The 56,209-nt window shown below is 64.7% G+C and carries 52 protein-coding genes (1 of these 52 cut by a window edge); 39 read left to right on the forward strand and 13 right to left on the reverse strand.

The window, feature by feature from the left end:
* The first annotated feature begins 277 nt into the window (after positions 1 to 277).
* From ffh to rplS, 5 genes are all read left to right on the forward strand, one after another.
* Complete coding sequence (gene ffh, locus ACNFG0_RS16390) at positions 278 to 1,654, forward strand: signal recognition particle protein (protein WP_043212452.1); 1,377 nt, start codon at positions 278 to 280, stop codon at positions 1,652 to 1,654.
* Positions 1,655 to 1,889: 235 nt separating this feature from the next.
* Positions 1,890 to 2,141 carry a 30S ribosomal protein S16 gene (gene rpsP / locus ACNFG0_RS16395; RefSeq protein WP_023382041.1) on the forward strand — a complete coding sequence of 84 codons (252 nt, stop codon included), beginning with the start codon at positions 1,890 to 1,892 and terminating at the stop codon, positions 2,139 to 2,141.
* A gap of 5 nt (positions 2,142 to 2,146) precedes the next feature.
* A complete protein-coding gene (rimM, locus tag ACNFG0_RS16400) occupies positions 2,147 to 2,683 on the forward strand; it encodes a ribosome maturation factor RimM (protein ID WP_070574704.1) in 537 nt (178 codons plus the stop codon).
* Between the two features lie 3 nt (positions 2,684 to 2,686).
* A complete protein-coding gene (trmD, locus tag ACNFG0_RS16405) occupies positions 2,687 to 3,439 on the forward strand; it encodes a tRNA (guanosine(37)-N1)-methyltransferase TrmD (protein ID WP_196144557.1) in 753 nt (250 codons plus the stop codon).
* Between the two features lie 42 nt (positions 3,440 to 3,481).
* Positions 3,482 to 3,832: a 50S ribosomal protein L19 gene (gene rplS / locus ACNFG0_RS16410; protein WP_196144558.1), complete on the forward strand. Its 351-nt coding sequence runs from the start codon at positions 3,482 to 3,484 to the stop codon at positions 3,830 to 3,832.
* A 71-nt stretch (positions 3,833 to 3,903) separates the two neighbouring features.
* On the opposite strand, the gene ACNFG0_RS16415 is transcribed toward rplS, so the two are convergent.
* Positions 3,904 to 5,742: a cation:proton antiporter gene (locus ACNFG0_RS16415; protein ID WP_416765637.1), complete on the reverse strand. Its 1,839-nt coding sequence runs from the start codon at positions 5,740 to 5,742 to the stop codon at positions 3,904 to 3,906.
* A gap of 68 nt (positions 5,743 to 5,810) precedes the next feature.
* Here ACNFG0_RS16415 and xerD point away from each other — a divergent pair, with 68 nt between their 5' ends.
* The 6 genes from xerD (at position 5,811) to ACNFG0_RS16445 (ending at position 11,544) form a co-directional block, all read left to right on the forward strand.
* Entirely contained in the window at positions 5,811 to 6,707 is an 897-nt protein-coding gene (xerD, locus tag ACNFG0_RS16420; RefSeq protein ID WP_196144560.1) for a site-specific tyrosine recombinase XerD, read from the forward strand.
* Between the two features lie 151 nt (positions 6,708 to 6,858).
* Entirely contained in the window at positions 6,859 to 7,608 is a 750-nt protein-coding gene (locus tag ACNFG0_RS16425) for a DsbC family protein (RefSeq protein WP_196144561.1), read from the forward strand.
* A gap of 82 nt (positions 7,609 to 7,690) precedes the next feature.
* Positions 7,691 to 8,995, forward strand: a complete 1,305-nt coding sequence (locus ACNFG0_RS16430; RefSeq protein ID WP_416765640.1) for a homoserine dehydrogenase — start codon at positions 7,691 to 7,693, stop codon at positions 8,993 to 8,995.
* A gap of 54 nt (positions 8,996 to 9,049) precedes the next feature.
* On the forward strand, positions 9,050 to 10,459 hold the full coding sequence (gene thrC, locus ACNFG0_RS16435) for a threonine synthase (RefSeq protein ID WP_416765642.1): 1,410 nt from the start codon (positions 9,050 to 9,052) through the stop codon (positions 10,457 to 10,459).
* A gap of 287 nt (positions 10,460 to 10,746) precedes the next feature.
* Complete coding sequence (locus ACNFG0_RS16440; protein WP_196144564.1) at positions 10,747 to 11,142, forward strand: response regulator; 396 nt, start codon at positions 10,747 to 10,749, stop codon at positions 11,140 to 11,142.
* A gap of 120 nt (positions 11,143 to 11,262) precedes the next feature.
* On the forward strand, positions 11,263 to 11,544 hold the full coding sequence (locus ACNFG0_RS16445) for a DUF3509 domain-containing protein (RefSeq protein ID WP_196144565.1): 282 nt from the start codon (positions 11,263 to 11,265) through the stop codon (positions 11,542 to 11,544).
* A gap of 196 nt (positions 11,545 to 11,740) precedes the next feature.
* On the opposite strand, the gene ACNFG0_RS16450 is transcribed toward ACNFG0_RS16445, so the two are convergent.
* Positions 11,741 to 12,613 (reverse strand): TIGR02285 family protein, encoded by an 873-nt coding sequence (locus tag ACNFG0_RS16450; RefSeq protein ID WP_416765644.1) that lies wholly within the window; start codon positions 12,611 to 12,613, stop codon positions 11,741 to 11,743.
* Between the two features lie 10 nt (positions 12,614 to 12,623).
* Positions 12,624 to 13,823: a CaiB/BaiF CoA transferase family protein gene (locus ACNFG0_RS16455; protein WP_196144567.1), complete on the reverse strand. Its 1,200-nt coding sequence runs from the start codon at positions 13,821 to 13,823 to the stop codon at positions 12,624 to 12,626.
* Positions 13,824 to 13,953: 130 nt separating this feature from the next.
* Here ACNFG0_RS16455 and ACNFG0_RS16460 point away from each other — a divergent pair, with 130 nt between their 5' ends.
* The 3 genes from ACNFG0_RS16460 to ACNFG0_RS16470 all read left to right on the forward strand — a co-directional run bounded on the left by ACNFG0_RS16460 (position 13,954) and on the right by ACNFG0_RS16470 (position 17,609).
* Entirely contained in the window at positions 13,954 to 14,496 is a 543-nt protein-coding gene (locus ACNFG0_RS16460; protein ID WP_196144568.1) for a YaeQ family protein, read from the forward strand.
* A 30-nt stretch (positions 14,497 to 14,526) separates the two neighbouring features.
* On the forward strand, positions 14,527 to 16,236 hold the full coding sequence (gene recJ, locus ACNFG0_RS16465) for a single-stranded-DNA-specific exonuclease RecJ (RefSeq protein WP_196144569.1): 1,710 nt from the start codon (positions 14,527 to 14,529) through the stop codon (positions 16,234 to 16,236).
* Between the two features lie 266 nt (positions 16,237 to 16,502).
* Positions 16,503 to 17,609, forward strand: coding sequence for an NADH:flavin oxidoreductase/NADH oxidase (locus tag ACNFG0_RS16470; RefSeq protein WP_196155870.1), 1,107 nt, complete (start codon positions 16,503 to 16,505; stop codon positions 17,607 to 17,609).
* Between the two features lie 112 nt (positions 17,610 to 17,721).
* On the opposite strand, the gene ACNFG0_RS16475 is transcribed toward ACNFG0_RS16470, so the two are convergent.
* The 5 genes from ACNFG0_RS16475 to ydcS form a co-directional block, all read right to left on the reverse strand.
* The gene (locus ACNFG0_RS16475; RefSeq protein WP_416765648.1) at positions 17,722 to 19,146 is read right to left on the reverse strand and encodes a gamma-aminobutyraldehyde dehydrogenase; all 1,425 of its coding nucleotides are present in this window, start codon (positions 19,144 to 19,146) and stop codon (positions 17,722 to 17,724) included.
* 15 nt (positions 19,147 to 19,161) lie between these two features.
* On the reverse strand, positions 19,162 to 19,968 hold the full coding sequence (locus ACNFG0_RS16480) for an ABC transporter permease (RefSeq protein WP_196155868.1): 807 nt from the start codon (positions 19,966 to 19,968) through the stop codon (positions 19,162 to 19,164).
* A complete protein-coding gene (locus ACNFG0_RS16485) occupies positions 19,958 to 20,893 on the reverse strand; it encodes an ABC transporter permease (RefSeq protein WP_196155867.1) in 936 nt (311 codons plus the stop codon). The genes ACNFG0_RS16480 and ACNFG0_RS16485 overlap by 11 nt, the downstream gene beginning before the upstream one ends.
* Before the next feature lies 1 nt (position 20,894).
* On the reverse strand, positions 20,895 to 21,935 hold the full coding sequence (locus ACNFG0_RS16490; protein ID WP_196144574.1) for an ABC transporter ATP-binding protein: 1,041 nt from the start codon (positions 21,933 to 21,935) through the stop codon (positions 20,895 to 20,897).
* Between the two features lie 403 nt (positions 21,936 to 22,338).
* Positions 22,339 to 23,490 (reverse strand): putative ABC transporter substrate-binding protein YdcS, encoded by a 1,152-nt coding sequence (ydcS, locus tag ACNFG0_RS16495; protein ID WP_196155865.1) that lies wholly within the window; start codon positions 23,488 to 23,490, stop codon positions 22,339 to 22,341.
* Between the two features lie 213 nt (positions 23,491 to 23,703).
* Here ydcS and ACNFG0_RS16500 point away from each other — a divergent pair, with 213 nt between their 5' ends.
* From ACNFG0_RS16500 to ACNFG0_RS16570, 15 genes are all read left to right on the forward strand, one after another.
* The gene (locus tag ACNFG0_RS16500) at positions 23,704 to 24,426 is read left to right on the forward strand and encodes a tellurite resistance TerB family protein (RefSeq protein WP_196144576.1); all 723 of its coding nucleotides are present in this window, start codon (positions 23,704 to 23,706) and stop codon (positions 24,424 to 24,426) included.
* A gap of 114 nt (positions 24,427 to 24,540) precedes the next feature.
* The gene (locus tag ACNFG0_RS16505) at positions 24,541 to 26,163 is read left to right on the forward strand and encodes a methyl-accepting chemotaxis protein (RefSeq protein WP_416765652.1); all 1,623 of its coding nucleotides are present in this window, start codon (positions 24,541 to 24,543) and stop codon (positions 26,161 to 26,163) included.
* A 5-nt stretch (positions 26,164 to 26,168) separates the two neighbouring features.
* Positions 26,169 to 26,675, forward strand: a complete 507-nt coding sequence (locus ACNFG0_RS16510) for a chemotaxis protein CheW (RefSeq protein WP_196144578.1) — start codon at positions 26,169 to 26,171, stop codon at positions 26,673 to 26,675.
* On the forward strand, positions 26,672 to 27,922 hold the full coding sequence (locus tag ACNFG0_RS16515) for a CheR family methyltransferase (RefSeq protein WP_416765654.1): 1,251 nt from the start codon (positions 26,672 to 26,674) through the stop codon (positions 27,920 to 27,922). The genes ACNFG0_RS16510 and ACNFG0_RS16515 overlap by 4 nt, the downstream gene beginning before the upstream one ends.
* Positions 27,919 to 28,584, forward strand: coding sequence for a chemotaxis protein CheW (locus tag ACNFG0_RS16520; RefSeq protein WP_416765656.1), 666 nt, complete (start codon positions 27,919 to 27,921; stop codon positions 28,582 to 28,584). The genes ACNFG0_RS16515 and ACNFG0_RS16520 overlap by 4 nt, the downstream gene beginning before the upstream one ends.
* Positions 28,581 to 30,860 carry a hybrid sensor histidine kinase/response regulator gene (locus tag ACNFG0_RS16525; RefSeq protein WP_196144580.1) on the forward strand — a complete coding sequence of 760 codons (2,280 nt, stop codon included), beginning with the start codon at positions 28,581 to 28,583 and terminating at the stop codon, positions 30,858 to 30,860. The genes ACNFG0_RS16520 and ACNFG0_RS16525 overlap by 4 nt, the downstream gene beginning before the upstream one ends.
* Positions 30,857 to 31,870 (forward strand): chemotaxis response regulator protein-glutamate methylesterase, encoded by a 1,014-nt coding sequence (locus ACNFG0_RS16530; protein WP_196155860.1) that lies wholly within the window; start codon positions 30,857 to 30,859, stop codon positions 31,868 to 31,870. The genes ACNFG0_RS16525 and ACNFG0_RS16530 overlap by 4 nt, the downstream gene beginning before the upstream one ends.
* Positions 31,871 to 31,921: 51 nt before the next feature.
* Positions 31,922 to 32,926, forward strand: coding sequence for a response regulator (locus tag ACNFG0_RS16535; protein WP_196144581.1), 1,005 nt, complete (start codon positions 31,922 to 31,924; stop codon positions 32,924 to 32,926).
* A gap of 357 nt (positions 32,927 to 33,283) precedes the next feature.
* A protein-coding gene (gene prfB, locus ACNFG0_RS16540) for a peptide chain release factor 2 (protein ID WP_196144582.1) occupies positions 33,284 to 34,379 on the forward strand; the annotation gives its coding sequence in 2 pieces (ribosomal slippage) (positions 33,284 to 33,355 and positions 33,357 to 34,379; 1,095 coding nt in all).
* Between the two features lie 93 nt (positions 34,380 to 34,472).
* The gene (gene lysS, locus ACNFG0_RS16545; protein ID WP_416765659.1) at positions 34,473 to 35,975 is read left to right on the forward strand and encodes a lysine--tRNA ligase; all 1,503 of its coding nucleotides are present in this window, start codon (positions 34,473 to 34,475) and stop codon (positions 35,973 to 35,975) included.
* 270 nt (positions 35,976 to 36,245) lie between these two features.
* Positions 36,246 to 36,950 (forward strand): TetR/AcrR family transcriptional regulator, encoded by a 705-nt coding sequence (locus ACNFG0_RS16550; RefSeq protein WP_084856799.1) that lies wholly within the window; start codon positions 36,246 to 36,248, stop codon positions 36,948 to 36,950.
* 46 nt (positions 36,951 to 36,996) lie between these two features.
* Positions 36,997 to 37,545: a hypothetical protein gene (locus ACNFG0_RS16555; protein WP_196144584.1), complete on the forward strand. Its 549-nt coding sequence runs from the start codon at positions 36,997 to 36,999 to the stop codon at positions 37,543 to 37,545.
* 134 nt (positions 37,546 to 37,679) lie between these two features.
* The gene (locus ACNFG0_RS16560) at positions 37,680 to 38,957 is read left to right on the forward strand and encodes a flavohemoglobin expression-modulating QEGLA motif protein (RefSeq protein WP_196144585.1); all 1,278 of its coding nucleotides are present in this window, start codon (positions 37,680 to 37,682) and stop codon (positions 38,955 to 38,957) included.
* Complete coding sequence (locus ACNFG0_RS16565; protein WP_416765661.1) at positions 38,929 to 39,852, forward strand: alpha/beta hydrolase; 924 nt, start codon at positions 38,929 to 38,931, stop codon at positions 39,850 to 39,852. Before ACNFG0_RS16560 ends, ACNFG0_RS16565 begins: the two co-directional genes overlap by 29 nt.
* Complete coding sequence (locus tag ACNFG0_RS16570; protein WP_196144587.1) at positions 39,849 to 40,175, forward strand: hypothetical protein; 327 nt, start codon at positions 39,849 to 39,851, stop codon at positions 40,173 to 40,175. The genes ACNFG0_RS16565 and ACNFG0_RS16570 overlap by 4 nt, the downstream gene beginning before the upstream one ends.
* Positions 40,176 to 40,296: 121 nt before the next feature.
* Here the strand turns inward: ACNFG0_RS16570 and ACNFG0_RS16575 are convergent, their stop codons facing one another.
* From ACNFG0_RS16575 to ACNFG0_RS16585, 3 genes are all read right to left on the reverse strand, one after another.
* Positions 40,297 to 41,085 (reverse strand): OmpA family protein, encoded by a 789-nt coding sequence (locus ACNFG0_RS16575; protein ID WP_196144588.1) that lies wholly within the window; start codon positions 41,083 to 41,085, stop codon positions 40,297 to 40,299.
* A 52-nt stretch (positions 41,086 to 41,137) separates the two neighbouring features.
* Entirely contained in the window at positions 41,138 to 41,551 is a 414-nt protein-coding gene (locus ACNFG0_RS16580; RefSeq protein ID WP_196144589.1) for a DUF4398 domain-containing protein, read from the reverse strand.
* A 263-nt stretch (positions 41,552 to 41,814) separates the two neighbouring features.
* A complete protein-coding gene (locus ACNFG0_RS16585) occupies positions 41,815 to 42,159 on the reverse strand; it encodes a pilin assembly protein (protein ID WP_196144590.1) in 345 nt (114 codons plus the stop codon).
* Between the two features lie 137 nt (positions 42,160 to 42,296).
* Here ACNFG0_RS16585 and ppc point away from each other — a divergent pair, with 137 nt between their 5' ends.
* The 7 genes from ppc to ACNFG0_RS16620 all read left to right on the forward strand — a co-directional run bounded on the left by ppc (position 42,297) and on the right by ACNFG0_RS16620 (position 49,721).
* Positions 42,297 to 44,924, forward strand: coding sequence for a phosphoenolpyruvate carboxylase (ppc, locus tag ACNFG0_RS16590; RefSeq protein WP_416765664.1), 2,628 nt, complete (start codon positions 42,297 to 42,299; stop codon positions 44,922 to 44,924).
* Between the two features lie 257 nt (positions 44,925 to 45,181).
* Entirely contained in the window at positions 45,182 to 45,832 is a 651-nt protein-coding gene (gene adk / locus ACNFG0_RS16595) for an adenylate kinase (protein WP_196144592.1), read from the forward strand.
* Between the two features lie 88 nt (positions 45,833 to 45,920).
* On the forward strand, positions 45,921 to 46,595 hold the full coding sequence (gene tsaB / locus ACNFG0_RS16600) for a tRNA (adenosine(37)-N6)-threonylcarbamoyltransferase complex dimerization subunit type 1 TsaB (protein WP_196144593.1): 675 nt from the start codon (positions 45,921 to 45,923) through the stop codon (positions 46,593 to 46,595).
* A gap of 411 nt (positions 46,596 to 47,006) precedes the next feature.
* Positions 47,007 to 47,294, forward strand: coding sequence for a hypothetical protein (locus tag ACNFG0_RS16605; protein ID WP_416765676.1), 288 nt, complete (start codon positions 47,007 to 47,009; stop codon positions 47,292 to 47,294).
* 3 nt (positions 47,295 to 47,297) lie between these two features.
* A complete protein-coding gene (locus ACNFG0_RS16610; protein ID WP_196155856.1) occupies positions 47,298 to 48,167 on the forward strand; it encodes a DUF72 domain-containing protein in 870 nt (289 codons plus the stop codon).
* A 33-nt stretch (positions 48,168 to 48,200) separates the two neighbouring features.
* Entirely contained in the window at positions 48,201 to 49,031 is an 831-nt protein-coding gene (locus ACNFG0_RS16615; RefSeq protein ID WP_416765666.1) for an isocitrate lyase/PEP mutase family protein, read from the forward strand.
* Positions 49,032 to 49,721, forward strand: coding sequence for an extensin family protein (locus ACNFG0_RS16620; RefSeq protein ID WP_416765668.1), 690 nt, complete (start codon positions 49,032 to 49,034; stop codon positions 49,719 to 49,721).
* Here ACNFG0_RS16620 and ACNFG0_RS16625 read toward each other — a convergent pair whose 3' ends face one another.
* Positions 49,722 to 50,345, reverse strand: a complete 624-nt coding sequence (locus ACNFG0_RS16625; protein WP_416765669.1) for an energy transducer TonB — start codon at positions 50,343 to 50,345, stop codon at positions 49,722 to 49,724.
* Between the two features lie 93 nt (positions 50,346 to 50,438).
* Between ACNFG0_RS16625 and ACNFG0_RS16630 the strand changes: the two genes are divergently transcribed.
* Positions 50,439 to 51,227: a class I SAM-dependent methyltransferase gene (locus ACNFG0_RS16630; RefSeq protein ID WP_416765670.1), complete on the forward strand. Its 789-nt coding sequence runs from the start codon at positions 50,439 to 50,441 to the stop codon at positions 51,225 to 51,227.
* A gap of 226 nt (positions 51,228 to 51,453) precedes the next feature.
* Here ACNFG0_RS16630 and ACNFG0_RS16635 read toward each other — a convergent pair whose 3' ends face one another.
* Positions 51,454 to 52,083: a TetR/AcrR family transcriptional regulator gene (locus tag ACNFG0_RS16635; protein ID WP_196144607.1), complete on the reverse strand. Its 630-nt coding sequence runs from the start codon at positions 52,081 to 52,083 to the stop codon at positions 51,454 to 51,456.
* A 171-nt stretch (positions 52,084 to 52,254) separates the two neighbouring features.
* Between ACNFG0_RS16635 and ACNFG0_RS16640 the strand changes: the two genes are divergently transcribed.
* Together ACNFG0_RS16640 and ACNFG0_RS16645 are read left to right on the forward strand one after the other, a co-directional pair.
* Positions 52,255 to 53,355 (forward strand): efflux RND transporter periplasmic adaptor subunit, encoded by a 1,101-nt coding sequence (locus tag ACNFG0_RS16640; RefSeq protein ID WP_416765671.1) that lies wholly within the window; start codon positions 52,255 to 52,257, stop codon positions 53,353 to 53,355.
* Positions 53,356 to 53,360: 5 nt separating this feature from the next.
* Positions 53,361 to 56,209 carry the 5' portion of an efflux RND transporter permease subunit gene (locus ACNFG0_RS16645; protein ID WP_416765673.1) on the forward strand. Its footprint extends 211 nt past the window's final position, so only the first 2,849 of its 3,060 coding nucleotides appear in the window; it begins with the start codon at positions 53,361 to 53,363; the stop codon falls past the right edge of the window.

Here is a 56,209-nt window from a genome sequence, read left to right on the forward strand (position 1 = left end):
GCAAGCCCGCTCCCACAGGCCCTGTGTACGCTTGTTGCGGGAGGTCACCCAGCCCTTTGGGCTGCGCTGTCGAGCAAAGAACAAACGGCCAGTGCTGACCCTCTGTGGGAGCCGGCTTGCCGGCGATGGGGGCGCCGACCATCCAGATCCGGTGGCGCCAAGGTGTGCGCCGTCGCCGCTCTTCGCTATAATCGCCGCCTTGCTGTGCCCAGCGCGTGTACATGTTCACCTGGGCGCCTGAAAAACCTCGGCTTCACTAGGGCCTGAAAGGATCACCATGTTCGAAAACCTGACCGACCGCCTGTCACAGACGCTGCGCCATGTCACCGGCAAGGCCAAGCTGACCGAAGACAACATCAAGGACACGCTGCGCGAAGTGCGCATGGCCCTGCTCGAGGCCGACGTCGCCCTGCCGGTGGTCAAGGATTTCGTCAACAGCGTCAAGGAGCGTGCGGTCGGCACCGAGGTGTCGCGCAGCCTGACCCCAGGCCAGGCATTCGTGAAGATCGTCCAGGCCGAACTCGAAGGCCTGATGGGCGCCGCCAACGAAGACCTGGCGCTCAATGCCGCTCCGCCCGCGGTGGTGCTGATGGCCGGCCTGCAGGGTGCGGGCAAGACCACCACCGCCGGCAAGCTGGCGCGCTTCCTTAAAGAGCGCAAGAAGAAGAGCGTGATGGTGGTGTCGGCCGACGTCTACCGTCCGGCGGCGATCAAGCAGCTGGAAACCCTGGCCAACGACATCGGCGTGACCTTCTTCCCGTCCGATATCAGCCAGAAGCCCGTGGCCATCGCCGAGGCGGCGATCCGCGAGGCCAAGCTCAAGTACATCGACGTGGTCATCGTCGACACCGCCGGCCGTCTGCACATCGACGCCGACATGATGGACGAGATCAAGGCCCTGCACGCCGCGGTCAAGCCGGTCGAGACCCTGTTCGTGGTCGATGCCATGACCGGCCAGGACGCCGCCAACACCGCCAAGGCCTTCGGCGACGCGCTGCCGTTGACCGGCGTGGTGCTGACCAAGGTCGACGGCGACGCCCGTGGCGGTGCCGCACTGTCGGTGCGCGCCATCACCGGCAAGCCGATCAAGTTCATCGGCATGGGCGAGAAGACCGAGGCTCTGGAGCCGTTCCACCCGGACCGTATCGCCTCGCGCATCCTCGGCATGGGCGACGTGCTCAGCCTGATCGAGCAGGCCGAGCAGAACATCGATAAGGCCAAAGCCGACAAGCTCGCCAAGAAGCTCAAGAAGGGCAAGGGCTTCGACCTCGAAGACTTCCGCGACCAGCTGCAGCAGATGAAGAACATGGGCGGCCTGGGCGGCCTGATGGACAAGCTGCCGAGCATCGGCGGGGTCAACCTGTCGCAGATGGGCAATGCCCAGGGCGCGGCTGAGAAGCAGTTCAAGCAGATGGAGGCGATCATCGACTCCATGACCCCGGCTGAGCGTCGCGACCCGGAAATCATCAGCGGCTCGCGCAAACGCCGCATCGCCCTCGGCTCCGGCACCCAGGTGCAGGATGTCGGCCGGCTGATCAAGCAGCACAAGCAGATGCAGAAGATGATGAAGAAATTCTCCGCCAAGGGCGGCATGGCCAAGATGATGCGTGGCCTGGGCGGGATGCTGCCGGGTGGCGGCATGCCGAAGCTGTAACGTCATTCAGGGTGGCTGCCTTTGATAGGGCAGCCACCCGGAACCCCCGCCTTGGCGGGAACTGATGTCGCGAAATTCGCGGCTTAACTGGCAGATCTGAACGGCGCGGCAGGCCCTCGCCGAAAAAGGCATTTGCAAATGTCCGTGTATTCCCCGAGAATATGCGGCCTTTTGGGCACCCTGTGCCCATTTGGGCATTCAGATTTGCAGCACCGACTATAGGAACGATGTTCACATGGTAACCATCCGTCTTGCCCGTGGCGGCTCGAAAAAGCGCCCATTCTACCACCTGACCGTGACCAACTCGCGTAACGCCCGTGACGGCCGTTTCGTTGAGCGCGTTGGCTTCTTCAACCCGATCGCATCGGGCGCCGAAGTCAAGCTGTCGGTCAACCAGGAACGCGTCAACTACTGGCTGAGCCAGGGCGCGCAGCCGTCTGAGCGTGTTGCTCAGCTGCTGAAGGACGCTGCCAAGGCCGCTGCCTGAGCAGTATGAACGCGACGCCAGAAAACGCTGACGCCCTCATTGTCGTCGGCAAGATTTTTTCGGTTCACGGCGTTCGCGGCGAGGTGAAGGTGTACTCCTTTACCGATCCGATTGAAAACCTGTTGGATTATCCGCGCTGGACGCTTCGGCATGAAGGCAAGGTAAAGCAGGTCGAGCTGGTCAACGGTCGTGGCTCCCAGAAGGGCCTGGTCGTGAAATTGAAAGGCCTCGACGATCGTGACGAAGCACGTCTTCTGAGCGGTTACGAAATCTGCATCCCGCGGAGCCTTTTGCCCAACCTGGCAGCTGACGAGTACTACTGGTACCAGTTGGTGGGCCTGAAGGTCATCAATCAGGACGAACAGCTGTTCGGCAAGATCGATCACCTGTTGGAGACCGGTGCGAACGATGTAATGGTGGTCAAGCCTTGCGCAGGCAGCCTGGATGATCGCGAGCGTCTGTTGCCCTATACGGAGCAATGCGTGCTGGCAGTCGACCTGGAAGCAGGCGTGATGCGAGTCGAATGGGACGCGGATTTCTAGACGATGGGTAACCTTCGCGTAGAGGTCGTCACCCTGTTCCCCGAGATGTTCTCGGCCATCACGGAGTACGGCATTACCAGCCGCGCGGTGAAACAGGGGTTGCTGCAAGTGACCTGCTGGAACCCGCGGGACTACACCACGGATCGCCACCACACGGTGGATGATCGGCCTTTTGGCGGTGGTCCTGGCATGGTGATGAAGATCAAGCCTCTGGAAGATGCCCTGGCCAGCGCCAGGCAGGCGACCGGAGCATCGGCGAAGGTGATCTACCTCTCGCCACAAGGCCGCAAGCTGACCCAGCAGGCGGTCGAAGGCTTGGCACAACAGGAATCGTTGATCCTGATTGCCGGCCGTTATGAAGGCATCGACGAGCGTTTTATCGAGGCTCATGTCGATGAAGAGTGGTCGATTGGCGACTATGTGCTTTCCGGTGGCGAGCTGCCGGCCATGGTACTGATCGATGCGGTTACGCGACTGCTGCCCGGAGCTTTAGGGCATGTGGACTCGGCGCAGGAAGATTCCTTCACCGATGGTCTGCTCGATTGCCCGCACTACACCCGACCGGAGGTGTATGCGGATCAGCGCGTTCCCGACGTGTTGCTTAGCGGCAACCATGCACACATCCGGCGTTGGCGGTTGAAGCAGTCCCTTGGTAGGACCTTCGAACGACGCGCCGATCTTCTGGAAAGTCGCTCGCTTTCTGGAGAAGAGAAGAAGCTGCTCGAGGAATACCTCCGCGAGCGGGACGATAGTTAACGTATCGATGGTGGATCGAGTTATCCGCCTTAGGAGCACAGCATGACCAACAAGATCATCCAGCAGCTCGAAGCCGAGCAGATGAACAAGGAAATCCCTGCCTTCGCACCAGGCGACACCGTTGTCGTCCAGGTCAAAGTGAAGGAAGGTGACCGTTCCCGTCTGCAGGCATTCGAAGGTGTCGTTATCGCCAAGCGTAACCGTGGCCTGAACAGCGCTTTCACCGTGCGCAAGATCTCCAGCGGCGTTGGCGTAGAGCGTACCTTCCAGACCTACAGCCCGCAGATCGACAGCCTGTCCGTGAAACGTCGTGGTGACGTGCGTAAGGCCAAGCTGTACTACCTGCGCGACCTGTCCGGCAAAGCCGCTCGCATCAAGGAAAAACTGTCCTGAGTGCAGTTTGACCGGTGGCCGAGGCCACCTTGCGAGAAAAAAAGCAGCCTTCGGGCTGCTTTTTTGCTTTCTCAATGATTGGCCATGTCCGCCTCGACGACCGCTTTGGCCTCCCGGTCGGCTTCCACCAGCGCTACCAGTGTCCAGCCCGGTTGGGGCTTGAGGGATGAATCCGGGCTGGCCACATGCACCCAGCCATTGGCATCGCGGGCGAACAGTACGGTGGCCCGATCACCATGTAGCGCCTGGTAGTCCTGCCAGGAAAAGCCCTCGGTCAGGTGGGTACTGTACAGCTCGGCCCCCTGGTGCAGGCGGTTGGCCAGTTGCCCATAGGTCATAGGGCTCGCTCCCAGCAGTTGGCCGCGATGTTCCTCGCTGGCGCGGTGCTTGTCGCTGCGCTGTTTCTCCAGGCCGCTGGCCAGCACGAACAGGCGGTTGTGGCCGAAGTCGTGGCGAAAGCGCGCGCAGGCCAGGGCATTGAGCTCGCCTGCCGGCGACAGGCCGAGCAGGTGGCCAAGGCCGACCAGGTCAAGGTGGGCATCGGCGTGCTGGGAGGCGGGGTTGCCGAAATAGGTCGGCAGCCCGTCCATGCGCGCGGCGCGGATGTTTTCCCAGCTGGAATCGGTCAGCAGCACTCTACTACCCAATTGTTGCAGGGCTTTGGCGACGGCGCGTGCCGGCGGGTTGGCGCCGACGATGAGAAAGCCGCTGGGCGCAGGTTCGGCGACCTTGAGCAGGCGGGCCAGGGGCCTGGCGGTGGCGCTCTGCAGCACCACGGTGCCGATGATCACGGCGAAGGTCAGCGGCACCAGCAGCAGGGCGCCCTCATGGCCTGCCTCATCCAGGCGGATGGCGAAGATGGCCGAGACCGCTGCGGCGACGATACCCCGCGGGGCGATCCAGGCCAGCAGCAGGCGTTCGCGCCAGCCCAGGCTTGAACCCCAGGTGGAGAGCAGCACATTGAGCGGGCGGGCCAGCAACTGGATCACCAGCAGCAATGCCAGTACCGCCGGGCCCAGGGCCAACAGTGCATGCAGGTCGAGGCGGGCGGCCAGGAGGATGAACAGGCCGGAAATCAACAGCACGCTGAGGTTTTCCTTGAAGTGCAGGATCTGCCGTACATCCACCCCTGGCATGTTCGCCAGCCACATGCCCATCACCGTCACCGCCAGCAGTCCGGACTCATGGACGATCTGGTTGGCGGCGATGAAGATGCCCAGCACCGCGGCCAACGATGCCAGGTTGTGCAGGTACTCCGGCAGCCACTGGGCGCGCATCACCTGCCCCAGCAGCCAGCCGCCGGCGGCGCCCAGCGCACTGCCGCAGAAAATCACCCCGCCGAAGGTCACAAGGCTCTGGCTCAGCCCCTCGCCATCGGTGCGGGCGATGATGAAGCTGTAGACCACCACCGCCAGCAAGGCACCGATCGGGTCGATGACGATGCCCTCCCAGCGCAGGATGTTGGCGATCGCCGCCTTCGGCCGCACCACGCGGAGCATGGGCACGATCACTGTCGGGCCGGTCACCAGGGTCAAGGTGCCGAACAGGATCGCCAGCGGCCAGTCGAAGCCCAGCAGCCAATGGGTGGCCACGGCGATCACCACCCAGGTGCTCAGCGCGCCCAGGGTCACCAGTCGATGCACCACGCTGCCGATCTCGTGCCATTGGGACAGGTGCAGGGTCAGGCTGCCTTCGAACAGGATCAGGGCCACCGCAAGGGACACCAGGGGCATCAAAAGCGGGCCGAACAAGTCTTGCGGCGACAGCCAGCCGAGCACGGGGCCGGCGAGGATCCCGGACAGCAGCAGGAACAGGATGGCAGGCAGTTTCAGGCGCCAGGCCAGCCATTGGCAGGCCAGTGCGGCGGCGCCGATGCCACCGAAACTCAAGAGAATCTGCTGTTCGCTCATGCGGGCTCCCTATGCCGACGTTGTTATGAAAGACTAAGCGCCAATTCGTCGTTTGCCACCGAGTTTTCATGTCCGCCCTCGACCACCCCCTGATCGACCAGTTCCTCGATGCCCTATGGCTTGAAAAAGGCCTGTCCGACAACACCCGCGCCTCCTACCGAAGCGACCTGGCCCTGTTCAACGGCTGGTTGCAGGCGCGCGGCGTGGCGCTACCGGACGTGGGGCGCGAACTGATCTTCGATCACCTGGCCTGGCGCGTCGACCAAGGCTACAAACCACGCTCCACGGCGCGCTTTCTTTCCGGGCTACGCGGCTTCTTCCGTTACCTGCTGCGCGAGCGGCTGGTCAGCGTCGACCCGACCTTGCAGGTCGACATGCCGCAGTTGGGCCGACCCTTGCCCAAATCCCTCTCCGAGGCCGATGTCGAGGCGCTGCTCAAGGCGCCGGATCTGGGCGAGGCCATCGGCCAGCGCGACCGGGCCATGCTCGAGGTGCTCTATGCCTGTGGGCTGCGGGTCACCGAGCTGGTCAGCCTGACCCTCGACCAGGTCAACCTGCGCCAAGGCGTGCTGCGGGTCATGGGCAAAGGCAGCAAGGAGCGCCTGGTGCCGATGGGGGAGGAGGCGGTGGTGTGGCTGGAGCGCTACCTGCGCGATGGTCGCAACGAACTGCTCAACGGCCGCCCCAGCGATGTGCTGTTCCCCAGCCAGCGGGGCGAGCAGATGACCCGGCAGACCTTTTGGCACCGCATCAAGCACCAGGCGCGGGTGGCCGGGATCGACAAGCCGCTGTCGCCTCATACCCTGCGCCATGCCTTCGCCACCCACCTGCTCAACCATGGCGCTGACCTGCGCGTGGTGCAGATGCTGCTGGGGCACAGCGACCTGTCCACCACGCAGATCTACACCCACGTGGCCAAGGCGCGCCTGCAACAGTTGCATGCCCAGCATCATCCGCGTGGATGAATGATTTTCATGTTCCGACCTGTGGCCTGTGAGGGCTGATTTAGCGCCTACCGGTTGTGGTAGGCTTGGACGGTTTCCAAGGGCCGCACGGTCGACGCCCGCTTGCCGCATGTCGACGCCCTCCGGCCCCGTCCGCCTTCAGGAGTACCCCATGCGCGTGACCCATCTTTTCGCCGCCGCCGCCCTGGCGCTGGCCAGCACCTTTGCCGTGGCTGCGGCCAGCGACGCCAGTGCCGGCGCCGAGCAGGCGATCCGCAACACCCTCAAGACGCTTGAGCTGGAAGTCCCGATCGAAAGCGTGGCCAGCAGCCCGGTCAATGGCCTCTATGAAGTCAAGCTTCAGGGTGGTCGCGTGCTGTATGCCAGCGCCGACGGCCAGTTCGTGATGCAGGGCTACCTGTACCAGATCCAGGACGGCAAGCCGGTCAACCTTACCGAGAAGACCGAGCGCCAGGGCATCGCCAAGCTCATCAACGGCATTCCGACTGCCGAGATGGTGGTTTATCCTGCCAAGGGCCAGACCAAGTCGCACATCACCGTCTTCACCGACACCACCTGCCCGTATTGCCACAAGCTGCACGCCGAAGTGCCCGAGCTCAACCGTCGCGGTATCGAAGTGCGCTATGTCGCCTTCCCGCGCCAGGGCCTGGGCTCGCCGGGTGACGAGCAGTTGCAGGCGGTCTGGTGTTCCAGCGACCGTCGCGCGGCACTGGACAAGATGATCGATGGCAAAGAAATCAAGGCCGCCAAGTGCGCCAACCCGGTCGGCAAGCAATTCCAGCTGGGCCAGTCGATCGGCGTCAACGGCACGCCTGCGATCGTCCTGGAAAGTGGCCAGGTGATTCCGGGCTACCAGCCGGCCCCTCAGGTGGCCAAGCTGGCTCTGGCGCAAGGCAAGTAATTCAAACAGTACGCCGTCTTCATGGGGAGACGGCACGTTTCACGGTCGGCGCAGGTGCCGGCCGTTCAATGGGGAGTTCACAGTGAAACCGGTCAAAGTAGGCATCTGTGGGTTGGGGACCGTCGGTGGCGGAACCTTCAATGTACTTCAGCGCAACGCCGAGGAGATCGCCCGCCGTGCCGGGCGCGGTATTGAAGTGGCACAGATCGCCATGCGCTCGCAGAACCCGAACTGCCAGATTACCGGTACCCCCATTACCGCTGATGTGTTCGAGGTCGCGAGCAACCCGGAGATCGACATCGTCATCGAGCTGATCGGCGGCTACACCATCGCCCGCGACCTGGTGCTCAAGGCCATCGAGAACGGCAAGCACGTGGTCACTGCCAACAAGGCGCTGATCGCCGTGCATGGCAACGAGATTTTCGCCAAGGCCCGCGAGAAGGGCGTCATCGTCGCCTTCGAAGCCGCGGTGGCTGGCGGCATCCCGGTGATCAAGGCGATCCGCGAAGGGTTGTCGGCCAACCGTATCAACTGGCTGGCGGGCATCATCAACGGCACCGGCAACTTCATCCTCACCGAAATGCGCGACAAGGGCCGTGCCTTCCCCGAAGTGCTGGCCGAAGCCCAGGCCCTGGGCTACGCCGAAGCCGACCCGACCTTCGACGTCGAAGGTATCGATGCGGCCCACAAGCTGACCATCCTGGCGTCCATCGCCTTCGGTATCCCGCTGCAGTTCGACAAAGCCTACACCGAAGGCATCACCCAGCTGACCACCGCGGACGTCAACTACGCCGAGGCCCTGGGTTACCGCATCAAGCACCTGGGCGTGGCCCGCAGCACCGACGCCGGTATCGAGCTGCGTGTCCACCCGACGCTGATCCCCAACGACCGCCTGATCGCCAACGTCAACGGTGTGATGAACGCCGTGATGGTCAATGGTGATGCCGCCGGCTCCACCTTGTACTACGGCGCCGGTGCCGGCATGGAACCGACCGCTTCCTCGGTCGTTGCCGACCTGGTGGACGTGGTACGCGCCATGACCTCCGACCCCGAGAACCGCGTGCCGCACCTGGCCTTCCAGCCAGACTCGCTGTCGGCCCACCCGATCCTGCCGATCGAGGCCTGCGAGAGCGCCTACTACCTGCGCATCCAGGCCAAGGACCACCCAGGCGTGCTGGCCCAGGTGGCGAGCATCCTGTCCGAGCGCGGCATCAACATCGAGTCGATCATGCAGAAGGAAGCCGAGGAACAGGATGGCCTGGTGCCGATGATCCTCCTGACCCACCGTGTGGTAGAACAACGCATCAACGACGCCATCGTCGCCCTGGAAGCCTTGCAGGACGTGGTCGGCAAGGTCGTGCGCATCCGCGTCGAACAGCTCAATTAATGTCAGAGGCGGGCCGCGACGGCGGCCCGCACCCAGAACCGAAGGTTTGCTCCCATGCGCTATATCAGTACCCGCGGCCAGGCACCGGCCCTGAACTTCGAAGATGTCCTGCTGGCCGGCCTTGCCAGCGATGGCGGCCTGTACGTGCCGGAAAACCTGCCACGCTTCACCCAGGAAGAGATCGCCTCCTGGGCCGGCTTGCCGTACCACGAGCTGGCCTTCCGGGTGATGCGCCCGTTCGTCGACGGCAGCATCGCCGATGCCGACTTCAAGAAGATCCTGGAAGAAACCTACGGCGCCTTCGCCCACGCCGCCGTTGCGCCGCTGCGCCAGCTGGGCGGCAACGAATGGGTCATGGAGCTGTTCCACGGCCCGACCCTGGCCTTCAAGGATTTCGCCCTGCAGTTGCTCGGCCGCCTGCTCGACCATGTACTGGCCAAGCGCGGCGAGCGCGTGGTGATCGTCGGCGCCACCAGCGGTGACACCGGTTCCGCGGCCATCGAAGGCTGCCGCCGTTGCGACAACGTCGACATCTTCATCCTGCACCCGCATCAGCGCGTGTCGGAGGTGCAGCGTCGCCAGATGACCACCATTCTCGGCGACAACATCCACAACATCGCCATCGAAGGCAACTTCGACGATTGCCAGGAAATGGTCAAGGCCAGCTTCGCCGACCAGTCGTTCCTCAAGGGCACGCGCCTGGTGGCGGTGAACTCGATCAACTGGGCACGGATCATGGCCCAGATCGTCTACTACTTCCATGCAGCGCTGCAGCTGGGCGGCCCGGCCCGCTCGGTGGCCTTCTCGGTGCCGACCGGCAACTTCGGCGACATCTTCGCCGGTTACCTGGCGCGCAACATGGGCCTGCCGATCAGCCAGCTGATCGTGGCGACCAACCGCAACGATATCCTGCACCGCTTCATGAGCGGCAACCAGTACGTCAAGGATGCCCTGCACCCGACCCTGTCGCCGTCGATGGACATCATGGTGTCGTCGAACTTCGAGCGCCTGCTGTTCGACCTGCATGGTCGCAACGGCGCGGCCATCGCCCAGCTGATGGAGCGCTTCAAGCAGGGTGGCGGCTTCAGCGTCGAGCAAGACCGCTGGACCGAGGCCCGCAAGCTGTTCGATTCTCTGGCAGTGACCGACGAACAGACCTGCGAGACCATCGCCGAGGTATTCGCCAGCACCGGTGAAGTGCTCGACCCGCACACCGCAATTGGCGTCAAGGCCGCCCGCGAATGCCGTCGCAGCCTGGACACGCCGATGGTGGTGCTGGGCACGGCGCACCCGGTCAAGTTCCCCGAGGCGGTGGAAAAGGCGGGCGTGGGCAAAGCCCTGGAACTGCCGGCGCACCTGAGCGACCTGTTCAGCCGCGAAGAGCGCTGTACGGTCCTGGCCAACGACCTGAAGACCGTCCAGGCCTTCGTCAGCCAGCACGGCAACCGCGGCAAGCCGCTCTGAGGTCATCGCGGGACAAGTCGGAGCGCCGCACCGCCGTTCCCACAGGGCCCCGCTCTTCGGTAGGAGCGGGTTTGTTGTGGGGGCGGCGGTTCGACTTGTCCCGCGATCACCAGCAACGCCGGTGCCATATGCCTTGGGGCATGTTTCGCCTGTAGACCCGTTCTTATTTGAGGTCGCCGCTCGGACGTTTCTATACTAGCTTCAGATTTTTCTTACATAGCTTTCAGCATGACGCCATTAGAGTGACTTGCCCATTCACCCCGGGCGGGACATCTCAGGAGCAGTTCATGCAATGGCTCAACGTGCTGATTCACGCACGACCTTCCCACGACATTTCTCTGCACCAGGCATGCAATGCCCACGGCGTCTTCAACGTACGGGTCGCCCAGGACCTGCTCGAGGCCAAGTCCTGCCTGGCGCAACGTGGTACGGTCGACCTGTTGATCCTGGACAATGCCATGCCCGTACGGGACGGGCGGGTCCTGCTCAGGCAGGTGGATCGCGCGCAGCGTCCCTGTGCGTTGCTGTTCGTCGGCGAGCCGGCGAGGCAGGGCGAGAGCCTGGCCCGTGAAGCCCGGCGACAGGACCTGAAGGTCGTCGGTGAGTTGTCCTGGCCGTTGTCGATGCCAACCTTGCAAAGAGCGCTGGAGTGCCTGGCGCTGCCGGCCGGCCTATCCCTCTGAGGCCGTGGTCAAACTGTCATGTCCGCCGCGCATGCTCAAGGTGACCGGCGCTGTGTGACGAACTTTCCACTGCGCCTGGTGGTCAGTTCCGATAGGTTCCACGAACAGCGAGTAAGCCGGATGGAAAGAATCTGCAAACTGCTCAACCATGCCCTGACCCCTTACCAGGCCCAGCTTGGCGAAACCGACGCCAGCGGCAACCGCCAACTCACCGTGGTCGACCAGCAAGGGGAAGTGACCCTCAAACGTTCCGTGAGCCAACGCCAGTTGCAGGACCAGCGGCTGCTGGTCGACCTGGTCGATGGTCTGCACCGGGACCTGCAGATCGCCGAAGGCCGCCTGCAACCTTGCGTGATCGCGGCCTTGCAGCACCAGCGAACATTCCAGGGAACCTTCGCCTGAACGGGTCATCAGAACCAGTAGGGGTGGTGTGACAGCGCTTTGCTCCGGTGCTGCGGGCTGCCCCTGGAGGTCACATTGGACTTCGCTTGACCCCGGACGATTCTTCCCCAGCGTTCGGGGTTTCTTTTTTTTATACCGTCAGCCTTGAGAAGTGTTTGTCGTGAAAGATTCGGCGCCTGTTCGATCGCGCGCCGCGCTAGTCTTGGCGATCTTCGAAAAAGTGCCTGCTGTGTTCCAGATAGTCCCGTTGTTGCTCCGGGTCCAGCCATCGGGCATACAGCGCAGGGAGGACGTCCCGGCGCAGGTGCGCCAGTAGTTGGTCGATATGGCGGATGGCTTCGCGCCCAAGCGGTGTGTCGGAGCAGCCGACATGCAGGAACTGGTAGCGGGTCACACCCTGGATGGGATGGAACGCATAATCGTCCAGCGGCCAACCCTGCGCCTGGATCAGGTAGCGGATTTCCGGCCAGTACCCCAGCACCAGTTGCAGGCGCCCGAGCTGCTGCATCTGCAACAGGTTGGTGGTGGCTTCGTTACCGTAATGGCGGCTCACGGCGGTGTCGGGCAACTGGCGTAGCATATCGTCGACCTGGGGGCTGTAGCTGCGTTCGGCGACGATGCCAAGCTTGAGGCGGGGTTCGGCGAGCAAGCGCTTGAGGTCGACTTGCTGGCCATCGAGAAGGGGCGCCAGCATGGCCTGGTCCTGCTTGCGCACCACAACGCCGCTGCTCAGCACGCCCAGAGAAGGCGTTGAAAAATGCACGAACTTGGCCCGTTCCGGCGTCCACAGCAATGTCGGGTCGCAGGTGAAGCTGGGCTCCTGGAGCATCTGGATGCCCCGGGCACGATTGACCCGGATGATGCTGTGGTCGTATTCGGGCATCTGCGCGATCAACTGAGGCAGCAAGCGGTCGATAACGCCCTGGCCTTGGGCCACACCATCGAAGATGGTGAAAGGCGGCAGGTCGCGTATCAGCCACATCAGGCGTTCCTTGGCGTTGGCCATGGCGGGCAGCAGTCCGCACAACAGGACCAGCAGGCCAAGTGCATGTCGGACGGCCTTGGGCATCGGCGTGCCGTCAGACCGCACCGGCTTCGCGCAACCGGCGGATGGCTGGCGTGTCGTAGCCCAGGCGGCCGAGCACCGCCTCGGTATGTTCGCCCAGGGCCGGGCCGACCCATTCGGCGGAGCCGGGGGTGTCCGAGAGCTTGGGAACGATGCCAGGCATCTTGAACGGCTTGCCATCGGGCAGCTTGGCCTGGAGGAACATTTCGCGGGCCAGGTACTGCGGGTCGTTGAACATGTCTTCGGCCGAATAGATCCGGCTCGCCGGTACCTCGGCCTCGGTCAGCACCTGCATCACCTGCGCCAGCGGCAGGCTGTTGACCCAGCGGTCGATGACACCGTAGAGCTCGTCGCGGCGCAGGTCCCGGCCGTCATTGGTGGCCAGGGCCGGGTCGATGGCCAGGTCATCGCGGCCGATGGCCTGCATGAAGCGCTTGAAGATGGCATCGCCATTGGCACCGATCTGTACGTGCTTGCCATCGGCGCTGGTGTGGATGGAAGAGGGGGTGATGCCCGGCATGATGTTGCCGGTGCGCTCGCGGATGAAGCCGAACACATCGAACTCCGGCACCATGCTTTCCATCATGGCGAAGATGGCTTCGTACAAGGCCACGTCCACCACCTGCCCCTGGCCACCGTTGACCTCTCGGTGACGCAGGGCCATGAGCGCGCCGATCACGCCCCACAGGGCGGCGATCGAGTCGCCGATGGAGATCCCGGTACGCACTGGCGGGCGGTCCTCGAAACCTGTGATGTAGCGCAGGCCGCCCATGGACTCGCCCACGGCGCCGAAACCGGGCTGGTCTTTCATCGGGCCGGTCTGCCCGAAGCCCGACAGGCGCACCATGACCAGGCGTGGGTTGAGCGCATGCAGCACATCCCAGCCCAGGCCGAGCTTCTCCAGCACGCCGGGCCGGAAGTTCTCGATCAGGATGTCGGCCTCGGCCAGCAGCCGCTTGAGGATCTCACGGCCATCGGGGTGCTTGAGGTTGAGCGTCAATGACTGCTTGTTGCGTGCCTGGACGAACCACCACAGCGAAGTGCCCTCGTACAGCTTGCGCCATTTGCGCAAGGGGTCGCCGCCATCGGGGGATTCCACCTTGATGACCTCGGCGCCGAATTCGGCACAGATGCGCGAGGCGAAGGGGCCGGCGATCAGGGTGCCGAGCTCGATCACTTTCAGGCCGGCGAGGGGTTTGCTGGACGTGGGCATGGGGCATCCGTGGCGACTGGGTTGATGCGTGGTTTTATCATAGGTCATCGGTTGCAGGTACTGTCGCGGCACAACGAAGGGCGGGATCGGTTAGACTGTGTGACTTTTATTTCGCAAGAAGCCCCCGCCCATGGCCCAGCCGTCCACCACCTACAAGTTCGAACTGAATCTGACCGACCTCGACCGCGGCGTGTACGAGAACGTCCGCCAGACCATCGCCCGCCATCCTTCGGAAACCGAGGAACGCATGGCCGTACGCCTGCTGGCCTATGCCCTGTGGTACAACGAGAACCTGTCGTTCGGCCGTGGCCTGTCGGACGTGGATGAGGCCGCCCTGTGGGAAAAGAGCCTGGATGACCGCGTCTTGCATTGGATCGAAGTCGGCCAGCCGGATGCCGAGCGCCTGACCTGGTGCTCACGCCGTACCGAGCGCACCAGTCTGCTGGCCTATGGCAGCCTGCGGGTATGGCAGAACAAGGTGGTCGATGCGGTCAAGGGCCTGAAGAACCTGAGCATCGCCGCGGTGCCCCAGGACGTGCTGGAAACCCTGGCCACCGACATGCCCCGTTCGATCAAGTGGGACGTGATGATCAGCGAGGGCACGCTGTTCGTGACCGACGACCGTGGCCAGCACGAAGTGCAGCTGGAGTGGCTGCTCGGTGAGCGTGGCTGACCTGTTCCCAACCTGACTGCCGAAGCCCCCATGCGTATCGAACCTCGTCCCCTGCCACCGAGCCTGCCTTTTCTCGGGAACCTCCCGCCCTTGCTGACCCGCCTGTACGCCGCCCGTGGCGTGCAGTCGGAGGCCGAACTGGACAAAAGCCTGGCGCGGCTGTTGCCCTACCAACAGCTCAAGGGCATCGACGCGGCGGTGGACCTGCTGGTCGAGGCGCTCGACCAGCGCCAGCGCATCCTCATCGTCGGTGACTTCGACGCCGATGGTGCGACGGCCAGTACCGTCGGTGTACTTGGCCTGCGTCTGCTGGGCGCGGCCCATGTCGACTACCTTGTGCCGAACCGTTTCGAATACGGCTATGGCCTGACCCCCGAAATCGTCCAGGTGGCCCTGCAGCGCGAGCCGCAGCTGCTGATCACGGTGGACAATGGCATCTCCAGTGTCGAGGGTGTCGCCGCCGCCAAGGCGGCCGGCCTGAAGGTGCTGGTCACCGATCACCACCTGCCGGGCGAACACCTGCCGGACGCCGATGCGATCGTCAACCCGAACCAGCCCGGCTGCGATTTTCCCAGCAAGGCCCTGGCCGGCGTGGGGGTGATCTTCTATGTATTGATGGCCCTGCGCGCGCGCCTGCGCAGCCTGGGCCGCTATGACAGCCAAGCGCAGCCGAACATCGGCGAGCTGCTCGACCTGGTGGCCCTGGGCAGTGTCGCCGACGTGGTGCCCTTGGACGCCAACAACCGCATCCTGGTGCACCAGGGGCTGGAGCGTATCCGTGCCGGCCGGGCCCGGCCGGGGCTCAAAGCCATCCTCGAGGTGGCCCGACGCGACCACCGGCGCATCACCTCCACCGACCTTGGCTTCATTCTCGGCCCGCGCCTGAATGCGGCCGGCCGCCTGGACGACATGAGCCTGGGGATCGAATGCCTGCTCTGCGATGACGCGGCGCTGGCGCTGGACATGGCCCAGCAGCTCGATGGGCTGAACCAGGACCGCAAGTCCATCGAGCAGGGCATGCAGCGCGAGGCGTTGGCCCAGCTCAAGGACCTGCCGGTCGAGTCCATGCCCTATGGCCTGTGCCTGTTCGAAGCCGACTGGCACCAGGGGGTGATCGGCATCCTTGCGTCGCGGCTGAAGGAGCGTTACCACCGACCGACGATTGCCTTTGCTGACGCCGGCGAGGGGATGCTCAAGGGCTCGGCGCGCTCGGTGCCTGGGTTCCATATCCGCGACGCGCTGGATGCGGTGGCGGCGCGCCATCCGCATTTGATCAGCAAGTTCGGCGGGCATGCCATGGCGGCCGGCCTGTCGTTGCCGGCGGAGCACTTCCCGGCGTTTGCCGCGGCCTTCGACGAGGAGGTTCGCCGGCACCTTGGGGAAGAGGACCTGACCGGGCGCTTGCTGTCCGACGGCACGCTGGCGGTCGAGGAGTTCCACCTGGACCTGGCGCGCGCGTTGCGTCACGCAGGGCCTTGGGGGCAGCACTTCCCCGAGCCGCTGTTCCATGGAGTTTTCCAGCTGGTCGAGCAGCGGGTGGTGGGGGAGCGGCACCTGAAGGTGGTGCTCAAGAGCGAGTGCGGGTCGGTCAGGCTGGATGGGATTGCCTTCGGGATCGACCGGGAGGTCTGGCCGAACCCTACGGTGCGCTGGGTGGAGCTGGCCTACAAGCTGGATGTGAACGAGTTTCGTGGGCAGGAGAGTGTGCAATTGATGATTGCGCACATGGAGGCGCGGTAGTCCGGTCTGTTGGGTCAATCTCGACGCAAGTCGGACCACCGCTTCTTCGGATTTTCGAGCTCAGCGCTACCCCTGTAGGAGCGGGCTTGTCCCGCGATCGGGCCAGAACAGGCAACCAAGCACCCGGACGGCATCGGCCGTTCGACAGCAAACCAACATCCCTCACCCTCCCTATCTGGTCTAGTCTGAACACTACCGATACCGGACCAAGGCCTCACACAAGTGCCCGGACCGGCCAACCATTGGAGTCCCTGGGAGGTCCCCTCATGAGCCTGCTGCTTGAGCCCTACACCCTGCGTCAGCTGACCCTACCCAACCGCATCGCCGTCTCCCCCATGTGCCAGTACTCCGCCGCGGACGGCCTGGCCAACGATTGGCACCTGGTGCACCTGGGCAGCCGTGCCGTCGGCGGCGCTGGCCTGGTGATCACCGAAGCCACGGCTGTCACTCCCGACGGTCGCATCAGTGCCGAGGACCTGGGCCTGTGGAACGACGCCCAAATCCCCCCGCTGCAACGCATCACGCGCTTCATCACCGCCCAGGGCGCCGTGCCCGGCATCCAGCTCGCCCATGCCGGGCGCAAGGCCAGCACCCATCGCCCGTGGCTTGGCAAGCATGGCAGCGTCAAGGTCGAAGACGGCGGCTGGCAGCCGGTAGGCCCGTCGAAGATCGCCTTCGATCCGGAGCATACGGTGCCCCATGAGTTGTCCGAAGATGAAATCGCCGGCATCGTCCAGGCCTTCGCCGATGCTGCTCGCCGTGCGCTGGAGGCAGGTTTCAAGGTGGTCGAGGTGCATGCTGCCCATGGCTACCTGCTGCACCAGTTCCTGTCGCCGCTGAGCAACCAGCGCCGCGACCGCTATGGCAGCTGCTTCGAAAACCGTATTCGCCTGACCCTGGAAGTCACCGAGGCGGTGCGCAAGGTTTGGCCTCAGGAGTTGCCCCTGTTCGTACGGGTCTCGGCCACCGACTGGGTCGAAGACGGTTGGAACCCGGACGAAACCGTCGAGCTGGCCCGGCGCCTGAGGGCCATTGGCGTGGATCTGATCGATGTGTCCTCCGGCGGCACCTCGGTCAACGCCGAGATTCCCACCGGCCCGGGGTACCAGACTCGCTTCGCTGAACGGGTGCGCAAGGAGTCGGAGATCGCCACCGGTACCGTGGGCATGATCACCGAACCAGCCCAGGCCGAGCACATCCTGCGCACCGGGCAGGCCGACATCATCTTCCTCGCCCGCGAGTTGCTGCGCGACCCGTACTGGCCCTTGCACGCCGATGACGACCTGGGCGGCAACAAGGCCACCTGGCCGGCCCAGTACCAGCGGGCTACCAGCCGGGCCAACCCGATCCATGAGTCGGATTTGAGGGAGTAGCCCCGGTCAATCGCACCAATCCTAATCGCGGGGCAAGCCCGCTCCCACAAGGGCCTGATGGGAGACGGTTTGCCCGCGATTGGACCGGTAAAGGCAACCGGCATGTCTACCTTCAATGCTTGATCATCACATGCCGCACGCAGGTGTAGTCCTCCAGGCCATACATCGACATGTCCTTGCCATACCCCGAATGCTTCTGCCCGCCATGGGGCATTTCGCTCACCAGCATGAAATGGGTGTTGATCCAGGTGCAGCCATACTGCAAGCGCGCCGCCAGGCGATGGGCGCGGCCGGTGTCGCGGGTCCACACCGACGAGGCCAGGCCGTAGTCGGAGTCGTTGGCCCAGGCCAGGGCCTGGGCTTCGTCGCTGAAGCGCGTCACCGACACCACCGGGCCGAACACTTCGTGGCGCACGATCTCGTCGTCCTGCTGGGCGTCGGCCAGCACCGTGGGTTCGAAGAAGAAGCCATCGCCCGGTAGCACCTTGCCGCCCGTGACCAGGCGGATGTGTGGCTGGGCGATAGCCCGCTGCACGAGGCCCGCGACCTTGTCGCGGTGCTGGGCGCTGATCAAGGGGCCCAGTTCGGTATCGGCGGCGTCCTGCAGGCCTGGCTTGATACTGGCCACTGCCTGGCCCAGGCGCTCGACGAAGCGTTCGTAGATGCCGTCCTGCACATAGAGGCGGCAGGCGGCGGTGCAGTCCTGGCCTGCGTTGTAGAAACCGAACGTGCGGATGCCCTCGATGGCGGCATCCAGGTCGGCGTCGTCGAACACCAGCACCGGCGCCTTACCGCCCAGTTCCATGTGCATGCGCTTCACGCTTTCGGCGGTAGCACCGATGATGCGCGCGCCGGTGGGGATGGAGCCGGTCAGCGAGACCATGCGTACCTTGGGGTGGGTGACCAGTGGTGTGCCGACCGTCTGGCCACGGCCGAAGATGATGTTCAGCACCCCGGCGGGCAACAGGTCCTGTGCCAGTTCGGCCAGGCGCAGGGCGGTCAGCGGCGTCATCTCCGAAGGCTTGAGCACCACTGTGTTGCCTGCCGCCAGGGCTGGCGCGATCTTCCAGGCCAGCATCATCAGCGGGTAGTTCCAGGGCGCGATGGAGGCGACCACGCCCAATGGGTCGCGGCGGATCATCGACGTGTGCCCCGGCAGGTATTCGCCGGCCGCCGAGCCGCCCAGGCAACGGGCGGCACCGGCGAAGTAGCGGAATACGTCGGCGATGGCTGGGATCTCGTCACCCAGCGCCGCGGCGAACGGTTTGCCGCAGTTCTGCGACTCCAGCCGGGCCAGCTCCTCGCCATGGCGCTCGACCGTGTCGGCCAAGGCCAGCAAGGCTTGGGCACGGTCCTTGGGCGTGGTCTGCGACCAGGCGGCGAAGGCCTGGTCGGCGGCGCGCACCGCGGCGTCCACTTGGGCCTCGCTGGCTTCGTTGATCTGCGCCAGGGCGCTGCCCAGGGCCGGGTTGAGCACGGTCCAGGCCGGGCCTTCGCCGTTCACCAGGCGGCCATTGATCAGCATTCGGGTTTGCATGGGAGTCCTCCTAGGTCATTTGCCGCTGCCCGCAACGCTTTCGCCGCCACGGGTCAGGTAATAGGCGCCGAGAATCGGCAACATGGTCACCAGCATCACCAGCATGGCGACCACGTTGGTCACCGGTACGTCGCGTGGGCGGCTGAGCTGGTTGAGCAACCAGATCGGCAGCGTGCGTTCGTGCCCGGCGGTGAACGTGGTGACGATGATTTCGTCGAACGACAAGGCAAAGGCCAGCATACCGCCGGCCAGTAGGGCCGAGCCGAGGTTGGGCAGGATGATGTAGCGAAAGGTCTGCCAGCCGTCCGCGCCCAGGTCCATCGAGGCTTCGATCAAGCTCTGGGAGGTGCGCCGCAGGCGCGCGATGACGTTGTTGTAGACGATTACCACGCAGAACGTGGCATGGCCGACCACGATGGTGAAAATGCCCGGTTCTATGCCCAGTTGCTTGAAGGCCGCCAGCAAAGCGATGCCGGTGATGATGCCGGGCAGGGCGATGGGCAGGATCAGCATCAGCGAGATGCTTTCCTTGCCGAAGAAGCTACGCCTGTACAGGGCCGCTGCCGCCAGGGTGCCCAGCAGCAGGGCGATCAGGGTGGCCAGGCAAGCCACCTGCAGCGACAGCTTGATCGCCTCCAGCACGTCCGGGCGCGAGAAGGCCACGCTGAACCACTTCAGGGTGAACCCCTTGGGCGGGAAGCTGAATGCGGCGTCTTCGGTATTGAAGGCGTAGAGCAGGATGATCAGGATCGGAAAGTGCAGGAACAGCAGCCCACCCCAGGCCGCCAGGCGCAGGCCCAGCGAGGCTTTTTCAGAGTGCATCGAAGGCCCCCAAGCGTTTGACGATCGACAGGTACACGGCAATCAGCACGATGGGCACCAGGGTGAAGGCGGCGGCCATGGGCATGTTGCCGATCGCGCCCTGTTGGGCATAGACCATGCTGCCGATGAAGTAGCCCGGCGGCCCGATCAACTGCGGCACGATGAAGTCGCCCAGGGTCAGGGAAAAGGTGAAGATCGAACCCGCGGCAATGCCCGGTACCGCCAGTGGCAGTATCACCAGGCGGAAGGTCTGCCCAGGCCGGGCGCCCAGGTCGGCGGAGGCTTGCAGCAGCGACGGGGGCAGACGCTCCAGCGCGGCCTGGATCGGCAGGATCATGAACGGCAGCCAGATGTACACGAACACCAGGAAACGCCCCAGATGGGAGGTCGACAACGTACTGCCGCCAACGCCGGGAACGTCCAGGGCCGCCTGCAGCAGTGGCTCCAGGTGCAGCTGCTGGATGAACCACTGGGCCACGCCGCCCTTGGCCAGCAGCAAGGTCCAGGCATAGGTCTTGACGATGTAGCTGGCCCACATCGGCATCATCACCGCGATGTAGAAGAACGCCTTGGTCCGGCCACGGGTATGGCAGGCCATGTAGTAGGCGATGGGAAAGGCCAGTACCGCGCTGGCCAGGGTAACGGCGATGGCCATCACCAAGGTGCGCAGGATAATGTCGAAGTTCGAGGGGGCGAACAGTGCGGCGAAGTTGGCCAGGGTCAGGTCCGGCGTCACCGCCATGGTGAAGTCGTCGAAGGTGTAGAAGCCCTGCCAGAGCAGGCCCAGCAGCGAGCCGAGGTAGATCGCGCCGAACCAGGTCAGGGGGGGAGCCAGCAGCAACGCGAGGTACAGGTTGGGGCGCCGGTAGAGCAGGGTGCTGAGGCGGCGCGAAGGCCGGGTGTCGCGCTCCAGGGCCAGGCTCACTTTACTGCACCTCGCCAGGCAAGGTTTCCCGCAGTCCGGTCATCGCTGCCCGTGGCCAATGGGCCTGCACGCGCTGGCCGGGTTGCCAGGGAAACGGGTGCGCCTGCCATTGGTCATTGGCTTGGCTCACGGTCAGCAGCAGGCCATCGTCCAACTGCACGTCATAGCGTGTGGCGCTGCCCTGGTATTGAATGTCATGCAGCAGGCCGCTGACCTGGATGTCTTGGCTGGCATCGGCCTGGCCGCCGAGGCGGATATGCTCGGGGCGGATGGAGAACGGCGATGCATCCCCCGTGAGTCGCCTGGCCAGGTCGCCGCGGATCACGTTGGAGGTGCCGACGAACTGAGCGACGAAGGTGGTCGCTGGTTTCATGTAGAGGTTGCGCGGCGTGTCGACCTGCTCGATACGCCCGCGGTTGAAGACCGCGACCCGGTCGGACATGGACAAGGCCTCGGACTGGTCATGGGTGACGAAGATGAATGTAATGCCCAGTTGGCGCTGGAGTTTCTTCAGCTCGCCCTGCATCTGCTCGCGCAGCTTGAGGTCCAGGGCACCGAGGGGCTCGTCGAGCAGCAGCACCCGTGGGCGGTTGACCAGCGCGCGGGCCAGGGCCACACGTTGGCGCTGGCCGCCGGAGAGTTGTGCCGGCCGGCGTTCGGCGTAGCCGGCCAGGGCCACCATGGCCAGGGCTTCGTCAGCCCGTGCGTAGCGTTCGGGCTTGGCTACGCCCTTGACCTTCAGGCCATAGGCGATGTTGTCGCGTACATTCATGTGCGGGAACAACGCGTAGTCCTGGAACACCGTGTTGACGTCGCGTTGGTAGGGCGGCAGGCCGGCAGCTTCCACGCCGTGCAGGCGGATCGAGCCGCTGCCGGGCTGCTCGAAGCCGGCGATCAGGCGCAGGCAGGTGGTCTTGCCCGACCCGGAAGGGCCGAGCATGGAGAAGAACTCGCCTTCCTGGATGTCGATGCTGACCCGGTCGACGGCCATGACCTCGCCGAATGCGCGGGTGACCTCGGTGAGCTGGACGGCTAGGGGCATTGCGTTGGCTCCGTGCAATCGTTGTCTTCTGCCTGACCGGGCTTGCCTTTGCGATGCAACGGCGATGGCAGTGCCGGCCCAATCGCGGGACGAGCCCGCTCCCACAGGATTACCGCAATCTTGAAATACCGCTGTCTCTGCAGGAGCGGGCTTGCCCCGCGATCAAGGGCGAAGCCCTTGCCAGCAGCGGCGATGGCAGTGCCGGCCCAATCGCGGGACGAGCCCGCTCCCACAGGATTACCGCAATCTTGAAATACCGCTGTCCCTGTGGGAGCGGGCTTGCCCCGCGATCAAGGGCTAGCCCTTGCCAGCAGCGGCGATGGCAGTGCCAGCCCAATCGCGGGACGAGCCCGCTCCTACAGGATTACCGCGATCCTCAGATTGGGAAACGCGTCAATCGGTCTCAACGCCCTCCCATGATCGCGATGTAGTCCTGGGTCCAGCGGCTATAAGGTACGAACTTGCCGCCCGAGGCCTGTGGGGTCTTCCAGAAGGCGATTTTGTCGAAGTTGTCGAAACCGTTGGTCTTGCAACCCTCGGCACCGAGCAGTTCGCTGCCGGTGCACGCAGCAGGAACTGCCGGCAGCGAACCGAACCAGGCCGCCACGTCACCTTGCACCTTCGGCTGCAGTGACCAGTCCATCCACTTGTACGCGCAGTTCGGATGCTTGGCCTGGCTGTGCAACATGGTGGTGTCCGCCCAGCCGGTGGCACCCTCCTTCGGTACGGTGGAGGCCACCGGCTGGTTGTCGGCCTTGAGGCTGTTGACCATGTAGCCCCAGGAGCTCGAGGCGACGACGCCTTCGTTCTTCACGTCGCTCATCTGTACCGTGGCGTCATGCCAGTAGCGATGGACCAGCGGCTGTTGCTGGCGCAGCAGGTCGAGCACGGCCTTGTACTGGGCCTCGTTCAGTTCATAAGGGTCCTGGATGCCCAGTTCCGGTTTGGCCGACTTCAGGTACAGCGCAGCATCGGCGATGTAGATCGGCCCGTCGTAGGCTTGCACTCGCCCCTTGTTGGGCTTGCCGTCCGGCAGGTCCTGGGGCTCGAAGACCACGCTCCAGCTGCTCGGTGGTTGCTTGAATACCGTGGTGTTGTACAGCAGCACGTTCGGGCCCCATTGGTACGGCGTGCCGTAGACCTGCTTGTCGACCACGTACCAGCCGCCGTCGCGCAGGCGCGGGTCGATGTTCTTCCAGTTGGGGATCAGCGCGGTATTGATCGGTTGCACCCGCTTGCCAGCGATCAGGCGCAGCGAGGCATCGCCCGAGGCGGTCACCAGGTCGTAGCCACCCTTGGTCATGAGGCTGACCATCTCGTCGGAGGTCGCGGCGGTCTTCACGCTCACCTTGCAGCCGGTGGCCTTCTCGAACCCGGTGACCCAATCATAGGCCTTGTCACTCTCGCCGCGTTCGATGTAGCCGGGCCAGGCCACGATATCCAGGCGCCCTTCGCCGTCGCCCAGACTCTGGGGCAGGCCGGCGGCCTGCAGGTGGGCGCTGGCCAGCAGGGCGCAGGTCACGGCGCTGGACAATGCGGTCTTGTGCACTGGCATGGTGTTCCCTCTTTTTAACGTTCTAGTCGGGGCAGTCGTCAAGAAAGCAGTGAAGCGATGGGATAAGCGTAGTGCGGTTGGCGCGGGCCGCAGTCGAGTCTAGTTCGTTTTTATCGAGTAGCCGCGCAACATCCGGAAGCAAATGCATTAAGCGTGAATTCAGTGTGCGGGCCTACTCTGGGACTTTCCTTTCCAGCGAAGAGGTAATGCCAGATGAATACCCGTGGCTTGCTCGACCAACTGCTCAAGTCCGGCCAACAGTTGCTGCAGGATTCGCCAGGCAAGGGCGGCGCAGGCAAGGCTTCCGGCCTTGGCGACCTGCTCGGCGGCCAGGCGGGCAAGGGCGGCCTGGGCAGCCTGCTCTCCGGTGCCGGCGGCGGCGCGCTGGCGGCAGGTGCCATGGGCTTGCTGCTGGGCAACAAGAAGGCCCGCAAGTACGGTGGCAAGGCCCTGACCTATGGCGGCCTGGCCGCCCTCGGCGTGCTGGCCTACAAGGCGTACGGCAACTGGCAGGCGCGCCAGGGCACGGCCCAGCCGCAGGAGCCGCAGACCCTCGACCGCCTGCCTGCAGCCCAGGCCGAGCAGCACAGCCAGGCCGTGCTGCGCGCCCTGGTGGCGGCCGCCAAGTCCGATGGCCATATCGACGAACGTGAGCGGGCATTGATCGAAGGCGAGTTCGTCAGGCTCGACAACGACCGCGAGCTGCAGCACTGGCTGCATGCCGAACTGAACAAGCCGCTGGACCCGGCCGAAGTCGCCAGTGCCGCGCAGACACCGGAAATGGCCGCCGAGATGTACCTGGCCAGCGTGATGATGGTCGACCAGGAGAACTTCATGGAGCGCGCCTACCTGGATGAACTGGCGCGCCAGCTGCGTCTGGACGCGACCTTGCGCCAGGAGCTGGAAGCACAGGTCAGGCTCGCCGCGGGGCAATGACCGGCATGGGCAGGGATGCCCCCTTCACCCTTTGATTGAGCTGCGATTGCGCTGGTCGCCTACGCTATACTCTGGCGATTTTCCCCGCTCGTATCGAATTCCTGAGGGCTGAATGTGAAGAACTGGACCTTGCGCCAACGGATCCTGGCAAGTTTCGCCGTGATCATCGCCATCATGCTGCTAATGATCGTGGCCGCCTACTCACGGCTGGTGGCGATCGAGGCAAGCGAGGAGTCGGTGGGGTCCGACAGCATTCCAGGTTTCTACTACAGCTCGATGCTGCGCAGTGCCTGGGTCGACAGCTACGTGACCAGCCAGCAACTGGTGGGGCTGTCCAGCCGCCGCGAGCTGACAGCGGCTGACCTGGCGCAGTTCAAGTCGTTCGAAGAGCGCCTCAAGCAATACATGGCCAGCTACCAGAATACGATCAACGACCCGGACGACCAGACCGCCCTCGATACCTTCAGGCGCCTGGAAGAGGACTACATCAAGATCCTCGACCAAGTCCTTGAAGCCTATCGGCAGAAGAACTATGACGAGGCCGAGCGCCTGGTGAACGATGTGCTGACCCCGGCGTGGGTCAATGGTCGCCAACATCTCAATGGTGTCATCGAGCGCAACCGGGAATCGGCCGAGTCGGCGACCAACGATATCGTCACTGCGGTGGCGACCGCCAAGGGCAGCATGGTCGTTTCGTTGCTGCTGGCGATCGTCGCCGCCGGCATCTGCGGCCTGTTGCTGCTGCGCGCGATCACAGCGCCCGTGCAGCGCGTCGTGCATGCACTGGACAAACTGCGTTCGGGCGACCTGAGCATGCGCCTGAGCCTGGACCGCAAGGACGAGTTCGGCAGCATCGAGACCGGCTTCAACGAAATGGCCGAGGCCCTGGCCAATCTGGTGGCCCAGGCCCAGCGCTCTTCGGTGCAGGTGACCACCTCGGTTACCGAGATCGCCGCCACGTCCAAGCAACAGCAGGCTACCGCCACCGAGACCGCCGCCACCACCACGGAAATCGGCGCCACCTCGCGAGAAATCGCTGCCACCTCCCGTGACCTGGTGCGAACCATGACCGAGGTCACCTCCGCCGCCGACCAGGCCTCTGTACTCGCCGGCTCCGGCCAGCAGGGCCTGGCGCGCATGGAAGAAACCATGCACCAGGTGATGGGCGCTGCCGACCTGGTCAACGCCAAGCTGGCGATCCTCAATGAGAAGGCCAGCAACATCAACCAGATGGTGGTGACCATCGTCAAGGTGGCCGACCAGACCAACCTGTTGTCGCTCAATGCCGCCATCGAGGCGGAGAAGGCCGGCGAGTACGGCCGTGGTTTCGCCGTGGTCGCCACCGAGGTACGCCGCCTGGCCGACCAGACGGCCGTGGCTACCTACGACATCGAGCAGATGGTGCGCGAGATTCAGTCCGCCGTGTCGGCCGGGGTCATGGGCATGGACAAGTTCTCCGAGGAAGTGCGGCGGGGCATGTTCGAAGTCCAGCAGGTGGGCGAGCAGTTGAGCCAGATCATCCACCAGGTACAGGCCTTGGCGCCGCGGGTGCTGATGGTCAACGAGGGCATGCAGGCCCAGGCCACCGGTGCCGAGCAGATCAACCAGGCCTTGGCCCAGCTCAGCGATGCCAGCACCCAGACCGTGGAGTCGTTGCGCCAGGCCAGCTTCGCCATCGATGAACTGAGCCAGGTGGCTGCCGGACTGCGCGGCGGCGTGTCGCGCTTCAAAGTCTGACCGCGATGAACGACGTGCAGCTCCAGGAGGAGCAGGCAGGGGATAGCAAGGGTACGTTGTACCTGCAATTTCGCATCGGTGACCAGCGTTTTGCGCTGGATGTGCGCGAGGTGATCGAGGTATTGCCGCGCCGTACGCTCAAGCCCATCGCTCAAGCCCCTGCGTGGGTGGCGGGTATCCTGGCCCACCGCGGTGCGCTGGTGCCGGTACTGGACCTGTCGGCGCTGAGCTTCGGTACCCCGGCCCCCATGCGTACCAGTACCCGGTTGGTGCTGGTGCACTATCTTGGCGACCAGCAATTGGGCCTGGTCCTCGAGCAAGCCACCGATACCCTGCGTTGCCGCCCCGACGAGTTCCAGCCCTATGGCGTGGACAATACCGATGCGCCGTACCTGGGGCCGGTGCGCCAGGACGCCAGCGGGCTGATGCAGCGTATCGAGGTGGGCGACCTGCTGCCGGACGATGTGCGCCGGTTGCTGTTTCCTGAGCTACCCGGGCAGGTGACGGCATGAGCCAGCAGCATTTCTTCCGCTTCCTGCAGGAGCGTATCGGCCTGGACGTGGACTCGGTCGGTGCGCCCATGGTCGAGCGGGCGTTGCAGCAGCGTTGCGTCGCTTGCCAGGCAAGCGACCTGGACGACTACTGGCTGCGCTTGCAGCAATCGACAGACGAGCAGCAGGCGCTGATCGAGGCGGTGATCGTCCCGGAAACCTGGTTCTTCCGCTACCCGGAGTCGTTCACTGCCTTGGTGGGCCTGGCCCATAAGCGCCTGGCCGAACTGGCTGGCGCCCGCCCGCTGCGCATTCTCAGCCTGCCCTGTTCGACGGGCGAGGAGCCTTATTCGATCGCCATGGCGCTGCTCGATGGCGGCATGGACCCGGCGATGTTCCGCATCGATGGCATCGACATCAGCCCCAGTTCCATCGCCCGCGGCGAGCAGGCGGTATATGGGCGCAACTCCTTCCGTGGCATCGACCTGGCCTTCCGTGACCGGCACTTCAGTGAAACCGACGAAGGCCATCAACTGGCCGAGCGGGTGCGCGACCAGGTCAACCTGCAGGTGGGCAATGTGCTCGACCCCCTGCTCAAGAGCCGCGAAGGGCTCTACGACTTCGTGTTCTGTCGCAACCTGCTGATCTATTTCGACGTGCCGACCCAGCGGCGGGTGTTCGAAGTGCTCAAGCACCTGACACATGCCCAGGGCGTGCTGTTCATCGGCCCGGCCGAGGGCAGCCTGCTGGCGCGCCTGGGCATGCGCCCGCTGGGCATCGCCCAGTCGTTCGCCTACGTTCGTCAGCAAGACCCACCGCCCCCGGCCAGCCGCCCGGTACCTGCCGTTCGCCCAGTGACGATGCCGCCCTTGGCGCCGCGTCCGGTGGTTCGGCCCGCCCGTATGCCTCGTCCGCTGCCTGCGGTTTCCCACGCACCGGCCCAAGGCGAAGGCGAGCGGCAGTTGCTCGAGCGCATCGCGCGCCAGGCCAATGTCGGCGACAGCGAACAGGCTCGGGCCAGCTGCCAGCAGTATCTGCAACAGTTCCCGCCCAAGGCCCAGGTCTATTATTGGCTGGGCCTGCTCAGCGACACCGAAGGCGATATCCAGGCCGCACTCAGCCATTATCGCAAGGCGCTGTACCTGGAGCCGCAGCACCCTGAGGCGCTGGTGCACCTGGCAGCCTTGCTCGCTTCCCAGGGCGACGAGGCAGGGGCCCGTCGGCTGCAGGCGCGGGCTGCGCGTGCGGGGCGGGAGTCTGAACGATGAGTGACGTACAAGGGATGCACCTGATCGCTCGGGATGACGAGCTCATCGACGACTGTTGGAACCGCATCGGTGTGCACGGTGACAAGCAGTGCCCGTTGCTCGAACGTCATGTCCATTGCCGTAACTGCCAGGTCTATGCCGCGGCGGCCACCCGTCTGCTGGACCGCTATGCCCTGCTGCAGGACGAGCAGGACGTGGTGCTGCCGCCGGAGGAAGACAGCGCCGGGCGCTCCATGCTGCTGTTCCGCCTGGGCGAGGAGTGGCTGGCCCTGGCCTGCGCGTGCCTTGCGGAAATCGCGCCGCTGCAGGCCGTGCATTCATTGCCGCACCAGCGTTCACGGGTGTTGCACGGCGTAGCCAACGTGCGCGGTGCGTTGGTGCCGTGCCTGTCGCTGGCCGACCTGCTGGGCATGGAACTACTGCCGGCCCAGGATCGCAATGGCCGGGTCATGCCACGCATGCTGATTCTTGCGGCCGAAGGTGGCCCGGTGGTCATCGCGGTGGACGAGATCGATGGTATCCACCGGCTGGACCCAGCGCGCCTGGTCGATGGCCAGGACGCCGCGCATTTCACCGCGGCGGTACTGCAATGGCGTGGCCGCAGCGTGCGGGTGCTGGATGAACGACACGTACTGTCTGCCGTGAAGCGGAGCCTGTCATGACCCCTGAACAAATGCGCGACGCATCGCTGCTCGAGCTGTTCAGCCTGGAAGCCGAGGCCCAGACCCAGGTGCTCAGTGCCGGCCTGATGGCGCTGGAACGCAACCCGACCCAGGCCGACCAGCTGGAAGCCTGCATGCGCGCGGCCCACTCTCTCAAGGGCGCCGCTCGCATCGTCGGCATCGATGCCGGGGTCAACGTGGCCCATGTCATGGAGGACTGCCTGGTGGCCGCCCAGGAGGGGCGCTTGCTGCTGCGTGCCGAGCATATCGATGCCCTGCTGCAGGGTACCGACCTGCTGATGCGTATCGCCACGCCGGGCGATGAGGGCAGCGAAGCGGCGGTGCCGGCCTTCCTGGCGCAGCTGGCCAGCCTGCTCGACCCCAACGCACCGGTTGCCGCCGAATCGAGCGTGCCTGCCAATCCGGCGTCGTCTGCGACCGTGGAACCGGACGCGGCAGTGGTCGTGAGCGAGCCGCAGGCCGAGCCCGGCCCGTCGCGCAAAGCCGCCAAGCGCGGCGGGGAAGGGGCTGAGCGGGTGCTCAGGGTGACGGCCGACCGCCTCAACAGCCTGCTGGACCTGTCGAGCAAGTCGCTGGTGGAAACCCAGCGCCTGAAGCCTTACCTGGCCAGCCTGCAGCGCCTCAAGCGCATGCATGGCCAGGGCATGCGCGCCCTCGATGGGCTCAAGCAGCAGCTCGAAGGCAGCGGTCAGAGCCAGGAGGTGCTCGAAGCCCTGGCCCAGACCCAACGCCTGTTGGGCGAAACCCAGCAGATCCTGCAACAGCAGGCTGCTGAAATCGACGAGTTCGGCTGGCAGGCCAGCCAGCGTGCACAAAACCTCTACGACACGGCGCTGGCCTGCCGCATGCGTCCCTTCGCCGATGTCCTGGCCGGGCAGAGCCGCATGGTCCGCGACCTGGGGCGCTCCCTGGGCAAGCAGGTGCAATTGCAGGTCGAGGGCGAAAAGACCCAGGTCGACCGCGACGTGCTGGAGAAGCTCGAAGCCCCCTTGACCCATCTGCTGCGCAATGCTGTCGACCATGGCATCGAGCTGCCCGAGCGGCGCCTGCTGGCGGGCAAGTCGGTCGATGGCACGTTGCGCCTGCGTGCGTCCCACCAGGCTGGGCTGCTGATTCTCGAACTGAGCGACGACGGCGCCGGCATCGACCTTGAACGCCTGCGCCGCAGCATCGTCGAGCGTGCGCTGTCGCCGGCCGAGACCGTGGCGCAGATGAGCGAGGCGGAGCTGCTGACTTTCCTGTTCCTACCGGGCTTCAGCCTGCGTGAGCAGGTCACCGAGGTGTCCGGGCGAGGCGTTGGCCTGGATGCGGTGCAGCACATGGTGCGCGAACTGCGCGGCTCGATCGAGCTGACCCAGGTGTCCGGCCAGGGGTGCACCTTCCATCTGGAAGTGCCGCTGACTTTGTCGGTGGTGCGCAGCCTGGTGGTGGAGGTGGGCGGCGAAGCCTACGCTTTCCCGCTGGCGCACATCGAACGCACCCTGGAGGTGTCCGCCGAACAGATCGTGCAGATCGAAGGGCGCCAGCACTTCTGGCACGAGGGCCGTCACATCGGCCTGGTGGCCGCGAGCCAGTTGCTCAACCGCCCGGCAGGGCAGGACGACGAACGCAGCTTGCGGGTCGTGGTGATCCGCGAGCGCGACCAGCTCTACGGCGTGGCGGTGGAGCGCCTGGTCGGCGAGCGGGTACTGGTGGTGATGCCGCTGGATGCGCGCCTGGGCAAGGTCCAGGACATTTCCGCCGGTGCCTTGCTCGACGATGGCTCGGTGGTGCTGATCATCGACGTCGAAGACCTGCTGCGCTCGGTCGAGAAGCTGCTCAGCACCGGGCGCCTGGAGCGTATCGAGCGTGGTGCCCGGGGCGGGCGCGGCCTGGTGCGCAAGCGCATCCTGGTGGTGGACGACTCGCTCACCGTGCGCGAGCTGCAGCGCAAGCTGCTGGGCAACCGTGGCTACGATGTGGCCGTGGCGGTGGACGGCATGGACGGCTGGAACGCCTTGCGCAGCGATGATTTCGACCTGCTGATCACCGATATCGACATGCCGCGCATGGACGGCATCGAACTGGTCACCTTGGTACGTCGAGACCAACGCCTGCAATCGCTACCGGTAATGGTGGTGTCCTACAAGGATCGTGAAGAAGACCGGCGACGTGGACTGGACGCCGGTGCCGACTACTATTTGGCTAAGGCCAGCTTCCACGACGACGCGCTGCTGGACGCGGTGGTGGAGCTGATCGGAGGGGCCCAGGGATGAAGATCGCCATCGTCAACGACATGCCCATGGCCGTGGAGGCCCTGCGCCGCGCCCTGGCCTTGGAGCCCGAGCACCAGGTGCTCTGGGTGGCGGCCAATGGCGCCGAGGCGGTGAGGCTGTGCGCCGAACAAACCCCGGACCTGATCCTCATGGACCTGATCATGCCGGTGATGGACGGCGTCGAGGCCACTCGCAGGATCATGGCCGAGACCCCGTGCGCTATCGTCATCGTCACGGTCGACCGCAAGCAGAACGTGCACCGGGTGTTCGAAGCCATGGGCCATGGTGCCCTGGATGTGGTCGACACGCCGTCGCTGGGGGCCGGGGATGCCCGGGAAGCGGCCGCGCCGCTGTTACGCAAGATCCTCAATATCGGCTGGCTGATCGGCCAGCAACGGCCCGCGACGACCCGGGCTGTGTCGGCGCCGCTGCCTGAAGCGTCCCAGCGTCGTGGCCTGGTGGCCATCGGTTCCTCGGCAGGCGGGCCGGCGGCCCTGGAAGTACTGCTCAAGGGGCTGCCACGCGAGTTCCCGGCGTCCATCGTGCTGGTCCAGCATGTCGACCAGGTATTCGCCGCCGGCATGGCCGAATGGCTCAGCGGGGTGTCCGGCCTGCCGGTACGCCTGGCCTGCGAAGGCGAGCCGCCGCAGCCGGGGCAGGTCCTGCTGGCGGGCACCAACCACCATATTCGCCTGATGCAAGGCGGCCAGCTGGCGTATACCGCCGAGCCGGTCAACGAGATCTACCGCCCCTCGATCAACGTGTTCTTCGAGAGCGTGGCGCGCTATTGGACCGGCGATGCCGTCGGCGTGCTGCTCACCGGCATGGGCCGCGACGGCGCCCAGGGCCTCAAGCAGATGCGCCAGCGAGGGTTCCTGACCATCGCCCAGGACCAGCAGAGTTCCGCCGTCTATGGTATGCCCAAGGCCGCCGCGGCGATCGACGCAGCTGTGGAGATCCGGCCGCTGGAGCGTATCGCCGGGCGGTTGATGGAGATCTATCCAAAATGAAGTTATGTATTGAGTCACGCCGCCTGGCCGGCCGTGACCAGGTGAACAGGCATGAATGATCTACCGATCGAAGGTTTCACGACCATCAACGAAAGTGCGGCGATGGTCCTGCTGGTCGACGACCAGGCGATGATCGGCGAAGCGGTGCGCCGTGGGCTGGCCCACGAGGAGAACATCGACTTCCATTTCTGCGCCGACCCGCACCAGGCGGTGGCCCAGGCCATGCGCATCAAGCCCACGGTCATCCTCCAGGACCTGATCATGCCGGGGCTGGACGGCCTGACCCTGGTGCGCGAATACCGCAATAACCCGGTCACCCAGGACATCCCGATCATCGTCTTGTCGACCAAGGAAGACCCGCTGGTCAAGAGTGCCGCCTTCGCTGCCGGCGCCAACGACTACTTGGTCAAGCTGCCGGACAACATCGAGCTGGTGGCGCGGATCCGCTATCACTCGCGCTCCTACCTGACCCTGCTGCAGCGCGACGAAGCCTACCGCGCCCTGCGGGTCAGCCAGCAGCAGTTGCTCGATACCAACCTGATGCTGCAGCGGCTGATGAATTCCGACGGCTTGACCGGGTTGTCCAACCGCCGCCACTTCGATGAGTACCTGGAGCTGGAATGGCGTCGGGCCATGCGTGAGCAGCAGCAACTGTCGCTGTTGATGATCGACGTGGATTATTTCAAGGCCTACAACGACAGCTTCGGCCACCTGGCGGGCGACGAGGCCCTGCGTCAGGTGGCCGAAGCCATCCGTGGTTCCTGCTCGCGCCCCACCGACCTGCCGGCGCGCTATGGTGGCGAGGAGTTCGCCCTGGTGCTGCCCAATACCTCGCCCGGCGGGGCGCGGTTGATCGCCGAGAAGCTGCGCCAGACGGTGCTGGCGCTGAACATTCCGCACATCGCGCCCCAGCCTGATGCGCACCTGAGCGTGAGCATCGGCTTGGCGACCCTCACGCCCGGCATCGGCAGCCATAGCCGGCAGCTGATCTCGGCGGCCGACAAGGGGCTGTACCTGGCCAAGAACAACGGGCGCAACCAGGTGGGTGTGGCCTGATCCGGAAGCGCTTCGGCCCGAATCGCCGGCAAGCCGGCTCCTACCCTGAGCGTGCACACTGAACCCTGTGGGAGCCAACTGTCTTGAGTTGCTTGCCCCGGTCCTATCGCTGGCAAGCCAGCTCCCACAGGTACGGCGGTGTCTCTGAAAACAGCGCAGGCCGGGTGGGAGCGGGCTTGTCCCGCGATTGGGCCGGGCCCGATATCACCGTCGCCTGACAAGGGCTGCACCCTTGATCGCGGGACAAGCCCGCTCCTACAAAGACGCATGTTTCCACCGCCCGGCGGGTCTGCCGCCCTGGCACGGACTGCGTTATACTCGCGGGCTTTTCACCGAATTCGCGCGAGTAGCCAGCCCATGGAAATCCAACCAATCCTGAACACCATCAAGGACCTCACCGAACGTTCCCAGTCCATTCGGGGGTATCTTTGACTACGATCACAAAGCTGATCGCCTGATCGAAGTCAACCGCGAACTGGAAGACCCTGCCGTCTGGAACAAGCCCGAGTACGCCCAGGGGCTGGGTCGCGAGCGTGCCATGCTGGCACAGGTCGTCGAGACCCTGGACAAAATGTCCAACGGTTTGTCCGACTGCAAGGACCTGCTCGACATGGCCGTCGAGGAGAACGACGAAGGCGCCGTCAGCGATGTCGTGACCGAGCTGGAAGGTCTGGAGGAAGTTCTGGCCCAGCTTGAGTTCCGTCGCATGTTCAGCGGCGAGATGGACATGAACAACGCCTACCTGGACATCCAGGCCGGCTCCGGTGGTACCGAGGCGCAGGATTGGGCCAACATCCTGCTGCGCATGTACCTGCGCTGGGCCGACAAGCGTGGTTTCGATGCCACCATCATCGAGCTGTCCGAAGGCGAGGTCGCTGGCATCAAGGGTGCCACCGTGCACATCAAGGGCGAGTACGCCTTCGGCTGGCTACGCACCGAGATCGGCGTGCACCGCCTGGTGCGCAAGAGCCCGTTCGACTCCGGCGCCCGTCGCCACACCTCGTTCTCGGCGGTGTTCGTCTCCCCCGAGATCGACGACAAGGTCGAGATCGAGATCAACCCGTCGGACCTGCGCATCGACACCTACCGCTCCTCCGGTGCCGGTGGTCAGCACGTGAACACCACCGACTCGGCGGTACGTATCACCCACGTTCCGACCAACACCGTGGTGGCCTGTCAGAACGAACGTTCCCAGCACGCCAACAAGGACACCGCCATGAAGATGCTGCGGGCCAAGTTGTACGAGCTGGAGATGCAAAAGCGCAATGCCGCCTCGCAGGCGCTGGAAGACAGCAAGTCGGACATCGGCTGGGGCCACCAGATCCGCTCCTACGTGCTGGATGACTCGCGTATCAAGGACCTGCGCACCGGCGTCGAGCGCAGCGACTGCCAGAAGGTCCTGGACGGCGACCTCGACCAGTACCTGGAAGCGAGCCTCAAGCAGGGGCTGTAAACCGCATACCACCGCCGCGATACCTGGCCCTGGGCCGGTATCGCGTGCCCTGCCCGACAGGGGCAACGAACACCTGATGGAAACAATGACGACATGAGCGACCTCAAGACCGAATCGCAAGACCTGCAACAGGAAGAAAATGCCCTGATCGCCCTGCGCAAGGAAAAACTTGCCGCCGAGCGTGCCAAGGGTAACGCCTTCCCCAACGACTTCCGTCGCGACAGCTACTGCAACGACCTGCAGAAACAGTACGCGGACAAGAGCAAGGAAGAGCTGGAAGCAGCCGCGATCCCGGTCAAGGTTGCCGGCCGCATCATGCTCAACCGTGGCTCGTTCATGGTCATCCAGGACATGACTGGACGCATCCAGGTCTACGTCAACCGCAAGACCCTGCCGGAAGAAACCCTGGCCGCGGTCAAGACCTGGGACCTGGGCGACATCATCAGCGCCGAAGGCACCCTGGCCCGTTCCGGCAAGGGCGACCTGTACGTCGAGATGACCGACGTGCGCCTGCTGACCAAGTCGCTGCGCCCGCTGCCGGACAAACACCACGGCCTGACCGACACCGAGCAGCGCTACCGCCAGCGCTACGTCGACCTGATGGTCAACGAGGAAACCCGCCACACTTTCCGTGTGCGTTCCCAGGTGATCTCGCACATCCGCAAGTTCCTCATCGAGCGCGACTTCCTCGAAGTCGAGACGCCGATGCTGCAGACCATTCCCGGTGGCGCCGCGGCCAAGCCGTTCGAAACCCATCACAACGCCCTGGACATGGCCATGTTCCTGCGCATCGCGCCGGAGCTGTACCTCAAGCGTCTGGTTGTGGGGGGCTTTGAAAAAGTCTTCGAGATCAACCGCAACTTCCGTAACGAAGGCGTCTCGACCCGGCACAACCCCGAGTTCACCATGCTCGAGTTCTACCAGGCCTACGCCGACTACCGCGACAACATGGACCTCACCGAGGAACTGTTCCGCGAGCTTGCGCAGCTGGTACTGGGCACTACCGACGTGCCGTACGGCGACAAGGTGTTCCACTTCGGCGAGCCGTTCGCCCGTCTGTCGGTGTTCGACTCGATCCTCAAGTACAACCCCGAACTCACCGCCGCCGACCTGCAGGACGTCGACCGTGCCCGCGAGATCGCCAAGAAAGCCGGCGCCAAGGTGTTGGGCCACGAAGGCCTGGGCAAGCTGCAGGTGATGATTTTCGAAGAGTTGGTCGAGCACAAGCTGGAGCAACCGCACTTCATTACCGAGTACCCGTTCGAAGTCTCGCCGCTGGCCCGTCGCAACGACCAGAACCCGGCCGTTACCGACCGCTTCGAGCTGTTCATCGGTGGCCGCGAGATCGCCAACGCCTACTCCGAGCTCAACGATGCCGAAGACCAGGCCGAGCGCTTCCTGGCCCAGGTGGCCGAGAAGGACGCCGGTGACGACGAGGCCATGCATTACGACGCCGACTTCGTCCGTGCCCTGGAGTACGGCATGCCGCCGACTGCCGGTGAAGGTATCGGTATCGACCGCCTGGTGATGCTGCTGACCAACTCGCCGTCGATCCGCGACGTGATCCTGTTCCCACACATGCGTCCGCAGGCCTGAGCAAACGGTCTACAGGGCTGCTGTGCAGCCCTTTCGCGGCACGAGGCCGCTCCTACGGGCTATATGCAGCTCCTGTAGGAGCGGCCTTGTGCCGCGAAAGGACCGCATAGCGGTCCGCGGATATGGCCATGCATGTCATCCGCCTTCGAGGCGGTTTTTTCTTGCCTGCAATCTATTCGTGACTGGTCGGTCATAAATTACGAGCCTTTACTGCAAAAGAGGGATTTACCCTCGCCGAGACTCAACGAGGTACTCATCGTGACTCCCGCAATGGCCCAACAAGGCGCAGCAGGCGTGGCCAGCGCCGTCGCCGAAAGCGTGCAATACCAGGGGCGCAAGACCGCCCGCCAGGGCAGCGAGCAGCGCCGCCAGCAGATCCTCGACGCGGCCATGCGCATCGTCGTGCGCGATGGCGTAAGGGGTGTGCGGCACCGGGCGGTGGCCGCCGAGGCAGGTGTGCCCTTGTCGGCCACCACTTACTACTTCAAGGACATCGAAGACCTGCTCACCGACACCTTCGCCCAGTATGTCGAGCGCAGTGCCGCCTACATGGCCAAGCTGTGGGCCAGTTCCGAAGTGCTGCTACGCCAGTTGCTCGCCCAGGGCGATGGCAGCCCTGCGTCCCGGGCGCGCCTGGCTGATGACGTGGCGCGCATGATGGCCGACTATGTCAGCCGCCAGCTGCACACCCGGCGCGATTTCATCATGGCCGAACAGGCCTTCCGCCAGGAGGCGCTGTTGTGCCCGCGCCTGGCCGAACTGGTCACCGCCCACGAACAGATTCTGCTGCATGGCGCACGCCAGATGCTGCAGGTGGTCGGGTCGCGCCAGCCCGAGCAAGACGCCCAGATGTTGACGGCGATAATCGAGCAGATGGAATATCAGGGCCTGCTCAAGGATGCGAATGCGCAAGCCGATGGGCAGATGCTCGCTATCCTTACCCGGTACCTGCACCTGGTGCTGGCATCGGCCTAGGCTGGGACCGACCCCAGGGGCGACCGACTTTTTCAAGGAGAACCTGATGAAAGCCTGGCGTGTGGTGTTGTTGACGCTGTCATTCCTGATGCTCGGTGGCTGTCTGGTGACCTTCCATGAACCCTTGCCCAGCAACCAGGCCGCGCCCAAGGCGCTGCTTGGCAAATGGAGCAGCAAGGACGCCTGGGGCGAGCCGCTCAAGCTCGCCATCAGCCGCGTCGGCGGCGATGCCTACCGGGCGGTGGCCACCGCCAAGGGCAAGGCGCCCGAGGAGTACGTCTTTACCGTGTCGCGCCATGGCAACCGCTGGTACCTGTCGGCGGGGGTGCCCAAGCGCCTGGGCGGCAACTTCCTGATCGGTGGCTTCGATATCGTCGACGACAAGGAACTGGTGCTCTATAACCTCGATGTCGACCAGGTCCAGCAGGCGCTGGAGAACAAGGAGCTCAACGGGCGCAGCACCGAAGGGCTGGAGGACAACGGGCCGGGGGTGTTGATCGACAGCCCGGCGGAGCGGGTCCTGGCCTACCTGGACGACCCAGCCAATTCCGACTTGTTCGTCGAGGTGGCACGCTTCCAGCGTTCCGGCAAATGACTGTGTGGCCTCTTCGCCGGCAAGCCGGCTCCCACAGGTATATCACCGCCCTTGGGCATTGCGTGTGTACCGGTGGGAGCCGGTTTGCCGGCGATAGGGCCGCTACAGGTATCCTGTTCTGAAAGGAGTCCCCGGTGGACGAGTACCAGCAAACCATCCGCGCCCTGTCCGACCGCATCGTCGCGGCGCAGACCCCGATCCGGGTCTTGGACGCGGTGAAGTGGGATGACAACATCCGCCAGGGCTTCCTCAAGGCCAAGGGCAAGGAGCCTCCGGCGGTCGACCGCGCCTACTATCAGGGCCGCCCCCTGTCGTTCGACTCCAGCGCAGTGAAGGCCGAGTTCCAGAGCATCGAGCGCGACATCACCCGCCAGCTCGGCCAGTTCAACCCGGTCGGCCAGATCATGCGGCGCATGTGCAAGGAGTACCGCATGGTGGTGCGCATGCTCGAGGCCCGTGGTACCGAGGACTTCGGCCTGATTTCCCAAGAGCTCTATGGCGCGGCCTCCGACGCCTTCCATGCCGGCGACCCGACCCTGGCCGACCTGGGCCTGATGCTCTCTGACTACCTGAACAACATCGATGGCCGGGGGGACCTGAAGGACGAACCGAAGAACCTCACTGCCAAGGAAGCCGTGGCGATTCTCCAGCACCGCCTGAACAAGGTGTTCGGCGAAGCCGAGGAGACCATCCGGGTGTTCGAGTCCGATGGTATCGTCGCCGACGCCGCCGCCGGTGCCGACTACATCAAGGTGCGCGCCGACGCGATGTTCAACAGCCGTGACGTACGCGCCCTGGAGGTTCACGAGGGGCTGGTGCACGTGGGCACCACGCTCAATGGGCTCAACCAGCCGATCTGCACTTTCCTGGCCAAGGGGCCGCCCTCGTCGACCGTGACTCAGGAAGGCCTGGCCATCCTCATGGAAGTGATCGCCTTCGCCTCCTACCCCAGCCGTCTGCGCAAGCTCACCAACCGCACGCGGGCGATCCACATGGTGGAGGAGGGGGCGGACTTTTTGCAGGTCTATGAATTCTTCCGCGGCCAGGGCTTCGAGATGGCCCAGAGCTACAGCAATGCCAGCCGGGTATTCCGCGGTTCGGTGCCCAATGGCCTGCCATTCACCAAGGACTTGTCCTACCTCAAGGGTTTCATCATGGTTTACAACTATATTCAGTTGGCCGTGAAGAAAGGCAAGCTCGAGCAGATCCCGCTGTTGTTCTGCGGCAAGACCACTCTGGAAGACATGCGTACCTTGCGCCAGCTGGTCGAGGAGGGCCTGGTGGAGCCACCCAAGTACCTGCCGGAGCAGTTCCGCGACCTCAACGCCCTGTCGGCCTGGATGTGCTTCTCCAACTTCCTCAACCACCTGAGCCTGGATCGCATTGAAGCCGACTACGCGAACATTCTCTGACGCCTGTCGCCTGCTGATCCTGGGCCTGCTTCTGCTGGGGCTCGGGGGCTGCAGCAGCTTGCTGTTCTTCCCGGAGCCGGGCCTTGCGTTCACGCCGGAAAAGGCCAGGCTCGCGTATCGCGACCTGACCCTCACCGCGGCCGACGGCACGCGTCTGCACGGGTGGTGGCTGCCGGCCAAGCCTGGGGTCGAGGTCAAGGGCACGGTGCTGCACCTGCACGGCAACGGCGGCAACCTGGCCTGGCACCTGGGCGGTAGCTACTGGCTGCCCGAGCAGGGCTACCAGGTACTGTTGATCGACTACCGTGGCTATGGCCTGTCCCAGGGCAAACCCAGCCTGCCCGAGGTCTACCAGGACATCGCCGCAGCCATGGCCTGGCTGGACCAGGCCCCGCAAGCCCAGGGCAAGCCGCTGGTGCTGCTGGGGCAGAGCCTGGGCGGTGCCATGGCCATCCACTACCTGGCTGCCCATCCCGAGCAACGCCAGCGTTTCAGCGCCCTGGTCTTCGACGGGGTACCGGCCAGCTATCGGGAAGTGGGGCGTTTCGCCCTGAGCACCTCATGGCTGACTTGGCCGTTGCAAGTGCCGCTGTCATGGCTGGTACCGGACGGCGACAGCGCGATCCGCTCCATCGAGCGCCTGGACAGCCCGCCGAAGCTGTTCTTCCACAGCATTGACGACAACCTGGTGCCGATGGACAGCGGTATCCGACTGTACCAGCACGCGCCGCCGCCGCGGGTGCTGCAACTGACCCGGGGTGGCCATGTGCAGACCTTCGCCGACCCGACCTGGCGTCAGGTGATGCTGCGCTTTCTTGATGACCCCAGCCACTTCAATGGCCTTCGGCGCTTGGCCGAAGTGCCCAACTACCCAGACGAGAAGAACAAGCAATGAGTGAAGAACGCAACGCCATCCCGCTGATCCTGACCGCCGTCGGCAGCATCATCGTGACGGTCGGCACCCTCTGGTACTACGGCTACGTGCATTTCGCCAAGCCTGAGGACGCCCTGTTGCTGCAGGATTTCACCATGCTCAAGACCCTCCCCGGCGAAGACTACAAGGTCTCCCTGGACCCTGCGCCCCAGGTAGCCCAGTGCATCGATGGTGTGCTGGTGCTGTTCGATACTCAGCAGAAAGGCCTGACCGGCGTGCTGGTGGACAACCGCAAGCGTGCGATCCGTTGCCTGGGGCAGGAGACGCCGCAGCAGGTGCAGTGATGCGTTGCACGGGCCCGCAGCGGAACAAGCCCGCTCCGACAAGGGTGGTGCACACCCTGTAGGAGCGGGCTCGTCCCGCGATGGGGCTGCAAAGCAGCCCCTGTCTTTCAAGACCCAGGCGTTATTGCACCTGGCTCACCGAACGCGGCTGCACCGGCTGGTTGTCATTGGAGATGGTCACCTCCACGCGGCGGTTCTGGGCGCGGCCGGAGTTGCTGCTGTTGTCGGCCACCGGGTATTCCTTGCCATAGCCTTGGGCGACGATGCGGGTCGGGTCTACGCCGGCACGCACCAGGGCCATGCGCACGCTGTTGGCGCGGCGTTCGGACAAGGCCTGGTTGTAGGTGGCCGAACCGACGCTGTCGGTATAACCCTCGACGATCACCTTGCGCTCAGGGTTTTCCTGAAGGAACTGGGCGAGCTTGGTGATGTTGGGGAAGGCACTGCTCTTGAGCTCGGACTTGTTGAAGTCGAACAGCACGTCGCCGAAGGTCACCAGGGTGCCTCGGTCGGTCTGCTTGGCGTTGAGGCTCTCCTGCAGCTTGCGGATCTGTGCGTCGCGGGCATCCAGGCGGGCCTGGGCGCGCTGGGCGGAGGCGTTCTTCAGTTCGTTCTCGGCCGAGCGCAGGGCGATGGTCTGCTTGGCTACCTCGACGCGCTGGTTGGTCAGGTAGGCCAGCTGGTCGACCTTCTTCTCGTCCTCGCGGTCCATGAACGCCTTGTCGGCTTTGTTCAGCCAGTCCTGGGCGTCCTTGGTCTCGAGGGCCGCCAGCTTGCTGGCCTGCGGGTCGCTCTGCAGGGCCGAGAAATTGGTGCGTGCCGACTCAAGGTTCGGGTTCGGGTCGTGGGAGCAGGCGGCCAGGCCTACGCTCAGGGCCAGCAGGGCGGGGATCATGACGTAATTGCGCATAGTGTTCATCCTTTGAAAAATGGCGAAGGCTCAAGAAAAGGCTGGGCTGTGCTCATTCGGCGCTGCGCATGCCTTCCTCACGCAGGTCCTGGACACCCTGGCGAGCGTCCTGCACGGCCTTTTGCGCCTTGGCGGCCTGCGCCTTGCGCTCGGCCACGCGCGCGTCCCACTCGGCCTGTTCGGCCAAGCGCTTGGCTTCGTCGTATTTCTTGTCATGCATGGCGATTTCGGCCTGCTTGAACTTGTCCTGGGCGGCCTTCATTTCCACGGCGGCGAATTCGGTGCCGCCGGCACTGACGGCGGAGTTCACCGCGGATTGGGTAACGGCGTACTGCTCGGTGGGCGGGTTGCCAGCGCAACCGGCCAGGACCAGGCTGCTGCCCAGGGCCAGTGCGGCCAGCTTGAGCCCGCGCCCAGTCTTGGATGATTCGTGCGATGTGCGGGTCTTCATGGTGGTCAGCTCCATTGGTTCACTCCTGTTAACGACAATGTCCGTAGCAGTCCATCGCTTCTCCCTGGCAGATGCGCGCACTTCGGCTGAACAGTGCACAACGGCATGTGTGCAGGGTTTTAGCGTGATGGCTATTGGCTGTGACTGAGGCGTTTTTCAGATAGTTCAGAAAAAAATGCCCTCGAGGGGCAATTTTTTCTGACTGGTCGGTCAGCGGCTTTGGCCGGTAGCGCAGGTGCCTGGGCAATGGCGAGCGCCCTGGTGGCGCTCGCCCGGGCTCACTTGGAGGTGTCGTCGCCGGTGCTGCCGAGGGTATGCAGGTGGCGGCGGGAAAGGGCCAGGAAACGTGGGGTAGGGCCGATATCTTCGTACAGCGGGTCACCTTCTTCGTCGGTGGCGATCACCTGTTGACCCTGGACATAGGGAAAGCTGGCCTCCAGCTCTTCAAGGGCTGCGCCGACCAGCTCGCCGAGCAGTTCTTCGGCGGTGCGCTTGGGGTACATGTCGATCAAAGCAGCCAGGCGCGCCTCGGACTCCAGGTCCAGGTGCAGCACATGGCCGGTGGGGCTCAGGCGCCCCTTGGCGTTCTGTTCCCACTGTTGGGCAAGCTCGCGGATTTTCATGATGACCTCTGGCCACGGATGACTTCTTTCACTTTAGTCGCTTTGCCAGGTTGCGGCTTGCCATGCCGGGCCGGCTGTGCCAGTACTGTTCCCTTCCTGAGCGGGTGCGCGGGCGAGCCGCGCCGGAGAGAGGGCCGATGACTGATATCGATGTACGCTTGCGTGAGGATGTCCATCTGTTGGGGGAGTTGCTGGGCGAGACCATACGCCAGCAGCATGGCGAGGCGTTCCTGCAGAAGATCGAGGATATTCGCCACAGCGCCAAGGCCGACCGCCGTGGCGCCGCCGAGCAACTGAGCTCGACCCTGGGCGACCTGGCCGACGATGACCTGTTGCCGGTGGCGCGGGCGTTCAACCAGTTCCTCAACCTGGCCAATATCGCTGAGCAGTACCAGTTGATTCGCCGCCGCGACGCCGGCCAGCCCGAGCCCTTCGAGGCGCGGGTGCTACCGGAACTGCTGGCGCGCCTGAAGCAGGCCGGGCACAGCGATGATGCCCTGGCCAGGCAGTTGGCCAAGCTGGATATCCAGCTGGTACTCACGGCCCACCCCACCGAGGTGACGCGCCGCACCCTGATCCAGAAATACGACGCCATTGCCGGGCAACTGGCGGCGCAGGACCACCGTGACCTGACCCCCGCCGAACGCCGGCAGGTTCGCGAGCGCCTGCGTCGGTTGATCGCCGAGGCCTGGCACACCGAGGAGATCCGCCGCACCCGGCCGACACCTGTGGACGAAGCCAAGTGGGGCTTCGCGGTGATCGAGCATTCCCTGTGGCAGGCGATCCCCAACCACCTGCGCAAGGTCGACACGGCCCTGTTCGAGGCCACTGGCCTGCGCCTGCCGCTGGAGGCGGCACCGATCCGCTTCGCCTCTTGGATGGGCGGCGACCGCGACGGCAACCCCAACGTGACCGCGGCGGTGACCCGTGAGGTCCTGCTGCTGGCACGTTGGATGGCCGCCGACCTGTTCCTGCGCGACATCGACTACCTGGCCGCCGAACTGTCCATGCAACAGGCCAGTGCGGCGCTGCGCGAGCGGGTTGGCGACAGCGCCGAACCCTACCGTGCGCTGCTCAAGCAATTGCGCGATCGCCTGCGCGCCACGCGCGCCTGGGCCCATGCCGCGCTGACCGCCACGCTGGCGCCCGGGGCCGAGGTCCTGGCCAGCAACCGCGAGCTGATCGAGCCCCTGGAGTTGTGCTACCAGTCGCTGCATGACTGCGGCATGGGCGTGATCGCCGACGGCCCATTGCTCGACTGCCTGCGCCGGGCGGTGACCTTCGGCCTGTTCCTGGTGCGCCTGGACGTGCGCCAGGATGCTGCCCGACATCGCGATGCGCTGACCGAGATCACCGACTACCTGGGGCTGGGGCGCTACGCCGACTGGGATGAAGAGCAGCGCATCGCCTTCCTTCAGGCCGAACTGAAGAACCGGCGGCCTTTGCTGCCTGCGCATTTCCAGCCTGGGGCGGAAACCGCCGAAGTCCTTGCCACCTGCCGCGAGATCGCCGCGGCGCCGGCGGCTTCGCTGGGCTCGTATGTCATCTCCATGGCCGGGGCCGCCTCGGACGTGCTGGCGGTACAACTGTTGCTCAAGGAAGCCGGCCTGACCCGGCCGATGCGCGTGGTGCCGCTGTTCGAGACCTTGGCCGACCTGGACAACGCCGGGCCTGTGATGGAGCGTCTGCTCGGCCTGCCGGGCTATCGTGCTGGGCTGCATGGGCCGCAGGAAGTGATGATCGGCTACTCCGACTCCGCCAAGGACGCCGGGACCACGGCAGCCGCCTGGGCCCAGTATCGGGCACAGGAAAACCTCGTGCGTATCTGTCGCGACCATCAAGTGGAGCTGCTGCTGTTCCATGGCCGTGGCGGTACGGTCGGCCGAGGCGGCGGGCCGGCCCACGCGGCGATCTTGTCGCAGCCGCCTGGCTCGGTGGGCGGGCGCTTCCGGACCACGGAGCAAGGCGAGATGATCCGCTTCAAGTTCGGCCTGCCGGGTATCGCCGAGCAGAACCTCAACCTGTACCTTGCCGCGGTGCTCGAGGCGACCCTGCTGCCGCCGCCGCCCCCCCAGCCGGCCTGGCGCGCATTGATGGACCAGCTGGCTGCCGATGGCGTCAAGGCGTACCGCGACGTGGTGCGCGAGAACCCCGATTTCGTCGAATACTTCCGCCAATCCACCCCCGAGCAGGAGCTGGGTCGCCTGCCTCTGGGCAGCCGCCCGGCCAAGCGGCGTGCCGGCGGCATCGAGAGCCTGCGTGCGATTCCGTGGATCTTCGGCTGGACCCAGACCCGCCTGATGCTGCCGGCCTGGCTGGGCTGGGAAACCGCCCTGGGCAATGCCCTGGCCCGGGGCCAGGGCGAACTGCTGGCGCAGATGCGCGAACAATGGCCTTTCTTCCGGACTCGCATCGACATGTTGGAGATGGTCCTGGCCAAGGCCGATGCGGAAATCGCCAAGGCCTACGACGAACGTCTGGTGCAACCGGACCTGCTGCCGTTGGGTGCGCAACTGCGCGACCTATTGTCGCAGTCGTGCCAGGTGGTGCTGGGGCTGACCGGGCAATCGGTGCTACTGGCGCACAGCCCCGAGACCCTGGAGTTCATCAGCCTGCGCAATACCTACCTGGACCCGCTGCACCGCCTGCAGGCCGAGTTGCTGGCCCGTTCGCGCAGCCGCGAAGCCGCTCTGGACAGCCCGCTGGAGCAGGCCCTGCTGGTGACCGTGGCGGGTATCGCCGCAGGCCTTCGCAACACCGGCTGAGGCAGTAGAGGGAGGGCCTTGGCCGGGTGGCATGCGCCGTTCGGTCGGGGCTGGCCAAGCCGGTTGCGCTGGGCGCAACCGGGCCGCCAAAGGCCCCCGCATGGCGATTTCCTGCAACTTTGGGACGCTTGTCTGGTTGCCGGGCGCTGTGTATCTTGAGCAGCCTTTTGACCGATTTTCGGTCTCACCCGATTTTTCGGAGTTGGCCTTCTGTGCCGAATCCGTTGATTTACATAGAAAAATATGAGGAGCACAAGATGCGCGTAATTCTGCTGGGAGCTCCCGGGGCCGGTAAAGGTACTCAGGCAAAGTTCATTACCGAGAAGTTCGGTATTCCACAGATCTCCACCGGTGACATGTTGCGTGCTGCCGTCAAGGCCGGCACCCCGCTGGGCCTGGAGCTCAAGAAAGTCATGGATGCCGGCCAGCTGGTTTCCGACGAGCTGATCATCAGCCTGGTCAAGGAGCGCATCGCCCAGCCGGATTGCGCCAACGGCTGCCTGTTCGACGGCTTCCCGCGCACCATTCCCCAGGCTGAAGCCATGGTCGCTGCCGGCGTCGATATCGATGCCGTGGTCGAAATCGCCGTGGACGACGAAGAGATCGTCGGTCGCATGGCCGGCCGTCGCGTACACCTGGCTTCGGGCCGTACCTACCACATCCAGCACAACCCGCCGAAAGTGGAAGGCAAGGACGACGTCACCGGCGAAGAGCTGATCCAGCGTGACGACGACAAGGAAGAGACCGTGCGCCACCGCCTGTCGGTGTACCACAGCCAGACCAAGCCGCTGGTGGACTTCTACCAGAAGCTGTCGGCCGCCAACAATGGCAAGCCGAAGTACGCCCACATCGAAGGTGTCGGCTCGGTCGAGTCGATCACCGCCAAGGTACTGGCAGCCCTGAGCTGATCCATCACCGTGCGTCACGACGGCCCGCTTGCGGGCCGTTGTCGTTTATACTGCCGCTCTTTTTACCTCTGCCCTGGAATACCGTTCGATGACCACGTTGCTGGCCCTGGATACCGCCACTGAAGCCTGTTCCGTCGCCTTGCTGCATGACGGCAAGGTGACCAGCCACTACGAGGTGATCCCACGCATGCACGCCCAGAAACTGCTGCCGATGATCAAGCAGCTGCTGGGCGACTCCGGTGTTGCGCTCAATACCATCGACGCCATCGCCTTTGGCCGTGGCCCGGGCGCGTTCACTGGCGTGCGTATCGCCATTGGCGTGGTTCAGGGGTTGGCCTTCGCCCTGGAGCGCCCGGTGCTGCCGGTGTCCAACCTGGCGGCCTTGGCCCAGGGGGCCTTGCGCGAGCGTGGCGTGCAGCAGGTGGCTGCGGCCATCGACGCACGCATGGACGAGGTGTACTGGGGCTGCTACCAGGCCTGCGAGGGCGAGATGCGCCTGCTCGGGCGCGAGGCGGTACTGCCGCCGGAGCGGGTGCAGTTGCCCGAAGGCGCCAGCGGTGATTGGTTCGGTGCCGGCACCGGTTGGGGCTATGCCGGGCGCCTGGCGGTGCCGGTGAGCGAGAGCGATGCCTCGGCGCTGCCCAGCGCCCTGGACATCCTCAGCCTGGCCACCTTCGCCTGGGGCCGCGGTGAGGCCATCGCTGCCGAGCAGGCACAACCTGTGTACCTGCGCGACAACGTCGCCACACCCAAGGCGCGCTGAACGAGCCTTTGTGGCAAAAACAGACCTATAGCGCAGATCTTGTAGGAGCGGGCTTGTCCCGCGATCAAGGGCGAAGCCTTTGCCTGGCGAAGGTGATAGCGGGCCCGGCCCAATCGCGGGACAAGCCCGCTCCCACAGGGGCCTGCAAATCAAATCGTTATGCGTTGACTGTATTGCGCAGAGAACAAGCGGCTAGCGCTGATCCCTTGTAGGAGCGGGCTTGTCCCGCGACCAAGGGCGAAGCCCTTGCCAGGCGACAGTGATAGCGGGCCCGGCCCAATGGATTAACTGACCGGCATTAGCCCAACCCCGAACCTTTTGTCTAAACTGTGGTCCAGTTAACAAATCGGGCATTAGCGACGGATCCCTGGTGCTGCTAAATTGCCATCATTGATCCTGAGTGCCCTGTCCATGCGTATCGATGGTTTCTCCCCGCAGTCCTATCCGATCAAGCGCCCTGCGCGCAAGGCACCGGTGCGCGACGAAACAATCGAGGACGCCGACGTGGTCGACGAGGTGCAGGTGCCTCAGGACCCGGGAACCCGGCGCCATACGGCCGGGGTTCCAGCCCGGCAACAGGACATGGTCTTCCCTCGGGCCCGCGACCGACGTACCGCCACCGCTCTGGCCAGCTACCTGGCCACGGCCGGCTTCACCGACTGGGAGATGGAAGTGCTGGGGCTGGACCTGTACATTTGATGGATGAATCCATCGCCTCTTCCTTATTTTCTCGGTTGTCCGTCCTGGAGTGACAACGCCTGGCGCGACTACCTCTATCCTGCCGACGCCCGTCCTGCCGAATACCTTGGGCTGTACAGCCAGGTGTTCAACGCCGTTGAGGGCAATACCACGTTCTACGCCCGCCCGGCACCGGCAACGGTGGAGCGCTGGGCGCAGGTGATGCCCGAGCATTTCCGTTTCACTGCCAAGTTTCCTGGCGACGTCAGCCACGCGAGCCACCTAGGCGAACAATTGGCCTCGGCGCTCGATTTCACGCGGCTGCTGGCACCACTGGGCCCACGGGTTTCGCCCTATTGGCTGCAGTTGCCCGCGCAGTTCGGCCCTACGCGCCTGGGGGAGTTGTGCCATTTTCTCGATGAGATCGGCGTGCCAGTGGCGGTCGAAGTGCGCAATGACGCATTTTTTGCCCGTGGCGAAGAGGAGCGCCTGCTCAATCGGCTGCTGCGCGAGCGTGGCGTCGAGCGTATCTGCCTGGACCCGCGTGCATTGTTCAGTTGCACCCTGCGTGACCCCGGCGTGTTGGACGCACAGGCCAAGAAACCACGGGTGCCTCCACGTCCGGCCGCCTTCAGCCAGCATCCCCAAGTGCGTTTCATCGGGCATCCGCAATTGGACGCCAACGAACCTTTCCTCACACCCTGGGTAGACAAGGTTGCCACTTGGATCGAGGAAGGCCGCAGCCCCTATGTCTTCCTGCACACGGCCGACAACCGCCTGGCCGCTGCCCTGGCCCAGCGCTTTCACCAGCGCCTGATGGCGCGTCTGCCCGGCCTTGCGCCGCTGCCGGAATTGCCCCGCGCGCCTGAGGTCGAACAACTGGGGCTACTCTGAGCAATCCTCAACACGCTGCTGGAGGTCATGACCATGGATGTGCAAACCCTGCGAGCCGAAGCCTTCAAGGCGTTGCATGAACGCGAGGGCGCGTTCGTCATTCCCAACCCGTGGGATGCCGGGTCTGCCAAGTTGCTGGCCAGCCTTGGGTTCGAGGCGCTGGCGACCACCAGTGCCGGCCTTGCCTTCAGCCTGGGGCGGCCTGATGCGCAGGCGGCCTTGGACCTCGAACAAACGCTGAGCAATGCCCGGGCGATTGTCGATGCTACGCCCTTGCCCGTGGCGGCCGACCTGGAAAACGGTTTTGGCGACTTGCCGCAGGACTGTGCCGAGGCGATCCGGCAGGCCGCCGGGGTAGGGTTGGTAGGCGGCTCGATCGAAGATGCCAGCGGCCAGGCCGATGCACCGATCTACGACTTCGGCCTGTCGGTGGAGCGTGTACGTGCTGCGGTGCAGGCTGCCCGTGAACTGCCATTTCCCTTCACCCTCTGCGCCAGGGCCGAGAACCTGCTGCACGGTCGCCTGGACCTGGATGACACCATCCGCCGTCTGCAGGCCTATGCCGAAGCCGGTGCCGATGTGCTGTATGCCCCCGGCTTGCGCAGTGTCGACGAGATCCGTGCCGTGGTGCAGGCCGTGGCACCCAAGCCGGTCAATGTGCTGATGGGGATGGCTGGGGTGGCATTGAGCGTCAACCAGTTGCAGGATCTGGGCGTGAAACGCATCAGCGTCGGTTCGTCCCTGGCCCGGGCGGCCTTGGGGGCGTTCCGGCGCGCGGCGCTGGAGATTCGCGACGAGGGCACGTTCGGCTATGGCGAACAGGCCATGCCGTTCACCGAACTCAACGAGCTGTTCCGGCGCTGAATGCGCCTGTTGTCGGTGCTGGCCGTCGGCCTGCTGGTGCTGGCGGCCCTTGCCTGGCAGCTGGGCTGGCGACTGCCGTCGGCCTGGAACCCTTGGGCAGTGCTGGATGTACGCCAGCCACCGAACCTGCTCACCCCCTACAAGCTGTCGCGCCTGCGCACCGATGCCGACCTGTGCCGTCAGGCGCTGCAGACCTCATCCCTGCGCTATCGGGCGCAGGCCGACAGCCCGCCGACGGCAACGTGTCCGCTGCAAAACGTTTGGCGCATCGAAGGTGGCCAGGCACGGCTGGGCAGTAGCTTCCTGGCGTCGTGCCCGCTGGCGGTGGCCTACGCGTTGTTCGAAACCCATGGCGTGCAACCGGCGGCACGACGTGTATTCGGCCAACCGGTGGCGCAGGTCGAGCACCTGGGCAGCTTTGCCTGTCGTAACGTCTATCACCGCAAGCAGGGGCGCCTGAGCCAGCATGCCACCGCCAATGCCCTGGATATCAGCGGTTTTCGCCTCCAGGACGGCCGGCGTATCGTGCTGGCGCGGGACTGGCAGAGGCAGGGGCGGGAGGCCGAATTCTTGCGGCAGGTGCATGAGGCGGCGTGCGCCAGTTTCAGCACAGTGCTGGGGCCGGACTACAACGCCGCTCACCACAACCATTTTCACCTGGACATGGGCTTCTGGCAGGTCTGTCGCTGATCAGGCGTGTACGCGCACGTTGTTCAGCACCACTGGGCGGGCCCAATGGATGTCGAATTCCAGGTCGTTCTGTTGCTGGGCCAGGGTGGGCTCATCGTAGGGATCGGGGGCTTTGTCCAGCAGGTCCATCTCGAACTCGGCGATCGGCAGGAACAGTGGGCGCGGCGAAGGTGCCGGGCCTGGCTCGGGTAGCGGCTGGCCCTGGCTCATGACCACCGGACGCAACCAGCTGTTGTTCAGGTCGAGCTGGCGTTGCTGCTCGATGAGCTCGGCGGCGCTGAAGGGCTCGGGGGCGCTTTCCAGCAGCTCCCTCTCGAGCTCGGCCTTGGGCAGGAACAAGGGTTCGGGTGGGATGATTTCGCTGTCATGGAGGTCGCAGGCGCGCTGCAGGCGAATCTGCGCCAGAGCGTGTGCACCGCCCACTGGTTCGCCGCTGTGCTGATCGACCTGCTTCTCGATGGCCTGGCTGACTGGGTCGGGCTCCGGCGCCTGCTGTTCGGCCAATGCGCGGGCGAAGAAATCCTGCCACAGGTGGCTGACGCCCCCGAGTGCCTGGGTGTTCTGCCGACCGAAGTGGTCGACAGGCGACAGGTAGGTCAAGCCGATGGGAAGAGTATCTGACATGGCAGTCGCGCGCGTTGTGCTCTGGCAGAATAGCGGATACTGCGTGTATCGGCGGTGGCCGGGATTTCATTAATTTTTCGAGTGCGGGAACGGATGGCAGAGCTAGAGCAGGGCGCGGGTATCAGGGTCGAGGCCTTGTCGGTCGAATTTCAGGCCCAGGCGGTGGCATGGGCCGAGCGTCTGGGGTTGCCGCTGGTGGACGATGCTGCCGGCTTCGCCGTACAGGTGGGGGCCGAGGGCTTGCAGATCCAGCAGTTGGGGCCGCAGGCACCGGGGCCGGTGCGGGTGGATTTCGTCGAGGGCCAGGCGGCTCATCGGCGGCACTATGGCGGTGGCAATGGGCAGATGATCGCCAAGGCGGTCGGCATCGCCCAGGGCGTACGGCCCCAGGTGCTCGATGCCACGGCGGGACTGGGCAAGGACGCGTTCGTCCTGGCCAGCCTTGGCTGCCAGATGACCTTGATCGAGCGCCAGCCGTTGATCGCGGCCTTGCTCGAAGATGGCCTGGCGCGGGCGCGCGGTGATGAGGAGGTTGGCGCGATCGTGGCGCGCATGCGCTTGCTGACGGGCAATGCGATCGAACGCATGCGCGGCTGGGAGGGCGAGGCGCCGCAGGTGATCTACCTTGATCCGATGTTTCCGCATCGGGACAAGAGTGCGTTGGTGAAGAAGGAGATGCGAGTGTTTCGGCCCTTGGTGGGTGATGACCTGGATGCGCCGGCGTTGCTCGAGGCGGCCCTGGCGTTGGCTTCGCACCGGGTGGTGGTCAAGCGGCCGCGCAAGGCGCCGATTATCGAGGGGCCCAAGCCGAGTCACAGCCTGGAGGGGAAGTCGAGTCGGTATGACATTTATCCCAAGAAGGCGCTCAAGGCTGGGGGGTGAGTGGCACCGCCACCGCCGCTTTCGCTCTTGCTTTTCCTACGCAACAGCCCAGGCGCCGCCAATTGCGACGTCAGGAGGCCGGATGCAGGAGCCAGCGTTTTTGGGTTCCTGTCTTGGGGTTGAAGTGATGCGTAGATCGCGCGCTGCCCGCGCGGCGCGCGGTCTCACAAGCGCTGCATATTTCACGACAAACACGTCGCAAGGCAGGCGGCATAAAAAACAGCGCCTAAACCCGATACGCCCGCATGAACAACCCAACCACCTCCCGCACATGCGCCTCGGCCTCATCCCCCACCAACGCCGGCGCACACCCCAGCAACAACCGATAATCCGGCGCCCCTTTCACCAGGCAGAAGAAATGCTCCGCCGCCCGCAGCGGATTGTCGATCGCCAGCAGCCCCCGCTGCGCAACACAGCGCAGCAGCGCCTCCATCCCCCCGAGCACCCGTTTCGGCCCCGCCTCCCAGAAATACTCCCCGAAGCCAGGGTCCTGGTTCCCCAGGGCAATGATCAATCGGCTCAACCTCACCGACTCTTCACTGCTGATCAACGCATGGAACCCGCGAGCGATGTTCAGCAACACCTGCTCCAGCGGCACCCCCTCGGGCAGTTCGAAGATCAAATCCGGCAATTGCGCCTGGCAAGTCGCCATGACCGCCGAACCGAACAGCGTCTGTTTATCGGTGAAATGGCTGTAGACCGTGAGTTTTGAAACACCTGCCGCCGCAGCGACCGCATCCATGCTGGTGTTGGCATAGCCAAGGCTGAGAAACAGTGTCTTGGCGGCTTCGAGGATGGCCTCGCGTTTGGCCAGGTCCTTGGGCCGGCCCGGGCCTATGGGTGCGTCGTGGGACATGAGGATCCGAATCTGGTTGAAAAAGGCTTCCATCTTACCGGGTCTGGCGGCGATGGGCGTGCGTTGGGGGAACGTTTTCTCGCATCTACCCGCTTCCCCGGCCCGATCAGCTGATTTAATATACTCGCCAGTATAAATATTCCAGGCGCTGCCCTCGAAAGGATTTCCATCATGTTGCGTCATGCCTTGCCCATCGTTTTGCCTGCCGCCTTGGCCCTGCTGCTGTCCGCTTGCGGGCAGGAAACCGCGGCACCCGCGGCGCCTCGCCCGGCGCTGGTGGTCCAGCCCCAGCCGGCCGGAGCGTCGGCCGACAGTTACCCTGGCGAGGTGCGGGCTCGCTTCGAACCGGAGCTGGCGTTCCGGATCGGCGGCAAGGTCACCAAGCGCCTGGTAGAGGAAGGGCAGCGGGTCAAGGCGGACCAGCCCCTGGCCGAACTCGACCCGCAGGATGTGCGCCTGCAACTGGAGGCCAACCGTGCCCAGCTTGCTGCCGCCCAGGCCAACCTGGCCCTGGTGCGGACCGAGCGCGACCGCTACCAGAAGCTGCTCGACAAGCAGATGGTCAGCCATTCCCAGTTCGACAACGCCGAGAATCTTTACCGCGCCGGTCTGGCCCGGCTCAAACAGGCCAAGGCCGAATTCGACGTGGCCGGCAACCAGGCCGAGTACGCGGTGTTGCGCGCTCCCCAGGCTGGCGTGATCGCCAAGCGCCAAGTCGAGGTGGGCCAGGTGGTGGCCGCCGGGCAAACCGTTTTCACCCTGGCCGCCGACGGCGAGCGTGAAGTGCTCATCGGCCTGCCGGAGCAGCAGTTCGCCCGTTTTGCCGTGGGGCAAACGGTCAGCGTGGAGCTGTGGTCGCATCCCAATGCGCGCTACGAAGGGCGTATTCGCGAGTTGTCTCCGGCGGCCGATCCGCGTTCGCGTACCTTCGCCGCGCGCATTGCCTTCACCTCGGCCAGCGCGCCGGCAGAGCTGGGCCAAAGTGCAAGGGTGTTCATTGCCCATGCCGAGCAGGCGCCGCTGTCGGTGCCGCTGTCGGCCGTCATCGCCGAGCAGGGCCAGGCTTACGTCTGGCGGGTCGGCAAGGACAACCGGCTGGAGCGCGCCGTGGTGCGCTTGGGCCCCTATGGCGCCGACAGCGTGCCGGTACTCGAAGGCCTCAAGGCCGACGACTGGGTGGTGGCCGCCGGTGGCCATGTATTGCGCGAGGGCCAGCAAGTCCGGCCCGTGGACCGCACCAACCGTGACGTGAACCTGGCGGCCAAGGAGTAGTCCCGATGGGTTTCAATCTTTCCGCCTGGGCCCTGCGCAACCGGCAGATCGTGCTGTTCCTGATGATTCTCCTGGCAGCGGTTGGCGCCATGTCCTACACCAAGCTGGGGCAGAGCGAGGACCCTCCGTTCACCTTCAAAGCCATGGTCATCCGCACGATCTGGCCGGGTGCCACTGCCGAAGAAGTCTCCCGGCAGGTCACCGAACGCATCGAAAAGAAGCTGATGGAAACCGGCGAGTACGAGCGCATCGTTTCGTTCTCGCGCCCGGGTGAATCCCAGGTCACTTTCATGGCCCGCGACTCCATGCATTCGCAAGCCATCCCAGAACTCTGGTATCAGATTCGCAAGAAAGTCGCGGATATCCGCCATACCCTGCCGCCGGAGATCCAGGGCCCGTTCTTCAACGACGAGTTCGGCACCACCTTCGGCAATATCTATGCCCTGACCGGCGCAGGCTTCGACTACGCCGTGCTCAAGGACTATGCAGACCGCATCCAGATCCAGCTGCAGCGGGTCAAGGACGTGGGCAAGGTGGAGCTGCTCGGCCTGCAGGACGAAAAGATCTGGATCGAGCTGTCCAACGTCAAGCTGGCGACCCTAGGCGTGCCTTTACAGGCCGTGCAGCAAGCCTTGCAGGAGCAGAATGCGGTGAGCACCGCCGGCTTCTTCGAAACTCCCAGCGAACGGCTGCAACTGCGGGTGAGCGGGCAATTCGACACGGTCGAGCAGATCCGCCAGTTCCCCATCCGAGTGGGCGATCGGACCTTCCGTATCGGCGACGTGGCCGATGTGCACCGTGGTTTCAACGACCCACCCGCGCCGCGCATGCGCTTCATGGGGGAAGATGCCATTGGTCTTGCAGTGTCGATGAAGGAGGGCGGCGACATTCTGGTCCTGGGTAAGGCCCTGGAGGGTGAGTTCGCCCGTCTGGCCCGCAACCTGCCCGCCGGCATGGAACTGCGCAAGGTCTCCGACCAGCCGGCGGCGGTGAAGGCCGGGGTCGGCGAGTTCGTCCAGGTATTGGTCGAGGCCCTGGCCATCGTACTGCTGGTGAGCTTCTTCTCCTTGGGCCTGCGCACCGGCCTGGTAGTGGCCTTGGCCATTCCGTTGGTGCTGGCCATGACCTTCGCCGCCATGCACTACTTCGGCATCGGCCTGCACAAGATTTCCCTGGGGGCGCTGGTACTGGCCCTGGGGCTACTGGTGGACGATGCGATCATTGCCGTGGAGATGATGGCGATCAAGATGGAGCAGGGCTTCGACCGGCTCAAGGCGGCCAGCTATGCCTGGTCGAGCACGGCCTTTCCGATGCTCACCGGTACCCTGATCACCGCGGCGGGCTTTCTGCCGATCGCCACCGCCGCCTCGAGTACCGGCGAATACACCCGTTCGATCTTCCAGGTGGTGACCATCGCCTTGCTGACCTCCTGGGTAGCCGCGGTGGTGTTCGTGCCCTACCTGGGCGACCGGCTGCTGCCGGACCTGGCCAAGCGCCACGCGGCGCGTCATGGCGAGGCTGGCCATGACCCGTACGGTACGCCGTTCTACCAGCGGGTGCGCCGCGTGGTGGGGTGGTGCGTGCGGCGGCGCAAGACGGTGATCGTGCTGACCCTCGCTGCGTTCATCGGCAGCCTGCTGTTGTTCCGCTTCGTGCCCCAGCAGTTCTTCCCGGCGTCGGGCCGGCCTGAGCTGATGGTCGACCTCAAGCTCGCCGAGGGCGCGTCGCTGGCCAACACCGCCGAGCAGGTCAAGCGCCTGGAGGCCTTGCTCAAGCAACAGGACGGCATCGAGAACTACGTTGCCTATGTCGGCACCGGTTCGCCGCGTTTCTACCTGCCTTTGGACCAGCAATTGCCGGCGGCGAGCTTTGCTCAGTTCGTGGTGCTGGCCAAGAGCCTGGAAGATCGCGAGGCGTTACGCAGTTGGCTGATCGCCACGCTGGACGAACAGTTCCCCGAGCTGCGCTCGCGGGTCACACGCCTGGAAAACGGCCCTCCCGTGGGCTACCCGGTGCAGTTCCGCGTGACGGGCGAGCATATCGAGAAGGTCCGCGCCCTGGCGCGTCAGGTCGCCGACAAGGTACGCGAGAACCCCCACGTGGTGAACGTGCACCTGGACTGGGAGGAGCCGAGCAAGGCTGTATTCCTGGAGATCGACCAGGATCGCGCACGTGCCTTGGGCGTGAGCACTGCGCACCTGTCGAGCTTCCTGCAAAGCTCGCTCACCGGCACCACCGTCAGCCAGTATCGAGAAGACAATGAACTGATCGAGATCCTGCTGCGCGGTACCGACCAGGAGCGCCATGAGCTGGGTAATCTGGGCAGCCTGGCATTGCCCACCGATAACGGCCAGAGCGTGGCGCTGTCGCAGGTGGCGACGCTGGAATATGGCTTCGAGGAAGGGGTCATCTGGCACCGTAACCGCCTGCCGACGGTGACCGTGCGCGCCGATATCTACGGCAAGGAGCAGCCGGTGACGCTGGTCAAGCAAATCCTCCCGACCCTGCAGCAGGTGCGCGACCAGTTGCCGGACGGTTACTTGCTGGAGGTGGGCGGTACGGTGGAGGACTCCGAACGCGGGCAGAAATCGGTGAATGCCGGCATGCCGCTGTTCATCGTGGTGGTGCTGACGTTGCTGATGATCCAGCTGCGCAGTTTCTCGCGCACGGTGATGGTATTTCTCACCGCCCCCCTGGGGCTGATCGGCGTGACGTTGTTCCTGCTGGTGTTCCGCCAGCCGTTCGGCTTCGTCGCCATGCTCGGCACCATCGCCTTGGCGGGGATGATCATGCGCAACTCGGTGATCCTGGTCGACCAGATCGAGCAGGATATCGCCGCTGGGCTGGACCGTTG

The organism is Pseudomonas sp. NY15372, from assembly GCF_048068215.1.
Taxonomy (GTDB): domain Bacteria; phylum Pseudomonadota; class Gammaproteobacteria; order Pseudomonadales; family Pseudomonadaceae; genus Aquipseudomonas; species Aquipseudomonas guariconensis_A.

Coding starts and splice junctions, on each gene's coding strand:
- ffh (WP_043212452.1), top strand. CDS start 278: ATGTTCGAAAACCTGACCGACCGCCTGTCACAGACGCTGCGCCATGTC.
- rpsP (WP_023382041.1), top strand. CDS start 1,890: ATGGTAACCATCCGTCTTGCCCGTGGCGGCTCGAAAAAGCGCCCATTC.
- rimM (WP_070574704.1), top strand. CDS start 2,147: ATGAACGCGACGCCAGAAAACGCTGACGCCCTCATTGTCGTCGGCAAG.
- trmD (WP_196144557.1), top strand. CDS start 2,687: ATGGGTAACCTTCGCGTAGAGGTCGTCACCCTGTTCCCCGAGATGTTC.
- rplS (WP_196144558.1), top strand. CDS start 3,482: ATGACCAACAAGATCATCCAGCAGCTCGAAGCCGAGCAGATGAACAAG.
- ACNFG0_RS16415 (WP_416765637.1), bottom strand. CDS start 5,742: ATGAGCGAACAGCAGATTCTCTTGAGTTTCGGTGGCATCGGCGCCGCC.
- xerD (WP_196144560.1), top strand. CDS start 5,811: ATGTCCGCCCTCGACCACCCCCTGATCGACCAGTTCCTCGATGCCCTA.
- ACNFG0_RS16425 (WP_196144561.1), top strand. CDS start 6,859: ATGCGCGTGACCCATCTTTTCGCCGCCGCCGCCCTGGCGCTGGCCAGC.
- thrC (WP_416765642.1), top strand. CDS start 9,050: ATGCGCTATATCAGTACCCGCGGCCAGGCACCGGCCCTGAACTTCGAA.
- ACNFG0_RS16440 (WP_196144564.1), top strand. CDS start 10,747: ATGCAATGGCTCAACGTGCTGATTCACGCACGACCTTCCCACGACATT.
- ACNFG0_RS16445 (WP_196144565.1), top strand. CDS start 11,263: ATGGAAAGAATCTGCAAACTGCTCAACCATGCCCTGACCCCTTACCAG.
- ACNFG0_RS16450 (WP_416765644.1), bottom strand. CDS start 12,613: ATGCCCAAGGCCGTCCGACATGCACTTGGCCTGCTGGTCCTGTTGTGC.
- ACNFG0_RS16455 (WP_196144567.1), bottom strand. CDS start 13,823: ATGCCCACGTCCAGCAAACCCCTCGCCGGCCTGAAAGTGATCGAGCTC.
- ACNFG0_RS16460 (WP_196144568.1), top strand. CDS start 13,954: ATGGCCCAGCCGTCCACCACCTACAAGTTCGAACTGAATCTGACCGAC.
- recJ (WP_196144569.1), top strand. CDS start 14,527: ATGCGTATCGAACCTCGTCCCCTGCCACCGAGCCTGCCTTTTCTCGGG.
- ACNFG0_RS16470 (WP_196155870.1), top strand. CDS start 16,503: ATGAGCCTGCTGCTTGAGCCCTACACCCTGCGTCAGCTGACCCTACCC.
- ACNFG0_RS16475 (WP_416765648.1), bottom strand. CDS start 19,146: ATGCAAACCCGAATGCTGATCAATGGCCGCCTGGTGAACGGCGAAGGC.
- ACNFG0_RS16480 (WP_196155868.1), bottom strand. CDS start 19,968: ATGCACTCTGAAAAAGCCTCGCTGGGCCTGCGCCTGGCGGCCTGGGGT.
- ACNFG0_RS16490 (WP_196144574.1), bottom strand. CDS start 21,935: ATGCCCCTAGCCGTCCAGCTCACCGAGGTCACCCGCGCATTCGGCGAG.
- ydcS (WP_196155865.1), bottom strand. CDS start 23,490: ATGCCAGTGCACAAGACCGCATTGTCCAGCGCCGTGACCTGCGCCCTG.
- ACNFG0_RS16500 (WP_196144576.1), top strand. CDS start 23,704: ATGAATACCCGTGGCTTGCTCGACCAACTGCTCAAGTCCGGCCAACAG.
- ACNFG0_RS16510 (WP_196144578.1), top strand. CDS start 26,169: ATGAACGACGTGCAGCTCCAGGAGGAGCAGGCAGGGGATAGCAAGGGT.
- ACNFG0_RS16515 (WP_416765654.1), top strand. CDS start 26,672: ATGAGCCAGCAGCATTTCTTCCGCTTCCTGCAGGAGCGTATCGGCCTG.
- ACNFG0_RS16520 (WP_416765656.1), top strand. CDS start 27,919: ATGAGTGACGTACAAGGGATGCACCTGATCGCTCGGGATGACGAGCTC.
- ACNFG0_RS16525 (WP_196144580.1), top strand. CDS start 28,581: ATGACCCCTGAACAAATGCGCGACGCATCGCTGCTCGAGCTGTTCAGC.
- ACNFG0_RS16530 (WP_196155860.1), top strand. CDS start 30,857: ATGAAGATCGCCATCGTCAACGACATGCCCATGGCCGTGGAGGCCCTG.
- ACNFG0_RS16535 (WP_196144581.1), top strand. CDS start 31,922: ATGAATGATCTACCGATCGAAGGTTTCACGACCATCAACGAAAGTGCG.
- lysS (WP_416765659.1), top strand. CDS start 34,473: ATGAGCGACCTCAAGACCGAATCGCAAGACCTGCAACAGGAAGAAAAT.
- ACNFG0_RS16550 (WP_084856799.1), top strand. CDS start 36,246: ATGGCCCAACAAGGCGCAGCAGGCGTGGCCAGCGCCGTCGCCGAAAGC.
- ACNFG0_RS16555 (WP_196144584.1), top strand. CDS start 36,997: ATGAAAGCCTGGCGTGTGGTGTTGTTGACGCTGTCATTCCTGATGCTC.
- ACNFG0_RS16570 (WP_196144587.1), top strand. CDS start 39,849: ATGAGTGAAGAACGCAACGCCATCCCGCTGATCCTGACCGCCGTCGGC.
- ACNFG0_RS16575 (WP_196144588.1), bottom strand. CDS start 41,085: ATGCGCAATTACGTCATGATCCCCGCCCTGCTGGCCCTGAGCGTAGGC.
- ACNFG0_RS16580 (WP_196144589.1), bottom strand. CDS start 41,551: ATGGAGCTGACCACCATGAAGACCCGCACATCGCACGAATCATCCAAG.
- ACNFG0_RS16585 (WP_196144590.1), bottom strand. CDS start 42,159: ATGAAAATCCGCGAGCTTGCCCAACAGTGGGAACAGAACGCCAAGGGG.
- ppc (WP_416765664.1), top strand. CDS start 42,297: ATGACTGATATCGATGTACGCTTGCGTGAGGATGTCCATCTGTTGGGG.
- adk (WP_196144592.1), top strand. CDS start 45,182: ATGCGCGTAATTCTGCTGGGAGCTCCCGGGGCCGGTAAAGGTACTCAG.
- tsaB (WP_196144593.1), top strand. CDS start 45,921: ATGACCACGTTGCTGGCCCTGGATACCGCCACTGAAGCCTGTTCCGTC.
- ACNFG0_RS16605 (WP_416765676.1), top strand. CDS start 47,007: ATGCGTATCGATGGTTTCTCCCCGCAGTCCTATCCGATCAAGCGCCCT.
- ACNFG0_RS16610 (WP_196155856.1), top strand. CDS start 47,298: ATGAATCCATCGCCTCTTCCTTATTTTCTCGGTTGTCCGTCCTGGAGT.
- ACNFG0_RS16615 (WP_416765666.1), top strand. CDS start 48,201: ATGGATGTGCAAACCCTGCGAGCCGAAGCCTTCAAGGCGTTGCATGAA.
- ACNFG0_RS16620 (WP_416765668.1), top strand. CDS start 49,032: ATGCGCCTGTTGTCGGTGCTGGCCGTCGGCCTGCTGGTGCTGGCGGCC.
- ACNFG0_RS16625 (WP_416765669.1), bottom strand. CDS start 50,345: ATGTCAGATACTCTTCCCATCGGCTTGACCTACCTGTCGCCTGTCGAC.
- ACNFG0_RS16630 (WP_416765670.1), top strand. CDS start 50,439: ATGGCAGAGCTAGAGCAGGGCGCGGGTATCAGGGTCGAGGCCTTGTCG.
- ACNFG0_RS16635 (WP_196144607.1), bottom strand. CDS start 52,083: ATGTCCCACGACGCACCCATAGGCCCGGGCCGGCCCAAGGACCTGGCC.
- ACNFG0_RS16640 (WP_416765671.1), top strand. CDS start 52,255: ATGTTGCGTCATGCCTTGCCCATCGTTTTGCCTGCCGCCTTGGCCCTG.